We start from the raw sequence: 57,671 nt of genomic DNA, 5'->3' as shown, positions 1-57,671 counted from the left end.
ATTACAGGCTCTAATGGTAAGACTACGACAACTACACTGATTTTTGAAATGCTGGATAATGGAGCGAAAAAGCCGTTAATCGCAGGGAATATTGGTACAGTTGCATGTGGTGTAGCAAGAGAAGCAGAAAAAGATAATGTGATTGTCACTGAACTTTCTTCTTTCCAACTAATGGGGACAAAAACATACAAGCCAAAAATCGCTATTTTAACAAATCTTTACGATGCACATCTTGATTATCATGGTACTTTTGATAATTATGCAGAGGCAAAGTTTGGGGTAGCGCGTAATCAGGATGAAAATGATTATTTCATCTATAATGCCGATCAACCAATTGTAGTTGGTTATGCGACAAAATCAAAAGCAAAAAAAGTGCCATTTACCTCAAGTGGACGTGCAGCTGAAGGTATTAGTGCAGACGATACAATCATCTACTGGCAAGGTGAGCCTTACATGGAACGAGCGAATATTGCTCTTCCCGGTAAGCATAACTTAGAAAATATTTTAGCAGCAGTAGCAGCTTGTATATTAGTCGGTTGTGAAAAAGAGAAAATGGAAGAAGTTTTAGCAAAGTTCGGGGGCGTTCGTCACCGTACGCAATTTGTCCGTGAATGGAATGGTCGAAAGATTTACAATGACTCCAAAGCGACAAATTGCTTAGCAACGAAAAGTGCCGTGGATGCATTCCAGGCACCTGTCATTTTACTTGCAGGTGGCTTAGACCGTGGTCATTCATTTGAAGAGTTACGCCCTTGCATGAATCATGTAAAAGGTGTTGTAGCATTTGGTGAAACAGGCTTACGCTTTGTAGAATTTGCGAAATCTTGTGGTGTGCGGCAAACGATTATTGCTCAAAACGTAGAGGATGCAGTGCATTATGCTGCACCTATGTCTGCGGAGGGTGATGTTATTCTACTATCGCCAGCATGTGCAAGTTGGGATCAATATGACAGCTTTGAAATTCGAGGTGACGTTTTTATTGATGCTGTAATGAAGCTGTAATGAGCCTGTAACTATTTTAGAATATACTTGACTTGGAAGGATGGCATTACTGAGAGGGAAAGAAAGCTATATATTGCTCGTCACAACTTTGATGCTATCAATAATCGGCATTATTTTCGTCTATTCTGCAGGTACCTATTGGAGTGCCATTCATTATAGTGGAAAAATGTCGTTTTATATGAAGCAAAGTATATACTTTGTTGTAGCTATTGTAGTGTTTCTAATTACCATTCGATTAAATATTCTGAAGGAGCAGTCCTTTTGGAAATTGGCTTATATCTTTTCATTGGTTTTACTAGTCCTTGTACTCATACCCGGTATTGGACTTGTAAGAAATGGTTCTCAAAGTTGGATTGGTGTAGGTCCGTTAACGATACAACCAGCAGAGCTGACGAAAATTACAGTCATCGTGTACATGAGTCATATATTAGCGCAACATAAAACAGGGACACCGATTGTTAATTGGCGGCATGGATTAATCTTGCTATTACCTGTTGTACTAATAATGTTGCAACCGGATTTTGGTTCCGTATTTATACTTGTTGTATCAGTATTCTTATTGTTTTTTGTAGCAGGGTATCCGCTAAAGTTGTATGCGATGTTTATGGTAGCTGGTATTGCGGGATTAGCTATATTAATTGTAACCGCGCCTTATCGGCTCAAGCGCATTGAAGCATTTATTGACCCTTGGGTAGATCCATTAGGGAGTGGCTTTCAGGCGGTGCAATCGTTAATGGCGATTGGACCAGCGGGTATTTTTGGACATGGTTTTGGTCAGAGTAGACAAAAGTTTTTATATTTACCTGAACCGCAAAATGACTTTATTTATGCGATTATTCTTGAAGAAGTTGGATTACTTGGTGGGCTCGTTATTTTAGCTTTATTTGTGTTAGCGATATACGCTGGCTATAAATTCGCTGTACAGGCTAAGAGCAGAACTTCTTACTACGCTATTATTGGACTTGTGACGATGTTAACTGTGCAAGCATTTTTAAATATAGCTGTAGTCATTGGTTTGGTACCTGTAACAGGTGTCACATTACCCTTTATTAGCTATGGCGGAACATCTTTAGTAACAATGTGGTTAATAATAGGTATTATTTATCAATTAGCGAAATAAATATAAAGGAGGAGTACTTTTTTGGAGAAAGTAATTGATATAGAAGATCGCATACCTACGCTTAAAAAGCGACGAAAAAAGCGTACGAATCGCAAATTTATAGTGCTAATATTACTTTTCTTTTTAGTACTAGCAGTACTCCTTTATTTTCAATCTCCTTACAGTGATATCCGAAAAATAACGGTTAATGGTGCACAACTAGCAGATGAACAATATTATTTAAACGCTAGTAAACTTGCACCAGGAAAGTCGATGTGGAGCTTTAAAGTGGTCGATGTAGAAGAGGCTTTACAGAAGGATAAATGGGTACAAGATGCACAAGTTAAGCGTAATTGGTTACAAGGCGTAACGATTGATATAAAGGAATGGAAAAAAGTTGCGTACTTAGCTGGTGATGGTACCTATTATCCATTACTTGAGAATGGGAAACGTTTTGAGCAGGCTGAAGACAATATTCCGATTGATGCACCTGTCTTTATTGGCATAACTGGTGAAAAAACGATTCACAAGCTTGTAGAACAGTTAGCACGTTTAAAACCGGAAGTATTAGCCTTAATTTCACAAGTAAATACGAATGGTAATGAGACCAATCCAAATGCGGTCAAGCTTTATATGAATGATGGCTATGAGGTGCGAGCAGTTATTCAGACATTAGCAGAAAAGCTAAATTATTACCCTTCAATTGTAGCGCAAATTGCAAATTTAGAAAAAGGTATTATCGATTTAGAGGTCGGCTCGTATTATCGTCCTTTTAATGATGAGTACAACCAAGTTAGTATTGACATGGTAGAAAATCCAGATGGAGAAACGGCCAACCAGGAAGTGACAGAAGATGAACAACAAGAAAACGAATAGTAAAGGGAATTTCTTTTCAAGAAAACAATTTGAGCTACTCATCGTTTGCATGACAACAGGCTTTATCATCGGCTATTCCTACAACCAGGCGAAGGATAATCGAGAATCAGGTGCGATTGACTCACAGCTTTTGCAAGAAGATTCATATCGTGAGGAGTTAATTGAACAGCAAGAGCGCAATAAAGAACTGACAGAAGAGGCAAGTGCTTTACAAGAGAAAATTCGCAAATATGAAAAACAATTTGTATCTAGTGAAAAAGATTATCAGCAACTTGTTGAACAAGCAGAAGATTTACGTTTATTGTTAGGAGATTTAAATGCAGAAGGAAAAGGATTACGTATAACACTTCAAGATGGTGATTATGATCCTAAATCTGTAAATCCTAATGATTATATTGTGCATGAAAGTCATATTTTCAAGCTACTAAATGAACTGAAAATCTCTGGTGCACAGGCAATTGCTATTAACGGACAACGGATTATGGCAAATTCTTATATACGCTGTAATGGGCCTGTTATCACGATTGATGGCAAACAACACCCGGCGCCATTTGTGATTGAGGCGGTAGGAGATTCAGCAACACTCAGTGCCTCCTTAAACTTAAGTGGAGGCGTTGTTGACCAGCTAGTAAATGACAATATTGTGGTGTCACTAGAAGAAAATCAAAAACTAACAATGCCAAATGTAAAAATAGAAAGTTAATGATATCTAATAGTTGTAAAATTTTCTAGGACAAGCCTTCGGTGGTTGTGAAAGCTCCTTGCACAAGTTTGGACGCAATGATGCCGAGGCGTTCAGAACGATACGTCTAGGAGGGGCTATTTTGAAAAAAAATATGTACACCCGAATAACGATCGTGCTATTTATTATCGGTTTGATGATAGCGGTACAGTACAATACCATTCAAAAACCAGCTGAGCGAGATACACGAGATATTTGGGCTATACGCGAAGAATTGGCAGAAGAGAAAAAAAGGCATTCCACATTATTAGCAGATATCCGCTCACTTAATGATGTAGTGGGTCGCTATGAGCAATCTGAAAAAACAAATTTACAATCTATTTTAAATGAAACATTGGATCGGTTAAAACAGCAGGCAGGACTTACAGATGTCATAGGACCAGGAGTTATACTCCGTGTTGCACCAGCGCCGGAATTAGTAGCAATGGGCTATAACATCGAAGAAATTTCACCTGATTTACTTACTCAATTACTGAATGCCTTGTTTAAATACGATGCTGCAAATGTTGCCATTGATGGGAACCGCATTGTACATACAACAGCCATTCGAGACATAAATGGACAAACAACGGTGAATAGTGTTCCGCTATCCTCACCGCCTTTCGAAATTTATGTTGGTACAACTTCATTTAAGGAAGCTCAGAAAATGTATAGCTCGATTCAAGCTTCAACATTTATCGACTCCTTTTACTTAGATAATTTCAATTTAGTAATAGAAGAGCCGACTGAATATTTAACAATCCCAGCATTCAATCATCCATTGACAAACGATTATTTAACAGAGGGCAAAAAAGGAGATTAATATATGTGGCTACCATTTTTAGGCTTAGTGTTAGGACTTGCCTTGGGCTTATTAACAAATATCCAGATACCCTCAATTTATGAAAATTATCTTTCAATAGCTGTTTTGGCAGCGTTAGATACGTTATTTGGCGGCATACGTGCTCAATTACAGCAAGTTTATGATGACAAAGTTTTTGTGTCAGGTTTCTTTTTTAATATAGTTCTGGCAGCAGGACTTGCCTTCTTAGGTGTGAATTTAGGTGTAGACTTGTATTTAGCAGCCATTTTTGCTTTTGGAGTACGTTTGTTCCAAAATATAGCAATAATTAGGCGTATTTTACTAACGAGGCTAGGTGAAAAATGTCACAAGAAGAACAAAACTTCCATAGAATAAGAGAAAAGTTGTCCAAAATACTCGATTTGCTTAGACATTATGCTAGATTTACAATAGAATGAAATTAAGAGCATTTTTCAAGGAGGTGCAGCGAATTGAATCAGCAAGAATTATATATATCACTTGATATTGGGTCATCCTCTATCAAAGTATTAATAGGTGAAATGAGCGACGGACAATTACATGTAATTGGGGTCGGAAATGTAAAATCGAATGGAGTTCGAAAAGGTGCGATTGTTGATATAGATGCAACAGTTCAATCTATTCGAAAGGCAGTGGAACAAGCTGAACGAATGACCGGATATCAAATCGATGAAGTCGTTTTAGGCGTTCCAGCAAACCAGACGATGTTACAGCTAGTTAAAGGTGTTGTCGCTGTAAATAGTGAAAATAGAGAAATTACAGATGATGATTTAGACAGAGTGGTAGAATCTGCACAAGTCATGTCAATACCTCCTGAACGTGAATTAGTTAACATTATTCCAAAACAATTTATTGTGGATAATTTAGATGAAATCAAAGATCCACGCGGTATGATTGGTATTCGACTCGAAATGGATGCAACGATGATTACGACCTCTAAAACGCTATTACACAATGTACTTCGTTGTGTGGAGCGTGCAGGTTTAAGCATTCGAGAGATTTATCTGCAACCATTGGCTGCTGGTTATTTTGCTTTAACAGAAGATGAAAAGAATCAAGGTACTGCCTTCATCGAATTAGGAGGCGGTTCAACAACTATAGCAGTATTTGAAGAAGGTCTGTTAACTCATACGGGTGTGATACCAGTTGGTGGTGATCATATTACAAAAGACATTTCAATTGTCTTAAAAACACCGACAGAGCAAGCAGAACAAATCAAGCACCAATTTGGACATGCCTATTATGATGATGCATCAGACGAAGAACTCTTTGAAGTGCCAATTGTAGGTACAGATTCAAGAGATCAGTACAGCCAGCGCTTTATTTCAGAAATTATCGGTGCTCGATTGGAAGAATTATTCGAGCTAGTGATTGATGAGTTAGCGCGACTAGGTGTTCGAGATTTACCAGGTGGTGTTGTTTTAACAGGTGGTGTTGCAAAGCTTGAAGGTATTGCGCAACTGGCGCGCCAGATACTGCAAACGCGTGTTAGAATATATATACCTGATTATATTGGCGTTAGAGAGCCTTCATTTACGACGGCAGTTGGACTAATTCGTTACGCCTATTTAGAAGATGATTTTTACGGAAAAAGTACGAATACGCAACCTAGTGAATATGCGGTTGTAGGAGCTCAATCAGCGACACCTAAGAAGCAAGAATATGCTGCACCATCAGAATCTAAGGGAAGCGTAATCGGGAGAGCAAAAAAATTATTTGATAAATTTTTTGATTAACTTGAATGCGTAATGAATGATACAGAGTCGAGTTACCGTGGGAGGAAAAAAGTATGTTAGAATTTGATACAAGTGTTGATCAACTTGCAGTTATAAAGGTCATTGGTGTCGGTGGCGGTGGTAACAACGCTGTCAACCGAATGATAGAACATGGTGTACAAGGTGTTGACTTTATCGCAGTAAATACAGATGCCCAGGCTTTAAATTTATCGTTGGCTGAAATAAAGTTACAAATTGGTACAAAGCTTACTCGTGGCCTAGGCGCTGGTGCAAATCCCGAGGTAGGGAAAAAGGCTGCTGAAGAAAGTCGTGAACAATTAGAAGAAGTTTTACGCGGTGCGGATATGGTCTTCGTAACGGCTGGAATGGGCGGTGGCACAGGTACTGGTGCTGCGCCAGTTATTGCGCAAATCGCACGTGATTTGGGAGCGTTAACTGTAGGTGTAGTAACACGACCATTCACATTTGAAGGTCGCAAACGTCAAACACAAGCAATCGGTGGTATTGGCGGTATGAAAGAAGCGGTAGATACATTAATCGTCATTCCGAACGACAAGCTACTACAAATTGTCGATAAATCTACGCCGATGCTTGAAGCCTTCCGTGAAGCAGATAACGTTTTACGTCAAGGTGTACAAGGTATTTCAGATTTAATCGCAACACCAGGTCTTATTAACTTAGACTTTGCAGACGTAAAAACAATTATGTCAAATAAAGGTTCTGCATTAATGGGGATCGGTATTGCAACGGGTGAAAACCGTGCTGCAGAAGCAGCGAAAAAAGCTATTTCGAGTCCTTTACTTGAATCATCAATTGACGGTGCTAAAGGTGTTCTTATGAATATTACAGGCGGCTCAAACCTTAGCTTATTTGAAGTACAAGAAGCAGCAGATATTGTAGCTTCAGCGTCTGATGAAGAAGTAAATATGATTTTCGGTTCTGTTATTAACGAAAATTTAAAAGATGAAATTATTGTCACAGTCATTGCGACTGGTTTTTCTGAAGAGGCTTTACAACAACAACGCGGGTCTGCACGTCCAACGTTAAATACTAATCGACAAGCTGCTCCTCAACAACAAGCACCAATTCGTGAGCAACGTCAAGAAGTTCATATTCAACAAGAACAACCACGTCAAAACCAGCAGAATTATGCACAGGATGATATGCTTGAGGTACCTGCATTCCTACGAAACCGTAAAAATCGTGGATAAAGGTAAAGCATTTGACTTCTTAAAAGCTCGTATTTTACTTAGGTAAAATACGAGCTTTTTATATTTGTTAGGGAATTTTGTAGCATCATCTCAGGTGTAGCTTATTCCTATGGATAGATGATGCCTATAATTTGACCTTACTAGTGTTTGAATGTAAAGAAAATTCTTTCCTTGATTATGTTCAAATGTGTAAGGAAAGCATGTATTTTGTCAAAACATTTTAAGGAATTGATGCGATTGTTTGACAATATTTGTGACCGTGGCGTGCTAACTTTGTAAGTAGGAGGCGGCTGTTATGTATGGAGAATGGCTGGTGCTCATTAATACGCTTTATAATCTAGCGATACTCACGTTTACGGCAAAGGTAACAAGGGTTCATGTAAAGAATACGAGATTATTAATGAGTTCTATTTGTAGTAGTTTGATAGCTGTAATCGGTGGTCAAATGCTGATAACGATAATGCTAAGTTTTGTCATATTAATTGGTATTGCATTTCAGTTTAAGATTCGAAGCTTTCAGAAGCAAGGACCGATTGTACTGGTAGCAACAATTGTTATTGGCGGGCTATTAACAGCGTTACAACCGTATTTAAAGAATCTTTCTGTCATTCATTTTATTTTAATTTGTTTATTGGTAGCATTTGGTTACCTCGTTGTTTTTTATAAACAATGGGGATTTGTGAAGTTGGAGCGTGTAAGTGGTCAGTTTGTTTTTGATACGACGTTAAAGATTTTTGATGCCATGATACCACTTTCGGCTTTTGTTGATACGGGTAATCAATGCATCGAGCCTTTATCCGGAAAACCTGTCCATTTTGTCTCGTATACAGCTTTACGATCACATTTACCAGTAGCGATTCGAAAAGCATTATCTGAATGGCAAGAAGCCGATCCGTACGATGTATCAATGTTTTCAGCAGATTATCAACGTCTTATTCGATTTATTCATGTAAATACAGTGCAGCAACAAGCAGTTGTATTAGGTTTTCGCTTTGATGAGTGGCTTATTAAGGGGGAGCCATCACAAGTGAAGAGCAATGAGTATATCGTATTAACGAAAAAAGCTAAAAATTTTCCACATAGCACAGCAGCAATTTTACATTTTTCAGCGCTTTCAAATAACTCATAGAGGGGGAGAACTATTGCTTCTTAGGCTACTTGCTAGCTTGAAAAAATTATGGGGTAAGTTTCGAAGTCGTGAAACGTACTATATAGGGGGAAATGATTCATTGCCAGTGCCACTAAGTCGAGAAGAAGAAGTCACAGTCATTGCATCCTTTATGAACGGAGATTTACGAGCAAGAGACACACTTATTGAACGTAATTTACGTCTTGTTGTTTATATTGCTAGACGTTTTGATAATACGGGTACGCCGATTGAGGATTTAATTAGTATTGGATCAATTGGCTTGATTAAGGCGATTGAAACGTTCAATACAGATAAGAATATTAAGCTTGCAACGTACGCATCACGTTGTATTGAAAATGAAATCTTGATGCATTTACGTAAGACAAGTCGCATGAAGGGTGAGGTTTCATTAGATGAACCACTAAACTCAGATGCTGACGGCAATGAATTATTATTGTCTGATATTTTAGGGACAGAGGAACATATTATTTTAGACAATGTGGAAAAGAAAATTGAGCGTCAACATATGTTCCATGCCATTAACTTATTAGGCGCGCGTGAAAGATATATTATGGAGTGTCGTTTTGGCTTAAATGGAAAAATTGAAATGACGCAAAAAGAAGTAGCTGATCACTTAGGTATTTCGCAATCATATATTTCTCGTCTAGAAAAGAAAATCATTCAAGATTTACGAGAAAATTTGAATCAACCTATATCATAATTAGGGAAATTTATCCTACCTAAAATTGGTCGTAATTTTTCTGCATATTCTCGATTCTCTCGGACAAACTGATGTAACGGTTTAGTCAGAGAATAACATCCGGAGGAATCGAATATGCGAACAAAAGTAGATCTTTGCGGCTTAGATACATCGACTTTGCCAATTTTAAAGCACGAGGAAATGAAGGAACTCTTCATCCGTTTACAAGCAGGAGAAACCGAGATTCGGGAAGATCTTGTCATGTGCAATTTAAGGTTAGTGCTCAGTATTGTCGGGCGATTTGCCTATAGGGGTGAACAGGCAGATGATTTATTTCAGGTAGGCTGTATTGGCCTCATGAAAGCCATTGATCATTTTGATTTAAAGCATAATGTACGATTTTCAACATATGCTGTACCAATGATCATTGGTGAAATTCGTCGCCATCTGCGTGATCATCATGCACTACGCGTTTCTCGCTCACTTAGAGATATTGCGTACAAGGCGATGCAGGCAAAAGAGCAATGGATAACTGATAATTTGCGAGAACCAACGATTGAAGAAATTGCTGAAATGATTGACATGAAAAAGGAAGATGTTTTATTTGCCTTAGATGCCATTCAAGACCCAGTTTCATTACAAGAGCCCATTTATTCAGACGGTGGGGACGCTGTTTATATGATGGACCAATTACGTGATGATGATGTATCAGAAGATCAATGGGTTGCCTACGTGTCGGTGAAAGAAAGTTTGCAAAAGTTAGATGTACGTCAGCAAATGATAGTAGCAAAGCGTTTTTATTTTGGTGAGACACAAACTGAAATTGCAAAGGAACTGGGGATTTCTCAAGCGCAAATTTCACGACTAGAAAAAAATGCGATAGAAACGATGCAGAAAGATTATAAGTAAGTAGACAATGCGCACCCGAGATTTCGGTGCGCATTTTATCTTCATTCAGTTAGAAAAATGCTTACCAAGCGACAGCAAAAGGTAATTACATCTGATGTAATTGATTTAGGAGGGGTACAGATGCGTTTTTCAAATTTACAGCAAAAAGAAGTTATAGAAGCTGGAAATGGACGTTTTTTAGGATTTGTTGTAGATGCAGAGGTTTCGAAGGAAACGGGCTATGTAACTGCTTTTATGATAGCAGAGCCTCGTAAGTATCTAGGGTTTTTTAGAGGTGAAGAGTCAGTTAGAAAAGTTTATATGAAAGATGTTCTTGTTGTTGGAAAGGATGTCATACTTGTGAAGGCACTATCGTAGAGCTAATGATTTGCGCTTCTAGTTCGTTTAAATAGCAATTTGAGACTATATCTGCCTGAGTTGCGTGTGAACAGCGCAAATGTACTTTCACGAATAGGTCAGGCTATTCATTGATAAATAAAGCGTTGCTTGTTACAATAAAAGAAACTAATGTTGCAAAGTTGGGAAAAAAGTGACGAAAATCTTAACAAATTTATACAAAATTAATGGACAAATACAAGCAGCACAAAAACGTGCAAATCGTGAACAAGATCAGGTTCAAATTATTGCTGTAACAAAAGAAGTCTCTGTAGCAAGAACGCAAGAAGCTATTGAAGCAGGGCTAGTGCATTTAGGAGAAAATCGCCCTGAAGGTTTGAAACATAAAATTGAAGCGATTCAAGCTGATGTACATTGGCATTATATTGGCTCACTTCAAACTCGTAAAGTAAAACAGGTCATTAATGATATTGATTATTTACATTCATTGGATCGATTGAGCTTAGCTGAAGAAATTGAAAAAAGAGCAAACAAGCCTGTGAAATGCTTTGTACAAGTTAACGTATCAGGCGAAGAATCAAAACATGGTTTAACAGCAGAAGAGGCAATATCTTTTATCGAATCTTTACAAAACTTTACGAAAATTCAAGTTGTTGGTTTGATGACAATGGCACCAAATACAGAGAAAGAATCAATCATTCGCTCTGTTTTTCAGCAATTAAAACAATGTCAACAGCAAATAGCCGAGATGGGATTCGCACACGCACCTTGTACCGAGTTATCAATGGGCATGTCTAATGACTTTGAAATAGCGGTAGAGGAAGGAGCTACATTCGTTCGAGTCGGAACGGCTCTTGTTGGAAATGAAAGAGGGGAACAGGATGAGCATGAAAAATAAAATTAAAAACTTCTTTTATCTTGAAGAAGAAATAGAAGAAGACATCACGCAAGCTCCTATTCAAAAGCAACAACCCGTGCAACAACAACCGATTCATGCAGCTAAACCTAAAAAGGCCATAAAAGAACGTAGGGCACCGATTCATGAAATTGTACCACAAAGTGCATCTGCCAATAATATCGTAAGTTTACAGGCAGCTATGAATTCTAAAGGTGCAAAAGTAGTATTAGTAGAACCGAGAGTCTATGCAGAAGCTCAGGATATTGCGGAAAACTTAAAAAACAAACGTGCTACAATTGTCAATTTACAACGTATTGATCGTGAGCAAGGTGTACGAATTATCGATTTTTTAAGTGGCACTGTTTACGCACTTGGCGGTGATATTCAACGCATCGGTAAAGATATATTCCTATGTACACCAGATAATGTAGAAGTGTCTGGCGAAATTTCAAATTTTATTTTAGACGATAATTAAAGAGCGAGGATTGTAGTTTATATGACTTTTTATATAATTATGTATTATGTGTCATTAGCATTTAAAGCGTATTCTTTTATGCTAATAGCATATATTTTAATGTCTTGGATACCTGCTGCACAAAACTCAGCAATTGGTCGTATGCTTGAAAAAGTATGCGAGCCATATTTGGGGATTTTTAGGAAATTTATCCCTCCTATCGGTATGATTGATATTTCTCCGATTGTGGCAATTTTCCTGTTGAATTTTATTCAAAACGGGCTTTTCATTGTGATTCAAAAAATATACTTTATGTTTTAGACGAAAATCCTCACAGTTGGTGGGGATTTTTTGTTTAACAGGGAATACTAAGTTTAGAAACAGTGGAAGAAGGATATAAGAGGTGGGGAAATGGAACATTTAATACAACATTTTAGGAAGGACGAGCAGCCTTTCATCGAACAGGTAGTGAGTTGGCAACGTGAGGTCGAGGATCGCTATGCGCCAAAACTCACTGATTTTTTAGATCCACGGCAACGTTTTATTGTGGCATCCATTATTGGGCAGGATGACGCTTTAAAAACCATGAGTGCAGGTCTTTTTCATGAGGCAGAACGCCAACGTATGCTTATCTATCCATCCTATTTTGAACCGCAAGTGGAGGATTATCAACTAACTGTGTTTACCATTCATTATCCTGCTAAGTTCATACAATTACGTCATCCAGACGTACTAGGTGCACTGTTGTCATTAGGTTTAAATCGCGCTAAATTTGGTGATATACGCGTTAATGAGCAACGAGTACAATTTGTAGTCGCTGATGAGGTGGCAGATTATGTCCGTCTACATTTAACGGGCATTGGTAAAGTCAAAGTGTATGTAGAGTCGATTAAAGAGACTGAGCCCCTCATTCAAAATGAGGATGAATGGGTGGAAGAGTCTTATACGGTTTCTTCCATGCGTTTAGATGTCATAATTGCAAATGTGTTAAAAGTTTCTCGCCAAAGGGCACAGGCACTTATAACAGGTAAAAAAGTACGCGTAAATTGGACTGAGCGAGAGGCAGTGGCTTTCGAATTACAAGAAGGCGATATTTTGTCAGTACGAGGAAGCGGTCGCGTGAAAATACTTATGACAGAAGGTCGTACAAAAAAAGATAAAATTCGCTTGCAAATCGGTCGATTGACCCAAAAAAGCTAAAAATCAAGTAAAATTCATTAATTTTTACTGCTAAGTTGTTGGAACAATTGTATAATAGGAAGAACGAATGTACATGTAAAGGAGAGAAGGATTGTATGCCATTATCACCTATTGATATACATAATAAGGAGTTTACAAAATCCTTTAGAGGTTATGCAGAAGATGAAGTAAATGAATTTTTAGATCAGATCATTAAAGATTATGAAATATTATTGCGAGAAAAAAAGGAAGTCGACAAGCAGCTAGAAATGTCTTTAGAACAAGCAAGATATTTCAGTTCATTAGAGGAAACATTACAAAAATCAATTGTTGTGGCTCAAGAAGCGGCTGATGAAGTGCGAAGAAATTCACAAAAAGAAGCAAAGCTAATTGTGAAAGAAGCAGAAAAAAATGCTGATCGCATTATCAATGAGGCCTTAACAAAAGCCCGTAAAGTGACAATTGAAATTGATGAGCTGAAAAAGCAATCAAAGGTTTTCCGAAATCGTTTTAAAATGCTTGTAGAAGCACAGCTTGATTTACTAAATGCCGATGATTGGGATCATTTATTACAATATGATATTGATTTAACAGAAATTCAATCATCTGTAGAAGATGCGCAAGAATCAGACGAAGTGTAAGACATTCCATCACTAATAATGTTTAACCGACCATTAGCGTTGGCAATCATCTACTTAACTAATCAGTTTGACTTGACGTCAATGATGGATTTTCATATACTATTGTAATAGTAATTATTTTGAACAAATATGCATACAGGCGAAGATGGAGACAGTATTTGTTAGGCGTAGTGAAGCGATTTGGGGATAGTGGGAGCCCAAACAATCAAATAACAAAGAACATCACTCCAGAGCTAAATAACTGAACTTTTAGTAAGTTATTTCGGGGCGCATGACGTTAACATGCTTACAAGAGGTAGTGCTTTTATGTACTGCAACTAGGGTGGTACCGCGAGTCAAAGCTTCTCGTCCCTTTTTAGGGATTGAGGGGCTTTTTTGTTTGTTTGAAAAAAACAGAGGAGGAATTACAAATGGTTGAATATAAAGAAACCTTATTAATGCCGAAAACGGATTTCCCAATGCGCGGAAACTTACCGGCCAATGAACCGAAGATGCAAGACAAATGGAATGGAATGGACATCAATAAACTGCAAATGGAGCGTACTTCAGGTTGCCCAGAATTTGTGTTGCATGATGGGCCTCCTTATGCAAACGGTGATATTCATATCGGTCATGCTTTAAACAAAGTGTTAAAAGATATGATTACACGCCATCGTTCTATGACAGGCTACCATGTTAACTATATTCCTGGCTGGGATACACATGGTTTACCAATCGAGCAAGCGTTGGCAAATAAAGGTGTAAAGCGTAAAGAAATGTCTATCGCGGATTTCCGTAAATTATGTGAAGAATATGCTTATCAACAAATCGACAACCAACGTGCACAATTCCGTCGCTTAGGGGTTCGTGGTGATTGGGAAAATCCATATATCACATTAAAGCCAACGTTTGAAGCTCGTCAAATTGAAGTCTTCGGAAAAATGGCGGAAAAAGGATATATTTATAAAGGATTAAAACCAGTGTACTGGTCACCTTCGTCTGAATCAGCACTTGCAGAAGCTGAAATCGAGTATAAGGATGTTAAATCAGCATCTATTTATGTAAGCTTTGCGATTAAAGATGCAAAAGGTGTTGTACCAGCAGATGCAAAATTCATCATCTGGACAACGACACCTTGGACAATTCCAGCAAACTTGGGGATTTCTTTAAACCCAGAATTTATCTATGTAGTTGTAGCAGTAGCAGATAAAAAATTCATCATTGCCAAAGAATTATTGGAAACAATCGCAAAAGAGCTTGAGTGGGAAACCTATGAAGTTGTACAAGAAGTAAAAGGGGAAGCATTAGATCGCCTTGTCGCACAACATCCATTCTATGACCGAGAATCACTTGTTATGGTTGGTGAGCACGTTACAGCTGAAGCTGGTACTGGTTGTGTTCACACAGCTACTGGACACGGGGAAGATGACTATAATATCGGGAAATTATATGACTTGCCAATCCTTAGTCCTGTTGATAACCGTGGATGCTATACAGAAGAAGCTCCAGGCTTTGAAGGTGTCTTTTATAATGATGCGAACAAAATGGTGACAGCGCGATTAGCAGAAGTAGGCGCATTAGAAAAATTAGATTTCTTTACGCACTCATATCCACATGATTGGCGTACGAAAAAACCAGTTATTTATCGTGCGACACCACAATGGTTTGCGTCTATTGATGCATTCCGCGATGAGTTACTAGAAGCTGTTAAATCTACAACATTTACACCAGCTTGGGGCGAAACACGTCTTTATAACATGATTCGCGATCGTGGGGACTGGGTTATTTCTCGTCAACGTGCATGGGGTGTGCCAATTCCTATTTTTTATGCAGAAAATGGTGAGCCAATTATTACACCGGAAACAATTGCACGCATTTCAGCATTGTTCCGTGAGCATGGCTCAAATATTTGGTTCCAAAAGTCGGCAAAAGAATTACTACCAGAAGGTTTCACACATCCAGGAAGCCCGAACGGCGAGTTCACAAAAGAAAACGATATTATGGACGTATGGTTTGACTCAGGTTCTTCTCACCAAAGTGTGCTAGTAGAACGTGGAATGAAATATCCTGCTGATCTTTATTTAGAAGGCTCTGACCAACATCGCGGTTGGTTTAACTCTTCATTAATTACATCAGTAGCAATTAATGGCTATGCACCCTATAAAGGTTTACTAACACATGGTTTCGTGCTTGATGGTGAAGGGCGCAAAATGAGTAAATCACTCGGAAATACCATTATTCCGCAAAAGGTAATGGATCAGTATGGTGCAGATATTTTACGTTTGTGGGTAGCATCTGTTGACTACACAGCCGATGTACGTATTTCAATGGATATGTTAAAGCAAGTTTCTGAAGTATACCGCAAAATTCGTAATACATTCCGTTTCTTACACGGTAATATTGCCGATTTCAAGCCAGAGACTGACCGCGTAGCATATGCAGATTTACGTGAAATGGACCAATATGTATACATGCGCTTGCAAGACATCTTAAAAACTGTGCGTGCTGCTTATGTCCGCTACGATTTTGCAGCTGTCTACCATGCAATCAATAACTTTGTCGCTGTGGAGTTATCTTCATTCTACTTAGACATCGCAAAAGATGTAGTGTACATCGAAGGTCATGACAATCATGATCGCCGTGCAATGCAATCAGTCATTTATGATACATTAATGACCTTAGTAAAAGTAATGACACCAATTATTCCGCATACTACGGATGAGGTTTGGTCTTATTTACACGAGCAAGGCTTAGTGGATGAAGTATCTGTTCAATTAACTGATTTCCCAGAGGTTAATGAGCAAGCAAACTTCGAAAGTCTACGTACAAAATGGGAAACAATTATTAATGTACGCGATGATATTCTTAAAGCATTAGAGGAAGCACGTAATGCTAAAACAATTGGTAAATCTCTAGAAGCTAAAGTAACTGTTTATGCAAAAGAGGATGTTTCAGCATTATTGAACGATGCAAATATTGATTTTGCACAGCTATCAATCGTATCCAACTTAGAAGTAGCACCATTTGAAGCAGCTCCAGCTGAAGCATTGGCGCTTGAACATGCATCCATCGTTGTTGAAAAAGCAACAGGCGAGAAATGTGAGCGTTGTTGGTCAATTTCGCAAACAGTCGGTACGAACGCAGCACATCCAACCGTTTGTGCACGCTGTGCAGAAGTAGTTGAAAAGTATTACGTTTAAATAAGTTGAAATCATAAAGCCATTCGAAAGTGAACAGTCACTTGAAAAGGTGGAATACTTTACTGGTGTAAAGGTAGAAATGAGCAGCTCGATGTTACGATCGGCTGCTCATTTTTTATTCATTCGCTCAAGGTCTGATTCCTCGAGTAAAAGAAGTGGTTAACTTTGTTAGAGGGACTAAGATGCGAATATTGTCAGGGACAAATGGATTTTTTTATTTAAACATGATTTATATGCAACGTTCATGAAAAAGGATATTACTCAAAAACAACGACTGATTGCGGCGAAGGTAACCATCGTGATTTTAGGTGTTCTTTACGGAGCCCCTGGTTTATTGGTGAAAGATGCATCGATAGGTCATTTAGTAGCTTTAGCGTTTACGGTTGCAGTACATTTACACCAATCTTTATTTTAGGTATTTGGTGGAGAGGTATGACATTAAAAAGGAGCAATAGCAGACCTAATAATCGGTCCAGGTGTATCGATGTGGATGATTTTCTTACCTGGAACACTACCAAGCTTTTTACAATTTGAAATTCCTGGTATTGTGACAGTACCTGTTGGTTTCCTATCAGTTATTATTGTGTCCTTATTCGATAGAAAAGTACCAGCTGACGTAAATGATTTCATGAAGCGTGTACATTCAAAAGAATCTGAAACGGTATAAGAGATTTGTAAGCTATTTCTATTGCTTGTTAAGGGATAGAGATAGCTTTTTGTTGTAGAACGGGGTTGAATTGAATGCTGTGTTTTCTTTAGCTACATTTTAAAGACAGTTAGGTAATATGGATTTAGCCTTCTAATCATGAGCGTCTCCGTCATATTTTCATGTTATATTAGTTATTCCTCTATAGGCTCTTATGGTAGAATAGGTAAGATGTTGAGCGAACGGAGGAATGGCTGTGTATAAATATTATGGATTGGCCGCTTTTGTGATTCTTTTAGATCAATGGACAAAATGGCTAATTGTGAAAAATATGGAGTATGGAGAGCGTATGTCTGTGTGGGACCCATGGTTTGGTATTTTGTCTCATCGAAATAGAGGGGCTGCATGGGGGATGTTAGAAGGGCAAATGTGGTTGTTTACAATTGTGACAGTAGGCGTTATTTATGCCATCATTTACTTTTATCATAAAGAAGCTAAGGGAAAACAGATTTTTCAAGTGGGCTTAATGCTATTATTGGGCGGAGCTATAGGCAATTTTATCGACCGTTTATTTAGAGGAGAAGTGGTCGATTTTGTTGATGTGTTAATTCCAGTGATTAATTATGATTTCCCTATCTTTAATATTGCAGATGCGGCATTATCAATTGCGGTAGTCGTCCTAATGATTGGTTTAATCATCGAAGATAAAAAAGAAAAGAAACAGGTGAAACAATGACGCAAGTAACATATACAATTGAAGAACAGCAACAGGGAGAACGCATTGATAAGGCGATTTCAACTGTGCAAACAGAATGGTCACGTACACAAATTGGCAATTGGGTTGCAGAAGGTATTGTCAAAGTGAATGGTGAGACAGTAAAAGCGAAGTATAAGGTAAAAACAGGCGATGTTGTAGAAATTACTGTGCCAGAGGCAGAGCCTTTAGATGTAATAGCTGAAAACTTAGTCCTTGATATTGTCTATGAAGATGCGGATGTACTCGTTGTCAACAAGCCAAAGGGGATGGTAGTTCATCCGGCGCCAGGTCATTTGACAGGGACACTTGTAAACGGCTTGATGTATCATTGCAAAGATTTATCAGGCATTAATGGTATAATGCGTCCAGGCATTGTGCACCGTATTGATAAGGACACATCGGGCTTACTAATGGTTGCAAAAAATGACACGGCTCATACATCGTTAGTCGATCAGCTAGTGAAAAAAACGGTAACTCGTAAATATACAGCCCTTGTACATGGGCATATCGCACATGATAAAGGAACGATTGATGCGCCAATAGGTCGTGACCAAAAAGATAGACAGAAACAAGCTGTTGTTGATAAGGGCAAGCACGCGGTGACACATTTCCAAGTAACTGAACGATTTGGCGATTACACGCTTGTAGAATGTCGCCTAGAGACAGGACGAACACATCAAATTCGTGTGCATATGAAATATATAGGATTCCCCCTTGTTGGAGATCCAAAATATGGACCAAAAAAGACCATAGATTTTGATGGACAAGTATTGCACGCAGGTATATTAGGATTTGATCATCCTACGTCGGGTGAATATATGGAGTTTGAAGCACCTCTTCCTGCTGATTACGTACAATTATTAGATGAATTAAGAAATAACCATTGACGGATATTTAAAGAAGGTCTATACTAACGAAAGTGAATGAACAACTTAACTAAATATTCACCTTTAATGACAGTCCAGAGAGGCTGAGAAGGTACATGTCATAGTGTTGCAAAAAATTTGTGCTGCAAATTTTTCAACATGCTATTTGAACACGTATATAACCCTCTCAGGCTATTCGCCTCGAGAGGTTTTTTTATGCCATGCAACGGATGCGAAACCCCGAATTGCTCAGTTATGATCGGTGGACTAAAGAGAATTCCTAATGATGTAAGTTTCGCTAGTGAACACATGACCAATAATAAATAGAAGAGGGGAGGAAATAAGCGTGACAAAAAATGAGTTATTAGATGGCCCATCTATGACAAGAGCATTAACACGTATTGCACATGAAATTATTGAACGTAATAAAGGTATTGATGAATGTATTTTAGTGGGCATTAAAACACGTGGTGCTTTCCTAGCAAAACGTTTAGCAGAACGAATTGAAAAAATTGAAGGTAAAGCTATTCGAACAGGGGAGCTAGATATTACCTTATACCGTGATGATTTATCGACAAAGCATGATAACGAACAAGCGCATGTTGAACAAGTAGATATTGAATACGTTGTAGCGAATCAAAAAATTATTTTAGTCGATGATGTCTTATATACAGGACGTACAGTACGCGCTGCATTAGATGCGATAATGGATTTAGGACGACCTGCACAAATCCAACTAGCGGTACTCATCGATAGAGGACATCGAGAGCTACCGATTCGAGCAGACTACGTTGGAAAAAATGTGCCAACTTCAGGTACTGAACGTATCGTTGTGCATTTACAAGAGGTAGATGGAGAAGATTGCGTCACAATTTATAAAGAAGATTAACTATAAAGTGAGGAAACCCTATGTCAAAGGCAGTATTAGATATTCATGATAAACCAACCCCAATACAATTGGTGACATTGAGTTTCCAACATATGTTCGCCATGTTCGGGTCAACTATCTTAGTCCCACAACTTGTGGGACTAAGCCCGGCAATTGCTCTTTTAACAAGTGGGATTGCCACACTTATTTTCTTATTAGTCACTCAGTTTAAAGTACCAGCTTACTTAGGTTCATCATTCGCCTTCATATCGCCAATTCTAATTGCTTCAAATGGTTTAACTGAAGATGGAGCAAGTGTAAGCCCAGGAAATGCGATGATAGGCGCAATGGCGGTCGGCTTAGTGTACGGTATTGTATCTTTATTAATATGGAAAACAGGGTATAAGTGGTTAATGCGCTTACTACCGCCAATCGTAGTAGCACCAGTTATTATCGTCATTGGTTTAGGACTGTCAGGAACAGCCGTAAATATGGCGATGAACGTTAATGGAGAATACAGTTTCCTTCATTTCACTGCAGCACTTGTGACATTATTTGCAGCGATTATTTTCACAGTTTACTTCAAAAATATTTTAAGTGCGATGCCAATTCTTATGGGGCTAATTGTGGGATATATTTATTCAGTTATCATCGGAATAGTTGATTTCACAGCAGTAAAAGAAGCAGCATTTTTCGCTTCACCGGATTTCATAATTCCAGGAGTAGACTACGAATTTAATATTACTGCTAAAATCTTACTTGCAATGGTACCGATTGTTATCGTAACGATTTCAGAACATATTGGTCACCAACTAGTTTTGGGGAAAGTAGTCAATCGAAATTATATAAAAGATCCAGGCCTTCATCGCTCAATTTTAGGGGACGGTTTAGGGACATTAGTGAGTTCCTTAATCGGCGGGCCACCAAAAACGACATACGGTGAAAATATCGGTGTGTTAGCAATCACACGTGTTTACTCCGTCTATGTTATCATGGGAGCAGCTGTCATTGCGATTGTCGTATCATTCTTTGGGCAAGCAATGGCATTAATTTCGACAATACCGACAGCCGTTCTTGGTGGAATTTCAATCTTATTGTTTGGTATTATCGCGTCTAGTGGTTTACGAATGCTCGTTGAAAACAACGTAGACTTTGGAAATAATCGTAACATGGTTATTGCATCTGTTATCTTAGTAGTCGGAATAGGTGGTGCGGCGCTTAAATTTACTGATTCGTTTGCCATTGAAGGGATGGCATTAGCCGCCATCATAGGTGTAATTTTAAACTTAGCATTACCGGGAAGAGATAAAGAAGTTGCAAACTATGATTAATTAAATAAGTAGTACCTTTTAATGAATTGTCCAGAGAGGCAAAAAAGGGGAAGTTGTGGACAAGGTAAAAGTTTGAATGCGTTCTTACTTTAACTTGTCACGCCTCCTTATGCCTCGTTGATGACATCAGCGGGGCTTTTATATTATTCAGCTTGCTGAATAATATAGAACGTCATACATAGGCGTTCATGACTCACAACCTTATGGAGGTACATGATGAAGAACTTATTATCGATGGAACATTTAACAACTAAAGAAATTAACAGCATCCTAAATCGTGCGCAGGCTTTTGAAAATGGAGAAGCATCATCGTTATCTCGCGCTTACAATGTAGCAAACTTATTTTTTGAACCGAGTACACGTACGAAAACGAGCTTTGAAATGGCAGAGCGCAAAGTTGGCTGTACTGTTATCCCGTTTGATGCTAGCTTTTCCAGCGTAACAAAGGGTGAAACAATGTATGATACAGTAAAGACTTTGGAAATGATTGGTATAGATGCAGTAATCATTCGAGCAAAAGAGGATGAATATTACAATGAATTACTTGAAGGCATTAACGTCGCGGTCATTAACGCAGGCGATGGTGCTGGTCAGCATCCTTCACAATCACTACTGGATCTTTACACAATTAAAAAAGAGTTTGGTTCTTTTGAAGGGTTGAATATTACGATTGCTGGCGATATATCGCATAGCCGCGTAGCTAAATCAAATGCCACTGCATTACAGCGTTTAGGGGCAAATGTTCACTTCCTATGTCCAGAAGAATGGACAGGTGGCTTTGAAGCACATCATTCTTGGGAAGATTTAATCGAAATAAGCGATGTCATCATACTACTTCGTGTACAACATGAACGTCATAAGGTTAACAAAAGTTTTTCAAAAGAAGAGTATCATGAAAAATATGGTTTAACGACTGAACGAGAAAAACAAATGAAGGATAGAGCGATTATTATGCATCCTGCACCATTTAATCGCGATGTAGAAATTGCCTCTGAGCTAGTAGAGTGCGAGCGTTCAAGAATTTTTGAACAAGTGCGCAATGGTGTTTTCACACGTATGGCAATTGTTGAAACAATTTTAAAGGGGAGAGAATAAAATGACTAAGGTACTTCAAAATGTACAAATGTTAAACGAACAGGGCGAGCTAAATACCGTAAATATCGCCATGGCCGATGGAAAAATTACGGCAATTGGACAAGATGTAAATGTAGAGGGTGCTGAAATCATCGAAGGAAATGGATTGGTTGTGGCACCGGGTTTTGTCGATGTGCACACGCATTTACGTGAGCCAGGTTTCGAACATAAAGAAACCATTGCAACAGGCTCGGCTTCAGCAGCCAAGGGTGGTTTCACAACAATCTGTGCCATGCCAAATACGAAACCTGTACCTGACTCAGTTGAAAATATGCAACTTATTAACGGCTTAATTAAGGAAAGTGCAGTAATACGAGTATTACCATATGGTTCATTAACAAAGGATATTTCAGGTGAAGTTCGTACAAGCATTGACGAGTTAAAAGCTCAAGGTGCTGTAGCTTTTTCTGATGATGGTGTTGGCATCCAACTCGCTTCGACAATGTATGAACAAATGAAAGATGCTGCCAAGCACGATATGGTCGTAGTGGCACACTGTGAAGATAACTCACTGATTTACGATGGTGTTATGCATGAAGGTAAACGTAACGTTGAGCTTGGTTTACCAGGGATTCCATCCATTTGTGAATCTGTACAAATTGCCCGTGATGTTCTTCTTGCAGAAGCAGCAGGCGCACGCTATCACGTTTGTCACGTATCAACGAAGGAATCTGTGCGTGCAGTACGTGATGCAAAAGCAGCAGGCATCCGCGTAACTGCAGAAGTTTGCCCGCATCACTTATTACTTGAAGAAATGGATATTCCATCAGATGATGCCAACTGGAAAATGAACCCGCCATTACGTGGGGCAGATGACAAAGACTCCCTACATGCAGCCTTATTAGACGGTACGATTGACTGCATCGCAACAGACCATGCACCACATACAGTAGAAGAAAAATGCTGCGGCATGGTTGGCGCACCATTTGGTATTGTTGGCTTTGAAACAGCTTTCCCGTTGCTCTACACACAGTTTGTAGAAACGGGTAAATGGTCATTAAAGCAATTGATTGATTGGATGACTGTAAAAGCAGCACAAATTTTTGACTTACCCTACGGAACATTAGAAGTTGGTGCTTCTGCAGACTTGATTTTAATTGATTTAACGAAAGAACAAATAATTGATGCACAAGGTTTTGTATCAAAAGGTCGTAACACACCATTCAACGGCTGGGCTGCTAAGGGTTGGCCAGTTGTAACAATATTTGAAGGTAATATCGTATACCAGGAGGCAGAGTAATGAAAAAACGTTTACTTATTTTAGAAGATGGCACAGTATTCACAGGTACAGCGTTCGGAAGTGAGCGAGCTTCACAAGGTGAGGTCGTGTTCACAACAGGCATGACAGGTTATCAGGAAACAATATCAGATCCTTCGTTCTACGGACAAATTGTAACGTTAACATATCCATTAATCGGTAACTACGGTATTAACCGCGATGATTTCGAATCTATCACACCAGCCATACGTGGATTCGTTGTGCGTGAGTTAGCAAAAAAACCTTCAAACTTCCGATGTGATTTAACTGTAGATGAGTACTTAACATCAAAGGATATCCCAGGGATTGAAGGCATCGATACACGTAAATTAACGCGTATTATTCGTAACAAAGGTTCAGTAAAAGCAATTTTGACAGCGGCTGACGAGGAAGTAAATGTTGAGGAAGTCGTAGCAAAACTTCAAGTAACACCAGCGATCACACATCATGTTCGTGAAGTAACACCAAAAGCTGCTTATCCATCACCAGGTCGTGGCAAGCGTGTAGTGTTAATCGACTATGGGATGAAGCACGGTATTCTACGTGAGTTAAATAAACGTGACTGTGACGTACTTGTTGTGCCTTACAATACACCTGCAGAAGAAATTTTAGCATGGCATCCAGATGGTATTATGCTTTCAAACGGTCCAGGTAACCCAGAGGATGTAGAAGAAGGCATTGAAACAGTGCGCAATTTAATTGGAAAAGTTCCAATGTTTGGTATTTGCCTAGGTCATCAAATCTTCTCACTAGCAAGTGGTGCGCGAAGCTTTAAATTGCCATTCGGTCACCGCGGAGGGAACCATCCAGTAAAAGATTTACGTACGGGTCGTACTGATTTAACTTCTCAAAATCACGGCTATGCAATCGATATCGATTCATTAAAAGACACAGATTTAGAATTAACACATATCGCATTAAATGACGGGACTTGTGAAGGGGTTCGACATAAGCAATACCCAATCTTCACAGTACAATATCATCCAGAAGCATCACCAGGTCCAGAAGATTCAAATCACTTATTTGATGAATTTATCGAAATGATGGAAGTAGAAGCAGGGAAGGGGAAACAACATGCCTAAACGTACAGATATAGAAACTATTTTAGTAATAGGGTCAGGTCCAATCGTAATCGGACAAGCAGCAGAATTTGACTACGCAGGAACACAAGCTTGTCTTTCATTAAAAGAAGAAGGCTACCGTGTTATTTTAATCAACTCAAACCCTGCGACAATCATGACTGATACAGAAATTGCAGATAAAGTATACATCGAACCAATTACACTTGAATTCGTATCACGTATTTTACGAAAAGAACGTCCAGATGCAATCCTGCCAACACTTGGTGGACAAACGGGTCTAAACATGGCGATCGAGTTAGACGAATCGGGTATATTAAACGAACTGAACATCGAAATTTTAGGTACAAAATTAGATGCCATTCATAAAGCAGAAGACCGTGATTTATTCCGTAACTTAATGTATGAGCTAGGTGCTCCAGTACCTGAATCAGACATTATCCATAACATGGAAGAGGCGTATGCGTTAGTTGCACGCATAGGCTACCCAGTAATCGTCCGTCCTGCCTTCACACTTGGCGGTACAGGGGGCGGTATTTGCTATAACAATCAAGACTTAGAAGAAATCGTAACATCAGGTCTGAAATATTCACCTGTAACGCAATGTTTACTAGAAAAATCAATCGCAGGCTATAAAGAAATTGAATATGAAGTAATGCGCGATGCAGCAAATAACGCTATCGTCGTATGTAATATGGAAAACGTTGACCCAGTAGGTATTCACACTGGTGACTCGATCGTAGTTGCACCAACACAAACATTATCTGATCGTGAAAACCAAATGCTCCGTAATATTTCACTCGATATTATTCGTGCATTGGGAATCGAAGGTGGTTGTAACGTACAGTTAGCTCTTGATCCATATAGTTTCAATTACTACGTGATCGAAGTAAACCCACGTGTATCCCGCTCCTCAGCGTTAGCGTCTAAAGCAACAGGTTATCCAATTGCGAAACTTGCGGCTAAAATCGCTGTAGGACTTACATTAGATGAAATTAAGAACCCAGTAACAGGCTCAACTTACGCTTGCTTCGAGCCAGCACTTGACTACATCGTAGCGAAAATTCCACGTTGGCCATTCGATAAATTTGAATCAGCTAAACGTAATCTAGGGACACAAATGAAGGCAACTGGTGAAGTAATGGCACTAGGTCGTACATTTGAGGAAGCGATGCTGAAAGCAGTTCGTTCTCTTGAAACAGGTCAAGTACATTTGGAGCTTAAACACGCAGAAGACAACTCTGATTCTTGGATTGAAAAACGTATCCGTAAGGCTGGAGACGAACGTCTATTCTTTATCGGAGAAGCACTTCGTCGTGGTGTGACAATCGAGCAAATTCATGAATGGTCTGCAATTGACTTATTCTTCTTAAATAAATTCAAGAACATCGTAGATATGGAGCCAATACTTGCTAACAATAAAAACGATAAAGAGGTATTACGCACAGCAAAACGTCTTGGCTTTGCAGATAAAAAAATAGCAGAGCTTTGGGATACAACGGAATCAGCAATTTACGCTTACCGTAAAGAAAACGGCATTATTCCAGTGTACAAAATGGTAGATACATGTGCAGCAGAATTCGAATCAGAAACGCCATATTTCTACGGCACATACGAAGAAGAAAATGAATCTATCAAATCTGATAAGCCATCAGTAATTGTTCTAGGTTCAGGTCCAATCCGTATCGGTCAAGGGGTAGAGTTCGACTATGCAACAGTACACTCTGTATGGGCAATCCAAGAAGCAGGTTACGAAGCAATTATCATCAACTCAAACCCGGAAACAGTTTCAACGGACTTCTCAATTTCCGATAAATTATACTTCGAGCCATTAACAATCGAAGATGTAATGCATATTGTTGATCTTGAGCAACCAATCGGTGTTGTTGTACAGTTCGGTGGTCAAACAGCGATTAACCTTGCAGATAAATTAGAAGCAAACGGCGTGAAAATTCTTGGTACAACGCTAGAAGATATCGACCGTGCGGAAAACCGTGATAAATTCGAGCAAGCATTACATGAAATCGGCATTCCACAGCCACTTGGTAAAACAGCTACTTCTGCTGAAGAAGCGATTGTCATCGGTAAAGAAATTGGCTTCCCGGTGCTTGTCCGTCCTTCTTACGTGCTTGGTGGACGTGCAATGGAAATCGTATATAACGAAGAAGAACTAAAACACTATATGGAAAATGCGGTAGAAGCATCTCCAGATCATCCCGTTCTTGTAGACCGTTATTTAACGGGGAACGAAATTGAGGTTGATGCAATTTGTGACGGTGAAAATGTGTTAATTCCGGGTATTATGGAGCATATCGAACGTGCAGGAGTTCACTCTGGTGACTCAATTTCTGTCTACCCACCACAAAAATTAACACAGGCACAAAAAGATACATTAGTGGATTATACAACGCGTCTAGCTAAAGGTCTTGGCATCATCGGTTTAATGAATATTCAATATGTAATATCTCAAGGTGAAGTGTACGTAATCGAGGTTAACCCACGTTCATCTCGTACAGTACCATTCCTAAGTAAAATTACAAACATTCCAATGGCTAATATTGCAACGAAAGCGATTCTTGGTAAATCAATCGTGGAACAAGGCTATCCAACGGGCTTAGCGGCTGAGCAAAAAGGTGTATTTGTAAAAGTGCCAGTATTCTCATTCGCAAAATTACGCCGAGTAGACATAACATTAGGCCCTGAAATGAAGTCTACAGGGGAAGTAATGGGGAAAGATGCAACGCTAGAAAAAGCGCTTTACAAAGGCTTAGTTGCAGCTGGTATGGAGATTCGCACAGAAGGCACCGTATTATTCACAGTGTCTGATAAAGATAAAGAGGAAGCAATTGCACTGGCAAAACGCTTCTCAACAGTAGGTTACCGTATTGTAGCGACAGAAGGAACAGCGCGTAGCTTTGAAGCGGCAGGCGTGCGTACGGATGTTGTTGGTAAAATTGGTGCAAAAGGACAAACTTTACTAGATTTAATTCAAAATGGTGAGGCACAGTTAGTCGTAAACACATTAACAAAAGGTAAGCAGCCGGCACGTGATGGCTTCCGTATCCGTCGTGAGTCTGTAGAAAACGGCGTACCTTGCCTAACTTCACTAGATACAGCAGAAGCAATGCTACGTGTTATCGAGTCGATGACATTCACAGCAGAACAAATGCCAAAAGCGGAGGTAGTACACTAATATGATTCGTCAAGAGAAAATGACGGTCGTCTCACAAAAGCAAATTGCGACAAACATTTTCGAATTGACACTTCATGGGGAACTGGTGCAGGATATGACTCCTGGCCAGTTTGTCCATGTAAAGGTGTCTGATTCATTGGAGCCGCTTTTACGTCGACCAATCAGTATTGCTAACATAGACAAAGACAACAACGAATTTACAATGATTTATCGTGCGGAAGGTCGCGGCACAAAAGTTTTAGCGACAAACCGTGAAGGACAGCTAGTGAATGTACTTGGTCCTATCGGTAATGGTTTCCCTGTAGAGGCAGTGAAAGAAGGTGGCACAGCACTTTTAGTGGGTGGCGGTATCGGTGTACCGCCATTACATGAGCTGTCAAAACAATTAAATGCGCGTGGTGTCAAAACAATTCATGTGTTAGGCTTCCAAACGGAGGATGTTTGTTTCTATGAGGAGGAATTCAATGCACTTGGGGAAACACACTACGTGACAGTTGACGGCTCTAAAGGCACAAAAGGCTTTGTCACAAACGTATTAGAGTCACGTGCACCAGAATTCGATGCGTTCTATTCTTGTGGTCCTTTACCTATGTTAAAAGCATTAGAAGACTTCTACCCTGAAAAAGAAGGCTATCTATCATTTGAAGAGCGTATGGGATGCGGTATTGGTGCTTGCTTCGCATGCGTATGTAAAACAACCGATCAAATTGAAAAAGACTATGTCAAAGTATGCTCTGACGGTCCAGTATTCCCGAAAGGTACGGTGGCATTATGAGTCGTTTAAAAATCCAGATACCAGGCTTAGATTTGAAAAATCCAATTATGCCAGCGTCAGGGTGCTTCGGCTTCGGGCGTGAATATGCCCAGCTCTATGATTTATCAAAGCTCGGCGCTATTATGATTAAAGCAACAACAGTAGAAACACGTCCAGGGAACCCCACACCTCGCGTGGCAGAAACAGCAGCTGGTATGCTCAATGCAATTGGCTTACAAAACCCAGGTATTGAAAAAGTAATGAATGAGGAATTAAAGTTTTTAGAGAGCTATGATGTACCCATTATTGCGAATGTAGCCGGTACTGAAACTGAAGATTATGTGGAAGTAGCGCGCCGAATTTCTGCGGCTCCAAATGTAAAAGCGCTAGAACTTAATATTTCTTGTCCCAACGTGAAATGCGGTGGTATTCAATTCGGTACAGACCCAGAGACAGCACGTGAACTTGTGGCTGCAGTGAAAGCTGTTTCTGAAGTACCTGTCTACGTAAAATTATCACCGAACGTCACGAATATTGTAGACATCGCGAAAGCTGTTGAAGCTGGCGGTGCAGACGGTATTACCATGATTAATACGTTAATTGGTATGAGACTACACGAGCGCACAGGTAAGCCAGTGATTGCAAATGGCACAGGTGGTTTATCGGGCCCAGCGGTGAAGCCAGTTGCGATTCGTATGGTTTATGAAGTGTATAAAGCGGTCAATATTCCGATAATTGGAATGGGTGGCGTGACAGAAGCACAGGATGTCATTGATTTTATGTCAGCAGGGGCATCAGCAGTTGCAATCGGTACTGCTAACTTTGTCGACCATTTCGTTTGCCCAAACATTATTGATGAGTTACCTGCAAAGCTTGACGCATTGGGTGTCGAGTATATTTCAGAAATTATCGGAAGGAGCCACCGTTAATGAATACAAAACCAATCCTTGCACTTGATTTCCCGGGTGAAGCGGAAGTTTTTAAGTTTTTACAACATTTTAATGAACCGCTTTTCGTGAAAATTGGCATGGAATTATATATGCAGGAAGGTCCAGATATTGTGCGGAAGGTGAAGGATTTAGGCCATGATATTTTCCTTGATTTAAAGCTACATGATATTCCAAACACAGTTGGCTCTGCGATGAAGGGCTTAGCGAAACTGGGTGTAGATTTAGTAAATGTCCATGCTGCTGGCGGACGTCCCATGATGGAGGCGGCCCTAGAAGGCTTAGAAGCAGGTACACCAGTAGGTCGTGAACGTGCAGCATTAATTGCAGTGACACAACTTACATCGACAACTGAAGAGCAAATGCAAGCAGAGCAAAAAATCGCTTTATCACTACAGGAATCTGTTTTACATTATGCAAGTTTAACGAAACAAGCGGGTTTAAATGGCGTTGTCTGCTCGGTCCATGAAGCAAAAGCGATTGCAAAAGCCTGTGGTGAGGATTTCTTACGTGTTACACCTGGTATTCGTTTAGCAGGCGGCGACGCTCATGACCAAAAACGCATTGCCACACCAGATGGCGCAAAACATGATGGATCTTCATTAATAGTGGTTGGTCGTGCCGTAACAGGGGCACAAGATCCAGTAGCAGCATATAAAATCGTAAGCGAATTATGGGAGGCATAAATAATGACATTACAAAACGAAATCGCACATGCTATGTTAAAGGTAGGCGCGGTCCAATTAAATCCGACAGAGTTATTCACATGGGCATCAGGCATTAAATCACCAATATACTGTGATACACGTCTGACAATCTCAGATCCTGTCATTCGTAAACAATTAGCAAATGGCCTAGCATCTTTGATCAAGGAAAATTTTGCAGGAACAGAAGTTGTAGCCGGGACAGCAACAGCTGGTATTCCACATGCAGCTTGGGTAAGTGATATTTTAGACTTACCAATGGTCTACGTGCGCTCAAAAGCAAAAGAGCATGGCCGTGGCAACCAAATTGAGGGTAAATATGCAGCAGGTCAAAAAGTCGTAGTCGTAGAGGATATTGTTTCGACAGGCGGTTCTTCGATTACAGCAGTAGAAGCTTTACGTGCAGCAGGTTGTGACGTACTAGGAGTTGTTTGCGTCTACACTTACAATCTACCACGTGCTGAACAAGCCTTTGATGAAGCAGGCATTCAATACGTATCATTAACAAACTTCGATTACTTAATTGAAGCAGCAAACGAATCAGGCGCTATTAAAGAAGAAGATATTCCATTCTTAAAAGACTGGCATGCTAAATTGAAAGCAGGAGAGCTTTAATTAAAAAAGGGTGGTATAAATGTTTTTTTACCACCATTCCAGACTGTAGACACTCGAAAAATATCGAGTATGTTTACAGTCTTTTTTCTTTTAAAAAAGAGAGAAAGTTGATTCCACTACGGAGGACAAGTTCCGCGGGTGATCTTTAATATGGATCATTCTTAACGCCCCTTATCGTTGAATTTTCACAATTCTTCTTCTCCTAAATAATAAAGCAAATTAGTGAAAACTGTAAATATTATCTAATTTTACTATTGAATTATTTTTCTTAATATTTTTTGTATAGGAATAATAATTCCACAATTCCTCTTTAGTAATTAATTAATGAGGGATTTCTGAAAAAAACCTTATTGTAATTTTATATTTAATTTAGGCTCCCATCCCATAGCGAAGTTTTTTATCCTAATTTTTACCACCGAAACGCAGTTATATATGTAATGTTTTGAATATTTCTAATATTGAAATAATTTTAACGAGTTGCTAGTGACAGAAAATAATCGTAATTAAGTTGTAAGAGATATGTATATTTAAAGTGAAGAAAAAAGGGGGGAATATTTTTTGAATGTAATAATTTTTAAATTATTCTAGCAATACTTTAATGAGATAAATTATATTTAAATAATTACTATAACTTAAGTATATAACAACAATCAAGATTACACTATTATATAAATGGTTTGAATGGATGATTATGTATTCTAAATATTTTATTGAAATAATTAAATGGTAGGATATAAATTTTTTTGATTTATAAATGAAAAATAACTATGACACTATTTTTTTACAATTTCGATGATAATGTATAATCAAAATTTTATTTATTTTTACAATAATTTAAAAATTCACTTGATTTAACATGTTATTTCTAGATAAAATGATGTTATATTAATTGTCAGATAATTCTTTAGTTGGAAAAATAATTTAAAAAAGGGAGTGAACATAAAAAAACAACTTATAGAAAATAAATTACAAATTATATTTTTAGATGAATCTGTCTTGAATTTTCAGAAAATTGAAATGTGCAGGGTTGAATACATTAAGCAAACTAAAATATAAACATAAGCAATTCAATTTTAAAACGCTTACAATTCGGCGTCTATATTTTTAAAAGTGTAGTTACTATAAAAAATATATTATTTTGTATGATTTGATAGGGAGGTAATCGTGTGACAAATAATCATGAAATGATTATTGAGATTAATAATTTGCGTGCAAGTTTTCGGCGAGCAGACGAGTATTTCGCTGCAGTAGATGGTGTTAATTTGCGCGTTAGGAAAAATGAAGTGCTTGCAATTGTAGGTGAGTCAGGTTGTGGGAAAAGTACTTTAGCCACATCAATTGTGGGGTTACATAATCCTATCAACACAAAAATTGAGGGTGAAATATTATATAAAGGTAAAAATTTAGTAGAGTTAACAGAGCAGCAATTTACACAGTTACGCGGAAGTGACGTTGGTTTTATTTTTCAGGATCCTCTTGCAGCACTAAATCCGTTAAAGAGAATCGGTTTCCAAATTGAAGAACCGCTTATCTACCATACGGATTTAAATGAAACACAACGCCGTGAACGTGTTATGGAGTTATTACAACAAGTAGGTATACATAACCCGGAACGTATTTATAAGCAATATCCACATGAATTATCAGGCGGTATGCGACAACGTGTAATGATAGCGACAGCGATTGCATGTAAGCCACCCCTTATTATTGCGGATGAACCAACAACAGCACTAGACGTAACGATTCAAGCTCAAATCCTTGATTTATTAAAAGAATTACAAATAGAAACAGAGTCAGGCATTATGTTAATTACCCATGACTTAGGTGTAGTAGCTGAAGTAGCAGATCGTGTTGCAGTAATGTATGCTGGGCAAATTGTTGAAGAAGCACCAGTCGTTGAGTTATTTAGAAACCCTAAACACCCATATACACGTTCGTTACTGAACTCTATTCCTCAAACACATAAGGTAAATGAAAAGTTAGAGGTTATTCATGGTATGGTTCCTTCATTATTTAATTTGCCACGTGAAGGTTGTCGATTTGCAGCACGTATTCCATGGATTGACGAAAGCGTTCATGAGGAAAATCCAATATTACATGAGGTTGGGCCAGAACATTTCGTTCGTTGTACGTGTTGGAAAGACTTTCACTTTAAGACGGATGGGGGAAAATAGAATATGAGTTTTATGCAAATTAAAGATTTATGTGTGCATTATCCTATCCGTGGCGGTTTCTTCAATACTATTGTAGATCATGTTTATGCGGTAGATGGCATTAGTATGGAGTTTGAAAGAGGAAAAACTTATGGTCTTGTTGGAGAATCAGGATGTGGTAAGTCAACAACAGGGAAGGCAATTATTGGTTTAGAAAAAGTTACATCGGGCCAAATCATCTATGAAGGACAAGATGTAACGAAAATGCGTCGTAGCGGTAAATCAGGATTTAATCGTGACGTACAAATGATTTTCCAAGATTCTCATTCAAGTATGAATCCAAGAAAACGTATACGTGATGTTATTGCAGAGCCTATTCGAAATTTCCTTCGTTTAAGTGAGCAGGAAGAACGAAAACGAGTTAATGAGCTTTTGGCGATTGTTGGCATGCAGGAGGACGCCCAATATAAATATCCTCATGAATTTTCTGGTGGTCAAAAGCAACGTTTGGGTATTGCACGTGCTATGGCGTGTCGTCCCAAATTAATTATTGCAGATGAGCCTGTTTCTGCACTTGATTTATCCGTACAAGCACAGGTTTTAAACTTTATGCAAGATATACAAGAGGAATTTGGAGTAACTTACTTATTCATTTCACATGACTTAGGTGTTGTAAAGCATATGTGTGATGAAATTAATATTATGTATCGTGGACGTTTCGTAGAAAAAGGAAAAAGAGAAGATATTTATAATGACCCACGTCATATTTATACACACCGTTTACTATCTGCAATCCCAGATATCGAGCCTGAAACTCGTGTAGAGCGTAAGCAAGAGCGTTTGAAAGTAAGTCAGTATTATAAAGAAAATCAGCATAAATTTTTTGATAAGGACGGAAAAGTCTATCCTTTACAATCAATTTCAGATACACATGCCGTGGCATTAGCGTCGATTGAAGGAGGAATGTGATTATGTGGAAAACGGTTCTTCGAAGAGTCATCATCATGGTTCCACAAATTATTATCTTAAGTATGTTGGTGTTTATCATCGCTAAGCTAATGCCGGGTGATCCATTTACAGGTTTAATGGGACCAGAGACAGATCCTAATCGTATTGAGGAGTTACGGGCAGCAGCTGGCTTAAATGACCCGTGGTATCAGCAATATGCTAGATGGGTGACAAATGCAATACAAGGTGACTTTGGAAAAAGCTATACTTATCAGCGTAGTGTATCATCACTGATTGGTGAACGTGCACTTAATACGTTCTACTTATCATTAGTTGCAATGATTCTAACCTATTTAATTGCTATTCCATTAGGGCTTTTGGCAGGTCGTCACCAAGATTCTCGTTTAGACCGTGGAATCGTATTTTATAACTTTTTAAGTATGGCAGTACCTTCGTTCGTACTCGGTTTAATTTTAATTTATGTGTTCGGCTATAAATTAGGTTGGGTACCAACATCAGGTTCAGTAAATATATTAACAGAAAAAGGTTTTTTTGCTTATTTTTGGGATAAATTGTATCATATTATTACACCTGCTATTACAATGGCGATTCTGGGGACGTATACAATCATTCAATATTTACGTTCAGAAATTATTGATGCTAAAAACCAAGACTATGTAAAAACAGCGCGTAGTAAAGGTTTACCAATGAATAAAGTATATACACGACATATTTTCCGTAATTCATTAATTCCGATTGCAGCAGGCCTTGGATTCACTGTTACAGGGTTATTAGGCGGAACAATTTTTATTGAAACAATCTTTAGTTATCCAGGTATGGGAGAACTATTCATGTCTTCAATTGCGAGTCGTGACTATAGTGTAATCACAGCACTTATCGTGTTGTATGGTTTCTTGGGGTTACTTGGAAGTATGTTATCAGATATTATTTTAAGCATCGTAGACCCACGAATTCGTATCGACTAACTTGCAAAGAATAGAGGTGACTTTACATGGATAAAACAGAAGAGAAAAAATTAGAAGAACAACATCGCCCAGCTGTAGGTTTACAAGTCGTTTGGCGCGAGTTTAAAAAAGATAAAGTAGCGATGTTTTCATTAATATTTATAACATTATTAATAGCAGCAGTATTTATTACTAGCTTTATTATTGATGTTGAAGAAGTAATGAAAGTTAAATTACTAGGTCGTTTTGCGGAGCCGGGGGTAGATGGATACATTTTAGGAGCCGATGATGCAGGGCGCGATATTTTTGGACAACTAATTATCGGAGCGAAAAACTCTTTAATTATTGCTATATGTATTACGATTATTGCAGCAGTTATCGGTATAGCTATGGGTTTAATCACTGGCTATTACGCAGGTAAAGTTGACCTTGTTATTATGCGAATTATGGATTTCATTATGATTTTACCTACTTTTATGATTACGATTGCAATTGTTTCAACGCTTGATAAATATTCACCTATACACATCGTAATATTATTAAGTATATTTGCTTGGATTGGGAAAGCAAGGCTCATTCGTAGTAAAACGTTAACTGAGGCTCATCGAGATTATGTAAGTGCTTCAAAAACGATGGGTACAAGTGATTTTAAAATTATGTTTAGAGAAGTTCTACCAAACTTAAGCTCTATTATTATCGTTAACTTGACATTAAGTCTAGCTGGTAATATGGGTGCTGAAACGGGTCTTTCATTTTTAGGGTATGGCTTACCACCTTCAACACCAAGTTTAGGTACTCTAGTAAGCTATGCAAGAGATCCTGAGATTTTAGTAGATAAATGGTGGATTTGGTTACCTGCAGCATTATTTATTTTAGTAATGATGCTTGGTATAAATTATGTTGGTCAAGCGTTACGACGTTCGGCTGACTCAAGACAACGATTAGGTTAAGGAGGAAAGGTAAATGAAGAAAAAAAGTTTTTTTCTGCTGACTTTACTATTGACACTAGTTTTAGCACTAGCAGCATGTAGTGGTGGAAGCAAAGAATCTTCAAAAGATGGCAAAGATTCTGGTAAGAAAACAGAATCTCGTAGTTTCCCAATGGAAGTAGAGAATGAAGGAGAACCGATTAAAGGTGGTGTTTTACAAGCAGCTTTACCAAGCACATCACCGTTCAAGGGTATTTTCTTACAAGAACTCTACACAGATAGTAATGACTCATCGATTATGAAATTTGCAAGTAACATTATTTTTGAAAATGACGGTGACTTTTTAGTAACGGATAAAGGTCTTGCAACTCTAAAGGTCGACGCAGATGCAAATAAAGCAATTGTAAAAATACGTGAAAATGTAAAATGGTCTGATGGAGAGCCATTTACAATAGACGATGTTATCTTCCCTTATGAAATTATCGGTCATCCTGATTATGATGGTGTACGTTATGATGATGATTTCCAAAATATTGTTGGTGCTGAAGAGTACCATGATAAGAAAGCAGATACAATTTCGGGTTTAAAACGAGTAGATGATCATACATTAGAAATTTCGTTTAAATCAATTTCACCAGCAATTTACAGCGGTGGTGATGGATTATGGGGTTCAGCTGCACCAAAACATCAATTAAAAGATATTCCAGTGAAAGAAATGGTAAGCTCTGATGCGGTGCGTGTAAATCCGGTAACTTTAGGGGCTTTCAAGTTCGATAAAATTGTTAATGGTGAGTCAGTAAAATTCGTTAAAAATGAACACTATTGGAAGGGTGAACCTAAACTCGATGGTGTTGTAGTAAAAGTAGTTTCACCAGAAACATTACCGAAAGCATTAAATTCAGGAACCTACGACATAGCTGTTGGTGGTTTCCCAGGTTCTAAGATTACACAAATTGAAAATTCAAAGAACTTAGCAATCCTATCACGCCCACAATTAGCTTATAGCTATTTGAGCTTCAAGCTAGGTAAATTTGATAAAGCAAAAGGAATTAACATAACAGATGAAAATGCAAAATTAAGTGATCCAAAATTACGTCAAGCATTAGCTTATGCAATCGATGTAGAAGGTGTTAACGAAAAATTAAGTAATGGTATTCATACACGTGCGACAACGTTAATTCCTCCAGCATTCGCATCATTCCATACAAAAGATATGCAAGGTTTCACTCATGATGCTACAAAGGCGAAACAATTATTAGATGAAACAGGCTATAAAGATGTTGATGGCGACGGCATTCGTGAAGACAAAGATGGTAAACCATTTACAATTAAATTAGGTGCACAAGGTGGTACTGAGGTTCTAGAATCTACTATTGAATACTACCGCCAAAACTGGAAAGAAGTCGGTATCAATGTTGAATTAGCTTCTGGTCGTCTAATGGAGTTTAACTCATTTAGCGATAAACTTAAAAAAGATGACCCAGAGATTGAAATGTTCTTTGGTTCATGGGGTACAGGAACAAATCCATCTCCAAAAGGTTTATATGGTGAGGGTACATTATTCAACTACTCACGTTTTGTATCACCTGAATTATCTGCAATTTTAGATGATATCGATTCTAAAGAATCTATAGATTTAAATCATCGAAAAGATGCATTCCGAAAGTTTGAAGAGTATATGTTTGAACAGGCTACAACAATTCCAACTGTAGCAATTACTGAGATAATTCCAGTTAATAAACGTGTTAAGAACTATAATGTTGACTATGCAAATGAAACTCAATATCAAGACATCGAGTTAACTGCTGATGCTCCATTAAAAAACTAAATAGCACATATTTAAGTGTGAGAATGTAAAACTGTAGGCAAATTCCTTAAAAGGAATTTCCTGCAGTTTTTTTACGTGTGTTTTGAAAGCTACATGCTCTTTGCATACTGGAAAATACAGCTAATTTTGTTTGAATAAAAGTAAATGCACGCCCAAAGGAAATCTATATAATCAATTATGCCTCGGCATTATTGCGTCCGGAATCGGCTTTGTGCTTGCACAAAGAACTCCTTTCCGATTTCCGTGACATCCGCCGGAGGCTTTAACTTATTTCAGCGGATGTTTGTAGACCCGCTGAAAAGCAACTTAAACCCGCATTCATCTCACCACCTATAGAGTTGGGAGACTTCTGCTGAAAGAAGTTAAATTAGCCATGTGTGAGGCTCTCTGGGCTGTTTCAAGATTTCGGACCGTGCATTAACTAAAAGGGACAAGAAAAAGCGCTCGTTGTGATATCACATTAATGCTTCGGTCATTTACTCGATGCTAAACAACAAGGAGGCATTCAAAGAATCACAAATAAGTTAGTCCAAAAAGATTGAATAAAAGGTTACCCTTCAACAGATACCTTTACATTCTTTAAATTAAAACAGAATCACCATTATTTTTAGGTCAAGGAATTAAATGTTTTGGCAAAAAAAAAAAAGAGGTCCGTAACAAATCACTATAAAAAGTTAGATTAAATTATTTTTCTACTGTAATATTATTCACTTCAGGAAACCAATGTGTTAATAGAAAAAATTATATATTAATAGTGATTAGATAAGAAGTATAAATATGGGGAAATATAAAAAATCATCAAAAAACCTTTAATAGTCAAGAACACCGAATAAATGTAGATTTTATGAGGAAAAGAAATAAGAAATAATTTAATTGTTTACTATATTGAAATAATAAAAAAATGATACTTTAAGCCAATAAAGTGGAAATTGAACAAATATTCATTTAGGGAAAATAAAAATATATTAAATAAAATTGGAATAGTTGTATGGTTTATTTTGTATATAAGTTTATAGGGAATGTAAAAATTTGCTTGATTAAATGTGTTATTTCTAGATAAAATGATAGTACGCTTAATTATCAGAATATTATATCAGTTAGTGCATTGCGTTAATTTTCTTTGGAGGACAAAAATAATATTCTATTTACAAATTTTAGAGATTTATAAATTGATACTTTTTTGTTTTGAAATGATTTTAAAATAAGTTTATCAATATTGAAAATTTTTTCAGAATATTAAATTAATGAATCGTATGATTAAAAGTGATTTTTTTGTAAAAAAGATATTACTTAACACGGAATGTTTGATTCATTCCATAGGTTGTTTCAGTAAAAAATTAAAAGGTGTGATGTTAAATGAGCTTAATGTTAGAAGTGAAAAACCTTAAAACAGGCTTTGATATAGAGGGAGAAATATATCATGCCGTAGACGATGTTTCTTTTTCAGTAAAAAAACGGCAAATTGTTGGTGTGGTGGGCGAATCAGGTTGTGGAAAAAGTGTGATGTCACTGTCGATTATGCAATTACTGCCCAATGGGATTGGGCAAATTACAGGGGGAGAAATAAAATTTCAAGGGAAAAATATAGAAAGTCATTCTAACAATGACATGAATAAAATTAGAGGCAAAGATATCAGTATGATATTCCAAGAGCCTATGACCTCCTTAAATCCAGTTTTTACAATTGGATTTCAGATTGAAGAGATTTTGCAGAATCATAGTAATATCACAAAGACAGAGGCTAGAAGGAAAGCGATAGAATTATTAAAAGATGTTGGCATTCCAAGACCTGAAAAAATTGTGGATGAATATCCTCATCAATTATCAGGGGGAATGAGACAAAGAGTGATGATTGCCATTGCTATAGCTTGTCATCCACAGCTTTTAATTGCCGATGAGCCTACTACAGCACTAGATGTGACTGTTCAAGCCCAAATTCTAGAATTGCTTAAGAGCATTCAAGAAAAAAATGATATGTCCATCATATTGATTACGCATGATTTAGGTGTAGTTGCAGAAATGTGCGATGAAGTAATCATAATGTATGCAGGTAAAATTGTAGAAAAAACCAGTGTTGATAATTTGTTTTACAAGCCACAGCACCCGTATACAAAACTATTAATGGCATCCATTCCTAGAATAGATGAGGAAGTAGCGGAATTGACTACGATTCAAGGCATTGTGCCATCCCTAAAGAATATGCCCAAATCAGGTTGCCGATTTGTGGAAAGATGCCCGTCTGCAAAAGCAGAATGTAGTACGGTAACACCTCAGCTCGCTAACATAGGCCATGAACATGAGGTCTCCTGCTTACTATATGAGGGTTGCTATCCTAGAGAAGGTGTGAGGTAACAACATGACTGATACAACGATCAAACTCGACAAAGAAGATTTATTAGAAGTAAAAGAGTTAAAAACATACTACCCTATAAAAGGTGGATTCCTGAGAAAAACAATAGGCAATGTAAAAGCTGTAGATAATGTTTCTTTTTCAATAAAAAACGGCGAAACATTAGGTTTAGTTGGTGAATCAGGCTGTGGAAAGTCCACGACAGGACGAACAATTTTAAGATTATTAGACGCAACGGATGGACAAATAATCTTTAACGGTCAGGATATCACAAAGTTAAGAGGAAAATCTTTAAGAGAGATAAGAAAAGACATACAAATGGTATTTCAGGATCCGTATGCATCCCTGAATCCAATGCAGATGGTTGGCAGCGTTGTCTCTGAGCCTATTATGAATTTTCATAATAAATCATTAAAATCATTAAAAAAAGAAGTCGTGGAGTTATTAAGGAAAGTAGGTTTACCTGAAGATGCCTATTACAAATACGCACATGAATTTTCAGGAGGTCAGCGTCAAAGGATTGGTATTGCGAGAGCACTAGCACTTAGGCCAAAGCTAATTATTGCAGATGAACCAGTATCAGCTTTGGATGTTTCTGTCCAATCTCAAGTTCTTAATCTATTAAAAGAGTTGCAAGATGAATTTGACTTAACATTTTTATTTATTGCGCATGACTTAAGTGTTGTAAAACATATGAGTGATCGCATCGGCGTTATGTATCTGGGAAATATTGTTGAAATCGCAGACAAAGAACATATTTATGATGAACCAATGCATCCTTATACACAGGCCTTAATATCAGCAATCCCAATACCTGATCCTAGAAAGAAAAGCACGCGTATAGTTTTACAAGGTGATGTGCCGAGTCCTGCTAATCCTCCTCAAGGGTGTCCGTTCCATCCAAGATGTCCACAGGCAATGGCGGAATGTTCATTGACTAAACCATCTTTAAAGGAGGTGAAGCCTGGGCATAAGGTTGCTTGCCACTTATATTAAAAGTAGGTGAGAAGAAAGAGTATGTATATGAATGTCAAAATAAAAAAATCACGGGGGGAAACGAATGAAAAAATCAGCATTATGGGCTTTCATGCTTATGCTAGTTATGGCATTATTCCTAGCAGCATGTAATAGCGACACAACTACAACTAAAAAAGCGGGAGAGAAAGATAAGGAAGAACCAGCACCAACAACTACTGAGGCAAAAGAGGGTGGCGTCGTTACATTTGGTACTGACCAAGCGCCTGAAGGTGTATTTGATCCTGCCTATGCAGGAAGTATTGTTGATAGTTATATCCAGAATTTTTCAATGGACGGCATCTATGATGTAAATGATGATTTAGAATATATGCCAAATTTAGCAAAATGGGATATTAGTGAAGATAAACTAACGTATACGTTCACTTTCGAAAAAGGTGTAAAGTGGCATAATGGTGAGGAGTTAACAGTAGATGACTGGGTATTTGCCTTGGAAACATTAGCAGATCCAGCTTATGATGGTGAGCGTTATAATTATGCTGAAAACATTAAAGGGGCAAAGGCAAAAAAAGAGGGGAAAGCTGATTCAATTGAAGGAATTGAAGTAGTAGACCCATACACGGTTAAAATCACTTTTGAAGAAGTGAAAATTAACAACTTAGAAAATATTTGGCAATATCCAATGCCAAAGAAACACTATGAAGGCATTGCTATTAAGGATTTAGGTGAATCCAAGCAAGTTCGTGAAAATCCTGTTGGCTTAGGGCCATTTAAAGTGAAAAAGGTTGTTGATGGAGAGTATTCTGAATTAGAGCGTTTTGATGATTACTGGAAAGGTAAACCACAGCTTGATGGAGTAATTGTAAAGGTAATTGATCCGTCGTTAGCTGCTGGTGCGTTCCAAAACGGCGAAATTGATATCATGGATATTAGACCGCAATCGGTAAAAGAGCTTTCAGCATTAGATAATGTTCGTATCGAAGAAACGCCAGGAGTAAGCTACTCTTATATTGGGCTTCGATTTGGTCACCGAGATAAAGCTGCACTTACAAATGTAGCAGACTTTGATAAATTCAAATCAAAAGAATTACGTCAAGCTTTATTGTATGCAATTAACCGTCCAGCAATGATCGATGCTTTCTTAGAAGGAAAAGCTGAAGTTGCGAATACTGTTATTCCACGTACTTTCTGGATTGCTGCTGAAGAATCTGAATTAAACCAATACGAATTTAATCAAGAAAAGGCTAAAGAGCTTCTAAAATCTGCAGGTTATGTAGATAAAGATGGAGATGGATTCGTAGAAGATCCACAAGGGCAGCCATTCAAAATTTCATTTGGTCACTATGCAGGGCCTGCTGCTTTCGAAGGCCGTTCACAAGCGATTATTCAAGCATGGAATGATATTGGTGTGAAAACAGAATTAGCAACGGGTACTTTAATTGAGTTCAACTTATATAATGAGATGAAAAATAATGATGATGCGGCATTAGAGGCATTCTTTGGTTCTTGGAGTACAGGTGCTGACCCTGATCCATCAGGACTTTGGGCAAATGATGCAGAGTGGAACTATGGTCGTTGGGTAGACGCTGAAAACAAAAGACTATTAAAAGAAGGCTTAAGTGAAGATGCATTCGAGAAAGAATTCCGTAAAAATGTTTATATTGAATGGCAAAAATACTTCAACGAAGAAATGCCAGCTCTTCCATTATGGGAAAACTTAGATTTATATGGTATCAATAATCGCCTACAAGGTGTGCATATCAACGCTGTTGGTTTCCAAACAGATGTTCACAAATGGCACGTTGCAGAATAAGACACAGTTAAATTTTTAAGGGTCTGTTAGCACCCCGTAAGCTAGCTGTGTTCAAAAGAAGAAAAAACTTACTAATATTAAGCCCCCTAGATTATAAAGGGGGCCTGCTATTAGTAAAATTTTATTTGATAAGGGGACGTCACATGCTTCAATACACACTTCGAAGACTACTCGGCATGATTCCATTGTTACTCCTTATTTCAGTAGTTGTGTTCTTCTTAGCAAAAATGATGCCAGGAGATCCGTTTGGGGGAGAAATTGATCCATCAAATACAAACCCACAATACATCGAAGAAATGAGAGAAAAATTAGGCTATAATGATCCAATTATCGTGCAATACGGAAGATGGATTACTGATTTTGTACAAGGGGATTTTGGAAAATCAACGGTCTATAAAAAATCTGTAATGGAAGTGATTGCACAACGAATTCCGAATACAATATTTCTGGCCATAACGTCATTAATTTTCACGTATATTTTTGCTTTTATCATGGGCATGTATGCGGGGAGAAAACCTTATACACTCGGTGATAATGTAATTGCTTCCTATAATTATTTAGCATTAGCAATCCCTTCATTTGTAGCGGGAATTGTTGCCATTTATTTTTTCTCGTTTAAATTAGGCTGGTTCCCATTCAGCGGCTCAGTAGGTGTTGGGTTAGAGGAGGGAACATGGGCGTATTACCAAAGCAGGTTTCATCATGTGTTATTACCTGCCCTCGTATTAGGATTAATGGGAACGGCTTCCTATACGCAATTTTTACGAAACGATATTATTGAAAATAGTAGAAAAGATTTTGTAAGGACAGCAAGAGCAAAAGGAACGAAAGAATCTAGGATTTATAATAAACATATTTTAAGAAATTCGATTATTCCGATCGTTACATTTCTTGGTTTTGATATCGCCACTTTAATCAGTGGTGCGGTGATTACAGAAACAATTTTTACTTATCCGGGAATAGGTGCACTCTTCTTATCCTCTGTGGGTAGTAGAGACTATGCAGTAATGATGTCGATAACTATGTTACTTTCATTCTTAACACTTTTTGGGAATTTAATAGCCGATTTATTATATGGTGTAGTAGATCCGCGAATTAGACTAGATTAAGGAGGGGACACATGTGGAGATCGTAACAAATCAAGAAGTTTCAACATCAAAAACACCAAATAAAAGCCCCTCTCCATGGGTGATTGCAAGAAGAAAGTTCGTTAAAAATAAATTAGCGATGGTTAGTCTTATATTTTTAGTAATCGTTATCATTCTGTCTTTTTTAGCACCCTATATAACGACAAAAGATATTGTTCGAATAGATTTCATGAAAATTAGCCAGCCGCCTTCTAGTGAGCATTGGCTTGGAACAGATACAAATGGACGTGATGTCTTTACACGGATGCTCTATGCTGGAAGGTCCTCATTAACAGTGGGATTGGGATGTATGTTTTTTATTGTATTGATTGGGACAACTATGGGCTCAATATCAGGGTATTTTGGGGGCAAATTAGATCAAATTTTAATGCGTTTTACTGATTTTGTCTTAATGTTCCCATTTTTAGTATTTGTTATCGTTTTAAATACGATTCTTGTAGGGAAAGTTTCAGGTTTATGGACATTGATTTTTGTCATTTCGATTTTAAGCTGGGGGGGTGTTGCCCGGATTGTAAGGAGTCGAATTCTTGCTGAAAAAGAAAATGAATATATTTTAGCTGCAAAATCTATTGGCTGTAAATCATCGAACATAATCATGAAACATTTATTACCTAACGTTGCTTCAACCATTATTGTACAGGCTACCTTATTAATGGCAGTAACAATTGTAGCGGAATCTGCTTTAAGTTTTTTAGGGTTTGGTGTCCCAGCAGATACACCAAGCTGGGGGAATATGTTAGCTGAAGCTAGGAACTCTGATGTCCTTAGAGATAAGATTTGGATATGGATGCCACCTGCAATCGCTATTACATTAGTGATTTTATCAATAAACTTTATTGGGGAAGGCTTGAAAGATGCTATGAACCCTAAATCAAGAAGGTAAGCGATCTAGTTACGTAAAATCATTAGCTAACGTTGTATCTTGGTATTCACTAAAGGTATAGACACCTAAAAAAGTAATGAATAACTACTTTTTTAGGTGTCATATTTTTTTATATTTATCTTGAAAACACAGAAGAATGCGCAATAATGGATAAACGCCTAGTAAGGACATGAAAAAATCCATCCAACAATAAATGTAGGATGGATAAAGTTACTATCTTTCGGCAATCCAAGTCTTTACAATGTCAGAAGTACCATAAACGTAATGTTGTTCGCCGACTTCATGATATGTCGCACTATCGTCTACTTCTGTATGCTGATATGGAATACGTTGACGACGCTTTTCAGACATTGGATCTGGCAGTGGAATTGCTGATAATAATGATTTTGTATATGGATGCACAGGATGATTATAAATATCATCTGCTTTACCGATTTCCATGATTTGCCCACGGTACATAACAGCGATACGATCACTGATGTATTTTACCATGGATAAGTCATGGGCAATGAAAAGATAAGTTAAGCCGCGTTCTTTTTGTAGTTGTTTTAATAAGTTAACAACTTGTGCTTGAATGGATACGTCAAGCGCGGAGATTGGTTCATCGGCAATGATAAACTTAGGGTCTAAGCTTAGAGCACGCGCGATTCCGATACGTTGACGCTGACCACCTGAGAATTCGTGAGCATAACGGTTAGCGTGCTCTTTGTTTAAACCAACAGCTTCAAGTAGCTGAGTAATTTTTTCACGACGTTCTACTTTGTTTTTATAAAGGCCATGAATATCAAAAGCTTCACTAATGATTTCACCGGCTGTCATACGAGGATTTAAAGACGCGTATGGATCTTGGAAAATCATTTGCATTTGACGATTGAAATTCTTTAAATCATTCTTAGATTTTTTACCATGTACGTTTTCACCGTCGAAAATAATTTCGCCACCTGTAATATCATATAGACGAATAATAGAGCGACCAGTCGTCGATTTACCGCAACCAGATTCACCAACAAGTCCAAGTGTTTCGCCTTCATATACATCGAAGCTGATACCATCAACTGCTTTAATAGGGTTACTTGGAGTTCCAAAGTGTTGCTTTAAGTTTTTAATTTCAAGTATTTTCTTTGCACCCGATTTAGTCATTGAACTGTTCCTCCTTTGCTAGAAAGCCCTCGATACGTTTAGCAACAGCATCTGGAAGTGGAATTTTTGGTGCATCAGGATGCAATAACCAAGTCTTTGCAAAATGTGTTTCACTCACTTGGAACATAGGTGGCTCTTGTTCATAATCAATGGCCATTGCGAATTCATTACGAGCCGCAAAAGCATCTCCCTTAGGTGGGTGAATTAAGTCTGGTGGTGAACCAGGAATCGTACGTAACAGCTCATCGGCATTATTATCTAAGTCTGGCATTGAGCCAAGTAATCCCCATGTATAAGGATGCTTTGGATTATAGAAAATATCGTTTACTGTACCGTATTCTACGATTTGACCAGCATACATAACGGCAACTCGGTCAGCAACGTTAGCAACTACGCCTAAGTCATGCGTAATGAAGATGATAGATGTTTTAGAATTCTTTTGAATTTCTTTCATTAATTCTAAAATTTGTGCTTGAATTGTTACATCTAGAGCTGTTGTAGGCTCATCGGCAATGAGAAGCTTTGGATCAGCCGCAAGCGCAATAGCGATAACAACGCGTTGTCGCATGCCACCTGAAAATTCATGTGGATATTGATTATAACGCTTTTCAGGGAACGGAATCCCTACTTGTGTTAATAGTTCGATCGCGCGTTTTTTCGCTTCGTCTTTCGAAACTTTTTTGTGTTGTAAAATTACTTCAGTTATTTGACGTCCGACCTTCATTGTCGGATTCAAACTCGTCATCGGATCTTGGAAGATCATAGCAATTTCATTTCCGCGTACTTTGGACATTTCTTTATCGCTTAACGGAATTAAATCACGGCCATTGAATAAAATTTGTCCTGAATCATAAATGCCAGGTGGCTGTGGGATTAGTTTCATTAAAGCGTTACTCGTAACACTTTTACCAGAACCAGACTCTCCAACGATCGCTAATGTTTCACCTTCACTTAAATCAAAGCTTACACCACGTACGGCATGTACAATACCTGCGTAGGTTTTAAAATTTACTTTTAAATCTTTTACTTCTAATATTTTTTTACTCATTTTTAGCCACCTCCTTATTTACGTAGTTTAGGATCTAGTGCATCACGTAAGCCATCACCGACTGCGTTAAACGCAAAGATTGTCAGTGAGATAAACACTGCTGGGAAAATCAAACGCCATGGAGCATTAGCAATCGCTTTATTTCCTTCTGATGCCATTGTTCCCCAAGATGCGTTCGGAGCAGGAACCCCAAGTCCGAGATAACTAAGGAATGACTCTGTGAAAATAGCAGATGGAATTGTTAATGTCATAGTTACTAAAATCGCACCAAGTGCATTGGGAATTAAATGCTTTAAGATTAAGTGACCTGTGCTTGCACCTAAAGTACGGGCAGCAAGTACATATTCTTGATTTTTAATGGATAATACTTCACCACGGACGATACGAGCCATATTAATCCAGCCTGTAATCGAAAGGGCGATAATCATTGGAACTAAACCTGGTTGTAATACAACAAGTAAAACAATAACAACTAATAGGTAAGGAACAGCAGTTAATACGTCAGCAATACGCATCATAATATTATCAACACGACCGCCAGCTAAACCTGAAATACTTCCCCAAAGAACACCAATAATTAAGTCAATAACTGCAGCGGTAATACCGATGAACAGGGAAATACGTGCACCTGCCCAAATACGAACGAAAATGTCACGACCTAAATCATCTGTTCCAAACCAAAACTCAGCAGAAGGTGGGGCATTATAAACACCAAGTTGATCGCTGTATTTGTATTGAGATAACATTGGTGCAAAAATCGCCATTAAAATAATAATAACCAACGCGATTAAACCAAAAATCGCCATTTTATTATGTGAAAAACGGATATAAACTTCTTTCCAGAAGGAAACGGATTTATCGGCTAATTTTTCTGTTGCCTCATGATTTCCACCGACAATTTTAAACATATCTTTGTCAATTGGTTGTTGCGTCATTATTTTTTTGCTCCCTTCAACTTAATTCGCGGATCGATTACACTGTATAAAATATCTACGATGAGAACCGCAAATAAAAGGATGATTGAGTAGAAAACAGTCGTTCCCATAATAACTGTATAATCACGGTTTGTAATACTTTGAACGAAGTGCTTACCAAGTCCAGGGATTGCGAAAATTTGTTCCACAATGAAACTACCTGTAACGACACCAGCAGTTAATGGACCTAAATAAGTAACGACAGGTAAAAGGGCATTACGTAATGTATGACGGAAGACAACCGTCCATTTACCAAGACCTTTGGCACGTGCCATTTTTACATAATCACTATTGTTTTGTTCAAGCATACTTGAGCGAGTTAACTTAGCAATAAAGCCCATATGAGTGAATGCAATGGCTAAAGCAGGTAATACGCTATATATAAAGCCATTCCATCCACTAGTGGGGAATAAATTAAGTTTGTATGCTAGGAAATACTGCATTAATCCAGCCAAAATAAATGATGGTACAGAAATACCGAGCACCGCAAAGGACGTTGCCAAATAATCCGGGAACTTATTATGATAAAGCGCGGAAACTACGCCTATTAATACACCGAATCCAACTGCCAATAGCATAGCTTCAATCCCTAAAGTTAAAGAAACTGGGAAGCTCTCAGAAATCATATCATTTGTAGAACGCGCTTTATACTTCATAGACTCACCGAAATTGAAAGTGGCCGTATCGATTAAATAATCTTTATATTGAATATACCAAGGGTTATTTAATCCATACGTTTCGTTTAACTTTTCCTCAATTTGAGGCGGGAAATTACGTTCACTTGCAAATGGACTACCAGGAGCAAGGCGCATTAAGAAAAACGTTACCGTTACGATGACGAAAAGCGCGAGAAGTATATACATCAGCCTTTTCAAAATATATTTAATCACATGAAACTCCTCCTTCTATTTGTCAATTTTCAGACAAATATATGCCTTCGTATTTTAAAAAGAGCTGACCCGCTAGTCGAAGTCGACTACGGGGCAGCTCTTCGCTGTAGAGCTTTACAAATAAAATTTAATTTAAATCTGAATTATTTAATGTCAACTGATTTAAGTTGGATATTCCCAATGCGGTCAGGAGCCATGTTTTGTACCTTATCATTCTTCACATAAAGGTTTGTGTAGTAATAAATTGGTGCAATCGGTAATTCAGTCATAGCAATTGCTTCTGCTTGTTTTAAAAGTTCAAGACGTTTAGCAGGATCAATTTCAGCGACAGATTGTTTCAATAAATCTTTGTATTCAGCATTTTCCCAACCAGTATCGTTGTTACCGTTTTCAGCTGTGTCATACATTTCTAAGAATGTGTAAGCATCGTTGTAGTCTGCAATCCAGCCCATACGACCAACTTGGTAGTCTAGAACATTAAGCTTTTCTAAATATACTTGCCATTCTGAGTTATCAAGACCTACAGTAATACCAAGGTTTTTGCTCCAGCCTTCTTGGATGTATTGAGCGATAGAAGCATGTGCCTCAGATGTATTGAATGAAACATTGATTTTAATTTGACTTGGATCTGTAATACCAAGTTCTTTCATACCAGCTTCAAGTGCAGCTTTTGCACCTTCCATATCGTTATCTTTGTAGTAACCACGATCTTGTTCAAAGCCTGAGATAGCAGAAGGAACCATACCTAACGCAGGTTTTTGTTCACCTTTAGTAATGTTGTCAATTAAACCTTGACGATTGATTGCTAAAGTTAACGCCTTACGAATGTTAGCGTTTTCAGTGATTTTGTCTTTTGTATTGAATTTGTACCAGTAAATCGCTGCATAGTCAGCAATTTGTAAAGATTTATCAGCTTTGAAACCATCGATAGCATCAAGAGCTACAGTTTGGTAAGGAGAACCTAAATAATCGATTTCACCTTTTTTAAACATAGTAACAGCAGTTGATTCGTTTTCAACCATACCGATGTTTACTGTTTCTAATGCTACATTTGAAGCATCCCAGTAATCAGCGTTTTTCTTCAGAACTAATGAATCATTGTGTTTCCAAGTGTCTAATGTGAATGGACCATTAGTTACATAGTTTTCACCAGCATCTGTGTACCACTCGTCATTACCTTCAACAACTTTTTGGTTAAGAGGTAGGTAAGTTTTGAAAGCAGTTAATTCTACGAAATAAGCAGTAGGATTTGCTAGAGTTACAACTAAAGTTTTGTCATCTTCAGCTTTAATCGCTACATCATCAGCAGAACCTTCGCCTAGATTGTAAGCTTCAGCGCCTTTGATTGGGTAAAATACAGAAGCATATTCAGATAGGTTATTTGGATTTAAAGCCCATTTCCATGCATATGCGAAGTCGCCAGCTACTACTGGATCTCCGTTTGTCCATTTTGCATCACGTAATTTAAATGTGTAAGTTAAACCATCTGGACTAACTTCCCAGTCTTCAGCAATTGCTGGAGTTGGTTTGCCATCAGCATCTAAACGAGTTAGACCTTCAAATACATTAATTAATACTGCACTAGATGTAGAATCTGTTGCAAGTTGTGGATGTAAAGATGGTGGCTCAGAAGCTACAACTAATTTTAACTCTTTAGAAGAAGCAGTTTCTGATGAACCAGAATCTTTTTTATCGTCTTTTGAATTATCTGACGAATCTCCGCCGAAGCCACATGCAGCAAGTACTAGAGAAAATACTGCAAGGACTGTTAGTAATAAAAACTTTTTGTTCTTATTCATGTGAATCCCCCTTATATAATTTTTAAGCCTTTTGTGAAGCTCCTATTTAATATACCAAAAAAGTCATTGTGTACAAAATAAAAAAGATTCAAATTTATATAGTATTATCTGACATTGACTAGAATAATAATTTTCTTCGATTTACCACTTTAATGAACGAAAGTGATTAAATGATGAAAATTTGATATTTTCTAACATTATATATCAAAAATAAAATAAAAACGAAAAAATGACTTACTATACGGAAAATTCCTATTTTTTTGATAATATTATCGCTATTTAAAAAATGAATCAAAAGTCACGGTTGTAATACCTTGAGGAATTTATAAGATTTGTAGAAGATCTTTGTAAAACTAAGTTTTTTGGTTTTTTTATAACGAAATTTTTTGTAATATCTTATCGGAAAACATGAATAATATTATCTATTAATGATATATAAGAATCTTGTTTTGTATTTATCTAGGATTATATTAATGAATGACTTAAAAAAGAGATTAAGAGGATATGTAAGAAAAAATCTACTGTTTTTAAAGGAAAATACGATATTTAGGGATAGGAAATATTTTTTTGAAATAATTTATTCAGATAGTTAAGGCGCACATCATAGAAAAAACTGCGCATTTCTACAATTGAAATGCGCAGTTTTTCTGGTTACAGCTTAAATTGATTTATGTGACTTTGTAAATCTAAAGACTTTTCACTTAAATCTGTAGCAACAAAGTTCACTTGTTGCATGGTATCGACTTGTTCTTTCATTGCCTCAGCAACAATTTGGGTATGTGCGGCACTAGTAGAAGCTCCATGTGCGATTTCAGCAACTGACGCAGCCACTTGTTCGGCACTTGCAGAAATTTCTTCTGATGTAGCAGAGATATCTTCGATTTGATCTGTCATTGTACCAATCGCCGTGACGATTGACACAAAGGCTTGACCAGCATTACCAATAATCCTCACCCCATCAGTTACAGATTGGAGACCGTCTGTCACTGCATGTTCTACATTTTGCGTATCATGTTGAATATCTTGTGTTAAAGCTACAATCTGATTAGCTGATTGCTTCGATTCTTCAGCTAATTTACGGACTTCATCTGCTACGACAGCAAAACCTTTACCATATTCACCGGCACGTGCAGCTTCGATGGCTGCATTAAGTGCCAGTAAATTTGTCTGATCGGTAATAGCAGTAATCACTTCTGTAATATTGCTTATTTCTTCCGATTGCTTACTCAGTTTTTGTACGAGATTATTAATAATTTGCGTAGAATCATAAATTACGTTCATTTGTTGCTTAGCTTCTTCAACCGCTGTGTTACCAGTATTCGCCACTTCTGATGTTTCAACTGCACTAGCGTGAAGTTGTTGGGTTGCCTCAGCAATACGTTGTACACCTGTTGCAGTTTCATCCATTGCATGTGCACATTCATTGGCTGCTGCCGTAGCAACGCTCGCAGCTTCGGCTGTTTCATTAATGCGTGCATTAACCTCATCGGTTGTAGCAGAAATTTCTTCTGTAGAAGCAGTTAATTCTTCGGCAGAAGCAGATAAATGCGCTGAATTATCCTGGATATTTGTTAATAGGCTACGTAAATTACTTTTCATGGCATTAAAAGCTACTGCGAGTTGACCAATTTCATCTTTTGATTGAAAAGAAATATCTTGCTGATGTAACTCACCGTTTGCGATATTGTTGGCAGCCGCTACAACTATTTTTAAAGGACGAGAAATCGTACGTTGCACATAAAAGACAAGGAATAATCCAAGCGTTACCCCAATTACAAGTGCAATAACAGAAATTATTTGAGAATTTCTTACGGCTTGTTTAGATTCTTCGGTCACTTTACTTAACTGATTCTTTTGGTAGCCCACAATTTTATCGGAGACTTCTAATAGTCCTCTGTTTGCTTCTTGTACATCGCCATTGACTTTCAGTAAAGCTTCCTCTAATTTGCCAGCATCATGTAACGCTATAAACTCATCGGCTGCTTTGTTAAAGGTATCATTGTATGTATTTAGTTCTTTTGCAAATGTGTCCATTTTAGGGGAATCAGATTTTTTCATCATCTCGTCAACATGTTTATCCAGCGAACTTGAGTACTTTTCGAAGTTCTGTTTATTGTTGACTGTATCCTCAATAAACATTGCACGAATGAAAAGGCCTTGCATTGCTAGTTCAAATTGAATATTATCTGCTAGCTCCACTAGGGCAACTCGGTTATCTAGTGCATTTTCTACTTTTTTCTCGATAGTAGAGAACTGTAAAAACATAATAAGTAAAGAAATAAATAAAGTGAATATAATCGAGAAAAAACCAAAGCTTAATTTTTTGCCTACAGTCATAGTGTGTTCGCCCTTTCAGAATTGCTGTTTAGATTTTTTTATACTTAAATTTAGCTTTGAGAAGAGGTGAAGTCAATAATGGTAGGCATAAACAGTGCAGATTATTCACAAGTTTTTTTCCGCTTAATGACAAATAGGGAACAACGACTGAAGAAACAATAAGGGAATATGTTTTTTTATAGTCATGTAGTGCTGATTACATAGGCGTTAGTTAAAAATAAAAATACGATGCATTTTGCATCGTATTTTAACACTTTAAGACTGCTTTTTTAACTGTAAAATGACAGTTTCATCTGGATCTATGAATAGTGTTTTTTGTTCAAAATAAATAACAAAACCAGGTTTTGAACCATTTGGTTTTTTCACTTGCTTTATTTCTGTGTAATCTACTGGGACAGAAGAGGAGTCACGAGCTTTTGAAAAGTAGGCAGCTAGTGTTGCCGCTTCTCGTAAAGTCGTATCATCTGGGTCACTAGCATGTATGACGACATGAGAGCCGGGTATATCTTTTGTATGCAGCCAAATTTCTGTACGTTTAGCAATTTTAAATGTAAGCATATCATTTTGCTTATTATTTTTTCCTACAGATATCTGAACACCTGTAGATGACATATAACGTTCGGGTTCTGGCTTCGATTGTTTTTTCTTTTTCTTAGCGTGACGCAATTTTAAATAACCTTGTTCTGCTAATTCCTCACGTATTTCTTCAATATCTCCAGGAGAAGCTTGTTGAACTTGCTGTGCAAGCATTTCAAAATACGCAATCTCTTCCTTTGTTTTCTGTAATTGTTCCTTGACCATGATCAGTGCATTTTTTGCCTTCGTATATTTTGTATAATAACTTTGGGCATTTTCTATAGGTGTTTTACGTTCACTCACAGGAATGGTAATTTGCTCAGCAGTTTCACTGTAATAGTTTGTGACTGTTACTTCCTTTACGCCTTTTTCAAAGGCATATATATTAGCCATTAGTAGTTCACCATACAATTGGAATTGATCTAGTTTTGAAGCGCGGTCATAATCTTTATTTAATTTCTTCGTTTTTAACGTTAACTTATCAATTTCATTTTGTAGCCAACGTTCTAAATCTCCTGCTTGTTGTTTAACGCGATCACGTTCTGCACGTGCAAAGAAAACACGGTCTAATAGTTCGTGTAGATTAGGGTAAGTAGTCGCCTCGCCCTGCAAATGTGTTAATGCAATAGGGGAGAAATAAGTTTTGTTATGCGCAAGTACATACATTGGCTCATTTCCACCATCATTAAAGGATGACATAAACTCCTTGAAGCACGTTACGATATTTGGTGATTTTGGCATTCGGAATAATAATTCCTCTGCATGCAATGGAGAGAAGCCTACAAATTGTGAAACGACATCCTTTGCTACGATCTGTTCAGAGAAAAATTCGGTTAATTGTTCGTCCGTTACGGTTAAAGGATTCCATTTGTCTTGTGCGGGTGGTGCGATATATGGTTGTCCAGGTAATACCGTTCGAAAACTATTCACTGCAGGAGATAAATGTTTTAAACTATCGATAATTTTCTTCTGTTCTTTATCAATTAATAACAGATTACTATGACGGCCCATAATTTCTGCATGTAGTTCACGGACGATTGGGTCTCCAATTTCATTTTTACTTTCAATTTCTACTATAATAATGCGATCAAAATCATGCTGTTTAATAGAAGAAATAAAACCGCCTTCAAGATGCTTACGTAAAAGCATGCAAAACATAGGAGGTTCCGCAGGATTTTCTATCGTCTGCTCTGTAAGGTGGATACGTGCATAGGATGGATGAATAGAAAACAATAATTTATGATTTCCTCCATTCGCACGGATTTGTAAGACAACCTCTTGAGCGTTCGGTTGATGTATTTTAGTTATGCGTCCCGCCACTAATTGCTGTAGGTCGGCTGTCATCGAATAAGTAAATAAGCCATCAAATGCCATATGAATTCCTCTTTCCAACAATGCAAGGCATCATTGTATTTCTTTTGTTATTGGCGCATGGCACACTACGATAGCTGTTTGCTCCCTTGGGCAAGCTAGTTGGTGACCCGATTGGCTGTCCCTATCGTGTTCGCAAGTAACTGTCGCGTGAAACCTTTCCAGCGCAAAAGGCGAAGTGCCCGGAAAAACAGGGCACTAAAGCTCTTTTCTTATGTTTATCATAGCATTTTTTAGGTGAATATTAAATTATAGCTTCAAATGTGGTAGAATTACCTTTTGCTCTATCTTCATTCAGCAATTTTTTTTGTAGCGAAAGCAAAGCGTCAGCTACAGAAGACTCTCACCTCTAAAGGTGGTGAGATGAATGCGGATGTGGTTCCTTTTCAGTGGGTGTCCAAACACCTGCTGAATGAAGATAGAGCCTCCGGCGGATGTCACGGATTTTGAAAGGAATGAATTGTGCCCGCACAATTCAAAATCTGGACGCAATTACGCCAAGGCGAAATTGATCTAATTTTTTATGGTGAGACGTCATAAATGACAGAGCTTATGTTATAATAATCCCAGTATGCAAAGAAAGGTGTGACGAACCTTGGTGCGTAGTATGACTGGTTTTGGCAGAGGTGTCACAACAACAAGAGACTTTCAATTAACCGTAGAAATGCGCTCGGTCAACCATCGTTTTTTAGAAACTCATGCGAAATTTCCAAAAGAATGGCTTGAAGCAGAAATTTTTGCAAAGAAATTGATTACACAAGCTTTGTCACGCGGCAAAATTGACGTGATGGTGTATGTGAAGGACTTGGAAAACGTCGAGCAATCTATTGAAATTAATTGGTCATTAATTGAAGCGTATCGTAAGGCAAAAGAACAATTAGCAAGTAAAGTACCACTTGAAGAGAAATGGACCATGCAAGAGCTATTATCGCTGGAGCAAGCACTAGTACAGGAAAAACCGCAGCTAACACCAGAGGATTTGCTTAGCGCTGTTGAAGAGGCAATAACTGAAGCCATTAATCAACTGATACAAATGCGCGAACGCGAAGGGCAAGAGTTGCAAGAAGTCGTTTTACAATATAAAGAACAGCTAATGCAACAGGTGAACCAGATACGTTCATACGCCCCACTTGCTGTTGAAAAATATCGTATACGTTTACTGGAACGAATTGCAGAAGTAGCGAATGGAGCATTGTTAGAAGACCGTTTGCTTGCAGAAGTAGCGATATTTGCAGAACGTGTGGACATTAGCGAAGAATTAGACCGATTAGATAGCCACTTTGGTCAGCTGGAAGAAACGTTACTAGAAACGATTTCGGTTGGACGAAAGTTAGACTTTTTAATGCAGGAAATACACCGTGAGATAAATACGATTGGTTCAAAAAACCAATCGACAGAAGCATCTGCGGCGGTTGTTCAGGCAAAAACAATTTTAGAAAAGATGCGTGAGCAAGTTCAAAATATCGAATAGTACGCTTGCATCTGTTATAAATTAAGGGAGACATAGAGAATAAATGATAAAAGAACGTGGATTATTAATTGTTCTGTCTGGCCCATCTGGTGTAGGTAAAGGGACAGTGCGAAAAGAATTATTTTCTCAGCCGAATACGAATTATGAGTATTCCATCTCGATGACAACACGAAATCCTCGCGAAGGTGAAGTAGATGGTGTAGACTATTTTTTCAAGACACATGTTGAATTTGAAACGTTAATTGAACAAGGCGGCTTATTAGAACATGCTGAATTTGTAGGTAACTACTATGGTACACCGTTAACCTATGTAAATGAAACACTTGATGCAGGGCGTGATGTGTTTTTAGAAATCGAAGTGCAGGGTGCTGCGCAAATTCGTGAAAAAGCACCAGATGCCTTATTTATTTTCTTAGCACCACCAAGTTTAACGGAATTAAAAGATCGTTTAGTAGGTCGTGGGACAGAAACAGCAGATGTTATTGCGAAACGAATTGCAACCGCAAGCGAAGAACTTGAAATGATGAGTTTATATGATTATGTTGTTGAAAATGATGAAGTAACAAATGCCTGTGACCGCATTAATGCTATTATTAAAGCAGAACATTGTCGTAGAGAACGTGTCGAAAAAAGATATTTGTCAATGTTGAGAGGAGAATAAACCTATGTTATACCCATCAGTAGATACCTTAAAAAAAGAAATTGATTCAAAGTATTCTTTAGTGAGCTTAGCTTCTAAACGCGCTCGCCAAATGCAAGAGGAAGATGGTACAGAGCGTTTACACAAATACGTGTCGTATAAATATGTCGGAAAAGCACTTGAAGAAGTGGCGGCAGGTGTACTTACGAAAGTATCACAAGACGAGTCAGCTGTGTACGAAGACGAAATCTAACTTTGATTCAGCGGTTTTTCATGAATACTACACAAACGGAAGCTAAGATAGCCGCTCCAAAACAAAGAATAAGTGGGCGTGTAAGTGAGAGACTAAGCCCCATTTATGCCCGATTAA

52 protein-coding genes and 1 other annotated feature (1 of these 53 only partly in view) are annotated in these 57,671 nt (G+C 37.8%); of the genes, 45 read left to right on the top strand and 7 right to left on the bottom strand.

Features of this window, described 5'->3' with window-relative positions; all coding sequences use genetic code 11:
- The 42 genes from murD to opp4C form a co-directional block, all read left to right on the top strand.
- Positions 1–1,002, top strand: partial view of a UDP-N-acetylmuramoyl-L-alanine--D-glutamate ligase gene (gene murD / locus ACQKII_RS00825; protein WP_427455409.1) — the 3' portion only. 348 nt of this gene lie to the left of the window's left edge; the window shows 1,002 of its 1,350 coding nt (coding positions 349–1,350); its start codon lies beyond the left edge, outside the window; it ends in the stop codon at positions 1,000–1,002.
- Between the two features lie 40 nt (positions 1,003–1,042).
- A complete protein-coding gene (gene ftsW, locus ACQKII_RS00820; RefSeq protein ID WP_427455407.1) occupies positions 1,043–2,122 on the top strand; it encodes a putative lipid II flippase FtsW in 1,080 nt (359 codons plus the stop codon).
- Positions 2,123–2,143: 21 nt separating this feature from the next.
- Positions 2,144–2,977: a cell division protein FtsQ/DivIB gene (locus ACQKII_RS00815; protein ID WP_427455405.1), complete on the top strand. Its 834-nt coding sequence runs from the start codon at positions 2,144–2,146 to the stop codon at positions 2,975–2,977.
- Positions 2,955–3,680 (top strand): DUF881 domain-containing protein, encoded by a 726-nt coding sequence (locus ACQKII_RS00810; protein ID WP_427455403.1) that lies wholly within the window; start codon positions 2,955–2,957, stop codon positions 3,678–3,680. Before ACQKII_RS00815 ends, ACQKII_RS00810 begins: the two co-directional genes overlap by 23 nt.
- 121 nt (positions 3,681–3,801) lie before the next feature.
- Complete coding sequence (locus ACQKII_RS00805; protein ID WP_427455401.1) at positions 3,802–4,521, top strand: DUF881 domain-containing protein; 720 nt, start codon at positions 3,802–3,804, stop codon at positions 4,519–4,521.
- Between the two features lie 3 nt (positions 4,522–4,524).
- Positions 4,525–4,896 (top strand): small basic family protein, encoded by a 372-nt coding sequence (locus ACQKII_RS00800; protein ID WP_427455399.1) that lies wholly within the window; start codon positions 4,525–4,527, stop codon positions 4,894–4,896.
- A gap of 95 nt (positions 4,897–4,991) precedes the next feature.
- Entirely contained in the window at positions 4,992–6,275 is a 1,284-nt protein-coding gene (gene ftsA / locus ACQKII_RS00795) for a cell division protein FtsA (protein ID WP_427455398.1), read from the top strand.
- A 53-nt stretch (positions 6,276–6,328) separates the two neighbouring features.
- Positions 6,329–7,486 carry a cell division protein FtsZ gene (ftsZ, locus tag ACQKII_RS00790; RefSeq protein ID WP_427455396.1) on the top strand — a complete coding sequence of 386 codons (1,158 nt, stop codon included), beginning with the start codon at positions 6,329–6,331 and terminating at the stop codon, positions 7,484–7,486.
- A gap of 295 nt (positions 7,487–7,781) precedes the next feature.
- Complete coding sequence (locus tag ACQKII_RS00785) at positions 7,782–8,615, top strand: sigma-E processing peptidase SpoIIGA (RefSeq protein ID WP_427455394.1); 834 nt, start codon at positions 7,782–7,784, stop codon at positions 8,613–8,615.
- A gap of 13 nt (positions 8,616–8,628) precedes the next feature.
- Entirely contained in the window at positions 8,629–9,336 is a 708-nt protein-coding gene (gene sigE, locus ACQKII_RS00780) for an RNA polymerase sporulation sigma factor SigE (protein WP_024362133.1), read from the top strand.
- Between the two features lie 114 nt (positions 9,337–9,450).
- Positions 9,451–10,224, top strand: a complete 774-nt coding sequence (gene sigG / locus ACQKII_RS00775) for an RNA polymerase sporulation sigma factor SigG (RefSeq protein ID WP_143997559.1) — start codon at positions 9,451–9,453, stop codon at positions 10,222–10,224.
- 120 nt (positions 10,225–10,344) lie between these two features.
- Positions 10,345–10,581 carry a PRC-barrel domain-containing protein gene (locus tag ACQKII_RS00770; protein WP_427455392.1) on the top strand — a complete coding sequence of 79 codons (237 nt, stop codon included), beginning with the start codon at positions 10,345–10,347 and terminating at the stop codon, positions 10,579–10,581.
- A 172-nt stretch (positions 10,582–10,753) separates the two neighbouring features.
- A complete protein-coding gene (locus ACQKII_RS00765; protein ID WP_427455390.1) occupies positions 10,754–11,458 on the top strand; it encodes a YggS family pyridoxal phosphate-dependent enzyme in 705 nt (234 codons plus the stop codon).
- The gene (locus ACQKII_RS00760) at positions 11,442–11,933 is read left to right on the top strand and encodes a cell division protein SepF (protein ID WP_427455388.1); all 492 of its coding nucleotides are present in this window, start codon (positions 11,442–11,444) and stop codon (positions 11,931–11,933) included. The genes ACQKII_RS00765 and ACQKII_RS00760 overlap by 17 nt, the downstream gene beginning before the upstream one ends.
- A 21-nt stretch (positions 11,934–11,954) precedes the next feature.
- Entirely contained in the window at positions 11,955–12,233 is a 279-nt protein-coding gene (locus ACQKII_RS00755) for a YggT family protein (protein WP_427455386.1), read from the top strand.
- Between the two features lie 90 nt (positions 12,234–12,323).
- Complete coding sequence (locus tag ACQKII_RS00750) at positions 12,324–13,112, top strand: RNA-binding protein (protein ID WP_427455384.1); 789 nt, start codon at positions 12,324–12,326, stop codon at positions 13,110–13,112.
- A gap of 95 nt (positions 13,113–13,207) precedes the next feature.
- Positions 13,208–13,732 (top strand): DivIVA domain-containing protein, encoded by a 525-nt coding sequence (locus ACQKII_RS00745; RefSeq protein WP_427455382.1) that lies wholly within the window; start codon positions 13,208–13,210, stop codon positions 13,730–13,732.
- A 133-nt stretch (positions 13,733–13,865) separates the two neighbouring features.
- Positions 13,866–14,088, top strand: a binding site (T-box leader).
- 54 nt (positions 14,089–14,142) lie between these two features.
- On the top strand, positions 14,143–16,911 hold the full coding sequence (ileS, locus tag ACQKII_RS00740) for an isoleucine--tRNA ligase (RefSeq protein ID WP_427455380.1): 2,769 nt from the start codon (positions 14,143–14,145) through the stop codon (positions 16,909–16,911).
- Between the two features lie 244 nt (positions 16,912–17,155).
- Positions 17,156–17,326 (top strand): hypothetical protein, encoded by a 171-nt coding sequence (locus tag ACQKII_RS00735; RefSeq protein WP_427455378.1) that lies wholly within the window; start codon positions 17,156–17,158, stop codon positions 17,324–17,326.
- 75 nt (positions 17,327–17,401) lie between these two features.
- Positions 17,402–17,578 (top strand): hypothetical protein, encoded by a 177-nt coding sequence (locus ACQKII_RS00730; RefSeq protein WP_427455376.1) that lies wholly within the window; start codon positions 17,402–17,404, stop codon positions 17,576–17,578.
- A gap of 235 nt (positions 17,579–17,813) precedes the next feature.
- Complete coding sequence (gene lspA / locus ACQKII_RS00725) at positions 17,814–18,293, top strand: signal peptidase II (protein WP_427455374.1); 480 nt, start codon at positions 17,814–17,816, stop codon at positions 18,291–18,293.
- Positions 18,290–19,201 carry an RluA family pseudouridine synthase gene (locus ACQKII_RS00720; RefSeq protein WP_427455372.1) on the top strand — a complete coding sequence of 304 codons (912 nt, stop codon included), beginning with the start codon at positions 18,290–18,292 and terminating at the stop codon, positions 19,199–19,201. Before lspA ends, ACQKII_RS00720 begins: the two co-directional genes overlap by 4 nt.
- A 358-nt stretch (positions 19,202–19,559) precedes the next feature.
- Positions 19,560–20,069 carry a bifunctional pyr operon transcriptional regulator/uracil phosphoribosyltransferase PyrR gene (gene pyrR, locus ACQKII_RS00715; RefSeq protein WP_427455908.1) on the top strand — a complete coding sequence of 170 codons (510 nt, stop codon included), beginning with the start codon at positions 19,560–19,562 and terminating at the stop codon, positions 20,067–20,069.
- A gap of 20 nt (positions 20,070–20,089) precedes the next feature.
- Positions 20,090–21,379 (top strand): solute carrier family 23 protein, encoded by a 1,290-nt coding sequence (locus ACQKII_RS00710; protein ID WP_427455370.1) that lies wholly within the window; start codon positions 20,090–20,092, stop codon positions 21,377–21,379.
- Between the two features lie 216 nt (positions 21,380–21,595).
- On the top strand, positions 21,596–22,474 hold the full coding sequence (locus tag ACQKII_RS00705) for an aspartate carbamoyltransferase catalytic subunit (protein ID WP_427455368.1): 879 nt from the start codon (positions 21,596–21,598) through the stop codon (positions 22,472–22,474).
- Position 22,475: 1 nt separating this feature from the next.
- Entirely contained in the window at positions 22,476–23,753 is a 1,278-nt protein-coding gene (locus tag ACQKII_RS00700; RefSeq protein WP_427455366.1) for a dihydroorotase, read from the top strand.
- Positions 23,753–24,853, top strand: a complete 1,101-nt coding sequence (locus tag ACQKII_RS00695; RefSeq protein WP_427455364.1) for a carbamoyl phosphate synthase small subunit — start codon at positions 23,753–23,755, stop codon at positions 24,851–24,853. Before ACQKII_RS00700 ends, ACQKII_RS00695 begins: the two co-directional genes overlap by 1 nt.
- A complete protein-coding gene (gene carB, locus ACQKII_RS00690) occupies positions 24,846–28,043 on the top strand; it encodes a carbamoyl-phosphate synthase large subunit (protein WP_427455362.1) in 3,198 nt (1,065 codons plus the stop codon). The genes ACQKII_RS00695 and carB overlap by 8 nt, the downstream gene beginning before the upstream one ends.
- A gap of 1 nt (position 28,044) precedes the next feature.
- Positions 28,045–28,818: a dihydroorotate dehydrogenase electron transfer subunit gene (locus tag ACQKII_RS00685; protein WP_427455360.1), complete on the top strand. Its 774-nt coding sequence runs from the start codon at positions 28,045–28,047 to the stop codon at positions 28,816–28,818.
- A complete protein-coding gene (locus ACQKII_RS00680; protein WP_427455358.1) occupies positions 28,815–29,726 on the top strand; it encodes a dihydroorotate dehydrogenase in 912 nt (303 codons plus the stop codon). The genes ACQKII_RS00685 and ACQKII_RS00680 overlap by 4 nt, the downstream gene beginning before the upstream one ends.
- On the top strand, positions 29,726–30,430 hold the full coding sequence (gene pyrF, locus ACQKII_RS00675) for an orotidine-5'-phosphate decarboxylase (protein WP_427455356.1): 705 nt from the start codon (positions 29,726–29,728) through the stop codon (positions 30,428–30,430). Before ACQKII_RS00680 ends, pyrF begins: the two co-directional genes overlap by 1 nt.
- A gap of 3 nt (positions 30,431–30,433) precedes the next feature.
- Positions 30,434–31,063 (top strand): orotate phosphoribosyltransferase, encoded by a 630-nt coding sequence (gene pyrE / locus ACQKII_RS00670; protein ID WP_427455354.1) that lies wholly within the window; start codon positions 30,434–30,436, stop codon positions 31,061–31,063.
- 1,184 nt (positions 31,064–32,247) lie between these two features.
- A complete protein-coding gene (locus ACQKII_RS00665) occupies positions 32,248–33,237 on the top strand; it encodes an ABC transporter ATP-binding protein (protein ID WP_427455906.1) in 990 nt (329 codons plus the stop codon).
- Between the two features lie 3 nt (positions 33,238–33,240).
- Complete coding sequence (locus tag ACQKII_RS00660; protein ID WP_427455352.1) at positions 33,241–34,185, top strand: ATP-binding cassette domain-containing protein; 945 nt, start codon at positions 33,241–33,243, stop codon at positions 34,183–34,185.
- 2 nt (positions 34,186–34,187) lie between these two features.
- Positions 34,188–35,150, top strand: coding sequence for an oligopeptide ABC transporter permease (gene opp4B, locus ACQKII_RS00655; RefSeq protein WP_427455350.1), 963 nt, complete (start codon positions 34,188–34,190; stop codon positions 35,148–35,150).
- Between the two features lie 26 nt (positions 35,151–35,176).
- On the top strand, positions 35,177–36,079 hold the full coding sequence (locus ACQKII_RS00650; RefSeq protein WP_143997583.1) for an ABC transporter permease: 903 nt from the start codon (positions 35,177–35,179) through the stop codon (positions 36,077–36,079).
- A gap of 13 nt (positions 36,080–36,092) precedes the next feature.
- Positions 36,093–37,886 (top strand): oligopeptide ABC transporter substrate-binding protein, encoded by a 1,794-nt coding sequence (locus ACQKII_RS00645; RefSeq protein ID WP_427455348.1) that lies wholly within the window; start codon positions 36,093–36,095, stop codon positions 37,884–37,886.
- A 1,356-nt stretch (positions 37,887–39,242) separates the two neighbouring features.
- On the top strand, positions 39,243–40,238 hold the full coding sequence (locus ACQKII_RS00640) for an ABC transporter ATP-binding protein (protein ID WP_427455346.1): 996 nt from the start codon (positions 39,243–39,245) through the stop codon (positions 40,236–40,238).
- 4 nt (positions 40,239–40,242) lie between these two features.
- Positions 40,243–41,232: an ABC transporter ATP-binding protein gene (locus ACQKII_RS00635; RefSeq protein WP_143997586.1), complete on the top strand. Its 990-nt coding sequence runs from the start codon at positions 40,243–40,245 to the stop codon at positions 41,230–41,232.
- A gap of 64 nt (positions 41,233–41,296) precedes the next feature.
- Positions 41,297–43,024 (top strand): oligopeptide ABC transporter substrate-binding protein, encoded by a 1,728-nt coding sequence (gene opp4A, locus ACQKII_RS00630; protein WP_427455343.1) that lies wholly within the window; start codon positions 41,297–41,299, stop codon positions 43,022–43,024.
- Positions 43,025–43,167: 143 nt separating this feature from the next.
- The gene (gene opp4B, locus ACQKII_RS00625; protein ID WP_427455341.1) at positions 43,168–44,133 is read left to right on the top strand and encodes an oligopeptide ABC transporter permease; all 966 of its coding nucleotides are present in this window, start codon (positions 43,168–43,170) and stop codon (positions 44,131–44,133) included.
- Between the two features lie 13 nt (positions 44,134–44,146).
- Entirely contained in the window at positions 44,147–45,055 is a 909-nt protein-coding gene (gene opp4C / locus ACQKII_RS00620) for an oligopeptide ABC transporter permease (RefSeq protein ID WP_427455340.1), read from the top strand.
- A gap of 213 nt (positions 45,056–45,268) precedes the next feature.
- Here the strand turns inward: opp4C and ACQKII_RS00615 are convergent, their stop codons facing one another.
- From ACQKII_RS00615 to ACQKII_RS00585, 7 genes are all read right to left on the bottom strand, one after another.
- Positions 45,269–46,195, bottom strand: a complete 927-nt coding sequence (locus ACQKII_RS00615; protein WP_427455338.1) for an ABC transporter ATP-binding protein — start codon at positions 46,193–46,195, stop codon at positions 45,269–45,271.
- Positions 46,188–47,243 carry an ABC transporter ATP-binding protein gene (locus ACQKII_RS00610; RefSeq protein WP_427455336.1) on the bottom strand — a complete coding sequence of 352 codons (1,056 nt, stop codon included), beginning with the start codon at positions 47,241–47,243 and terminating at the stop codon, positions 46,188–46,190. The genes ACQKII_RS00615 and ACQKII_RS00610 overlap by 8 nt, the downstream gene beginning before the upstream one ends.
- A 14-nt stretch (positions 47,244–47,257) precedes the next feature.
- Positions 47,258–48,178 (bottom strand): ABC transporter permease, encoded by a 921-nt coding sequence (locus tag ACQKII_RS00605; RefSeq protein ID WP_427455334.1) that lies wholly within the window; start codon positions 48,176–48,178, stop codon positions 47,258–47,260.
- Positions 48,178–49,107 (bottom strand): ABC transporter permease, encoded by a 930-nt coding sequence (locus tag ACQKII_RS00600; RefSeq protein ID WP_427455332.1) that lies wholly within the window; start codon positions 49,105–49,107, stop codon positions 48,178–48,180. Before ACQKII_RS00600 ends, ACQKII_RS00605 begins: the two co-directional genes overlap by 1 nt.
- 143 nt (positions 49,108–49,250) lie before the next feature.
- Positions 49,251–50,906 (bottom strand): peptide ABC transporter substrate-binding protein, encoded by a 1,656-nt coding sequence (locus ACQKII_RS00595; RefSeq protein ID WP_427455330.1) that lies wholly within the window; start codon positions 50,904–50,906, stop codon positions 49,251–49,253.
- A gap of 651 nt (positions 50,907–51,557) precedes the next feature.
- Positions 51,558–53,243 (bottom strand): methyl-accepting chemotaxis protein, encoded by a 1,686-nt coding sequence (locus tag ACQKII_RS00590; RefSeq protein WP_427455328.1) that lies wholly within the window; start codon positions 53,241–53,243, stop codon positions 51,558–51,560.
- Between the two features lie 255 nt (positions 53,244–53,498).
- Positions 53,499–55,193: an Rqc2 family fibronectin-binding protein gene (locus ACQKII_RS00585; protein WP_427455326.1), complete on the bottom strand. Its 1,695-nt coding sequence runs from the start codon at positions 55,191–55,193 to the stop codon at positions 53,499–53,501.
- Between the two features lie 592 nt (positions 55,194–55,785).
- On the opposite strand from ACQKII_RS00585, the gene ACQKII_RS00580 reads away from it, so the two are divergent.
- The 3 genes from ACQKII_RS00580 to rpoZ are packed head-to-tail and all read left to right on the top strand — an operon-like array spanning position 55,786 to position 57,554.
- Positions 55,786–56,661, top strand: coding sequence for a YicC/YloC family endoribonuclease (locus ACQKII_RS00580; RefSeq protein WP_427455324.1), 876 nt, complete (start codon positions 55,786–55,788; stop codon positions 56,659–56,661).
- Positions 56,662–56,704: 43 nt separating this feature from the next.
- Positions 56,705–57,322: a guanylate kinase gene (gene gmk / locus ACQKII_RS00575; protein ID WP_427455322.1), complete on the top strand. Its 618-nt coding sequence runs from the start codon at positions 56,705–56,707 to the stop codon at positions 57,320–57,322.
- Positions 57,323–57,326: 4 nt separating this feature from the next.
- On the top strand, positions 57,327–57,554 hold the full coding sequence (rpoZ, locus tag ACQKII_RS00570; RefSeq protein ID WP_427455320.1) for a DNA-directed RNA polymerase subunit omega: 228 nt from the start codon (positions 57,327–57,329) through the stop codon (positions 57,552–57,554).
- Positions 57,555–57,671 lie beyond the last annotated feature (117 nt).

Source organism: Lysinibacillus sp. NPDC048646, from assembly GCF_050272295.1.
Taxonomy (GTDB): Bacteria; Bacillota; Bacilli; order Bacillales_A; family Planococcaceae; genus Lysinibacillus.
This window is presented reverse-complemented; position numbering and strand designations above follow the sequence as displayed.

Bases quoted from the DNA above. Each gene is read 5' to 3' on its own strand.
- sigG (WP_143997559.1), top strand. From the start codon at position 9,451: ATGCGAACAAAAGTAGATCTTTGCGGCTTAGATACATCGACTTTGCCA.
- ACQKII_RS00595 (WP_427455330.1), bottom strand. From the start codon at position 50,906: ATGAATAAGAACAAAAAGTTTTTATTACTAACAGTCCTTGCAGTATTT.
- ACQKII_RS00720 (WP_427455372.1), top strand. From the start codon at position 18,290: ATGACGCAAGTAACATATACAATTGAAGAACAGCAACAGGGAGAACGC.
- ACQKII_RS00710 (WP_427455370.1), top strand. From the start codon at position 20,090: ATGTCAAAGGCAGTATTAGATATTCATGATAAACCAACCCCAATACAA.
- ACQKII_RS00640 (WP_427455346.1), top strand. From the start codon at position 39,243: ATGAGCTTAATGTTAGAAGTGAAAAACCTTAAAACAGGCTTTGATATA.
- ACQKII_RS00705 (WP_427455368.1), top strand. From the start codon at position 21,596: ATGAAGAACTTATTATCGATGGAACATTTAACAACTAAAGAAATTAAC.
- ACQKII_RS00645 (WP_427455348.1), top strand. From the start codon at position 36,093: ATGAAGAAAAAAAGTTTTTTTCTGCTGACTTTACTATTGACACTAGTT.
- ACQKII_RS00605 (WP_427455334.1), bottom strand. From the start codon at position 48,178: ATGACGCAACAACCAATTGACAAAGATATGTTTAAAATTGTCGGTGGA.
- ACQKII_RS00785 (WP_427455394.1), top strand. From the start codon at position 7,782: ATGTATGGAGAATGGCTGGTGCTCATTAATACGCTTTATAATCTAGCG.
- ACQKII_RS00685 (WP_427455360.1), top strand. From the start codon at position 28,045: ATGATTCGTCAAGAGAAAATGACGGTCGTCTCACAAAAGCAAATTGCG.
- ileS (WP_427455380.1), top strand. From the start codon at position 14,143: ATGGTTGAATATAAAGAAACCTTATTAATGCCGAAAACGGATTTCCCA.
- ACQKII_RS00800 (WP_427455399.1), top strand. From the start codon at position 4,525: ATGTGGCTACCATTTTTAGGCTTAGTGTTAGGACTTGCCTTGGGCTTA.
- ACQKII_RS00585 (WP_427455326.1), bottom strand. From the start codon at position 55,193: ATGGCATTTGATGGCTTATTTACTTATTCGATGACAGCCGACCTACAG.
- ACQKII_RS00665 (WP_427455906.1), top strand. From the start codon at position 32,248: ATGATTATTGAGATTAATAATTTGCGTGCAAGTTTTCGGCGAGCAGAC.
- ACQKII_RS00770 (WP_427455392.1), top strand. From the start codon at position 10,345: ATGCGTTTTTCAAATTTACAGCAAAAAGAAGTTATAGAAGCTGGAAAT.
- ACQKII_RS00660 (WP_427455352.1), top strand. From the start codon at position 33,241: ATGAGTTTTATGCAAATTAAAGATTTATGTGTGCATTATCCTATCCGT.
- pyrR (WP_427455908.1), top strand. From the start codon at position 19,560: ATGACAAGAGCATTAACACGTATTGCACATGAAATTATTGAACGTAAT.
- ACQKII_RS00650 (WP_143997583.1), top strand. From the start codon at position 35,177: ATGGATAAAACAGAAGAGAAAAAATTAGAAGAACAACATCGCCCAGCT.
- ACQKII_RS00755 (WP_427455386.1), top strand. From the start codon at position 11,955: ATGACTTTTTATATAATTATGTATTATGTGTCATTAGCATTTAAAGCG.
- ACQKII_RS00680 (WP_427455358.1), top strand. From the start codon at position 28,815: ATGAGTCGTTTAAAAATCCAGATACCAGGCTTAGATTTGAAAAATCCA.
- gmk (WP_427455322.1), top strand. From the start codon at position 56,705: ATGATAAAAGAACGTGGATTATTAATTGTTCTGTCTGGCCCATCTGGT.
- opp4B (WP_427455350.1), top strand. From the start codon at position 34,188: ATGTGGAAAACGGTTCTTCGAAGAGTCATCATCATGGTTCCACAAATT.
- ACQKII_RS00760 (WP_427455388.1), top strand. From the start codon at position 11,442: ATGAGCATGAAAAATAAAATTAAAAACTTCTTTTATCTTGAAGAAGAA.
- carB (WP_427455362.1), top strand. From the start codon at position 24,846: ATGCCTAAACGTACAGATATAGAAACTATTTTAGTAATAGGGTCAGGT.
- pyrE (WP_427455354.1), top strand. From the start codon at position 30,434: ATGACATTACAAAACGAAATCGCACATGCTATGTTAAAGGTAGGCGCG.
- ACQKII_RS00615 (WP_427455338.1), bottom strand. From the start codon at position 46,195: ATGACTAAATCGGGTGCAAAGAAAATACTTGAAATTAAAAACTTAAAG.
- ACQKII_RS00730 (WP_427455376.1), top strand. From the start codon at position 17,402: ATGATTTTCTTACCTGGAACACTACCAAGCTTTTTACAATTTGAAATT.
- ftsZ (WP_427455396.1), top strand. From the start codon at position 6,329: ATGTTAGAATTTGATACAAGTGTTGATCAACTTGCAGTTATAAAGGTC.
- ACQKII_RS00750 (WP_427455384.1), top strand. From the start codon at position 12,324: ATGGAACATTTAATACAACATTTTAGGAAGGACGAGCAGCCTTTCATC.
- ACQKII_RS00735 (WP_427455378.1), top strand. From the start codon at position 17,156: ATGAAAAAGGATATTACTCAAAAACAACGACTGATTGCGGCGAAGGTA.
- ACQKII_RS00610 (WP_427455336.1), bottom strand. From the start codon at position 47,243: ATGAGTAAAAAAATATTAGAAGTAAAAGATTTAAAAGTAAATTTTAAA.
- opp4A (WP_427455343.1), top strand. From the start codon at position 41,297: ATGAAAAAATCAGCATTATGGGCTTTCATGCTTATGCTAGTTATGGCA.
- ACQKII_RS00695 (WP_427455364.1), top strand. From the start codon at position 23,753: ATGAAAAAACGTTTACTTATTTTAGAAGATGGCACAGTATTCACAGGT.
- opp4B (WP_427455341.1), top strand. From the start codon at position 43,168: ATGCTTCAATACACACTTCGAAGACTACTCGGCATGATTCCATTGTTA.
- ACQKII_RS00700 (WP_427455366.1), top strand. From the start codon at position 22,476: ATGACTAAGGTACTTCAAAATGTACAAATGTTAAACGAACAGGGCGAG.
- ACQKII_RS00810 (WP_427455403.1), top strand. From the start codon at position 2,955: ATGAACAACAAGAAAACGAATAGTAAAGGGAATTTCTTTTCAAGAAAA.
- ACQKII_RS00590 (WP_427455328.1), bottom strand. From the start codon at position 53,243: ATGACTGTAGGCAAAAAATTAAGCTTTGGTTTTTTCTCGATTATATTC.
- ftsW (WP_427455407.1), top strand. From the start codon at position 1,043: ATGGCATTACTGAGAGGGAAAGAAAGCTATATATTGCTCGTCACAACT.
- pyrF (WP_427455356.1), top strand. From the start codon at position 29,726: ATGAATACAAAACCAATCCTTGCACTTGATTTCCCGGGTGAAGCGGAA.
- rpoZ (WP_427455320.1), top strand. From the start codon at position 57,327: ATGTTATACCCATCAGTAGATACCTTAAAAAAAGAAATTGATTCAAAG.
- ACQKII_RS00745 (WP_427455382.1), top strand. From the start codon at position 13,208: ATGCCATTATCACCTATTGATATACATAATAAGGAGTTTACAAAATCC.
- ACQKII_RS00635 (WP_143997586.1), top strand. From the start codon at position 40,243: ATGACTGATACAACGATCAAACTCGACAAAGAAGATTTATTAGAAGTA.